General features: G+C 63.2%; 52 protein-coding genes and 1 tRNA gene (2 of these 53 only partly in view). 29 read left to right on the top strand and 24 right to left on the bottom strand.

Features of this window, described 5'->3' with window-relative positions:
• Positions 1-1,485, bottom strand: the 5' portion of a protein-coding gene (gene glmS / locus ACERI1_RS01175) for a glutamine--fructose-6-phosphate transaminase (isomerizing) (protein WP_373616200.1). The gene continues 324 nt to the left of window position 1, outside the view; only the first 1,485 of its 1,809 coding nucleotides appear in the window; the start codon lies at positions 1,483-1,485; its stop codon lies beyond the left edge, outside the window.
• Positions 1,486-2,068: 583 nt separating this feature from the next.
• A complete protein-coding gene (locus ACERI1_RS01180; protein ID WP_373616201.1) occupies positions 2,069-2,704 on the bottom strand; it encodes a helix-turn-helix transcriptional regulator in 636 nt (211 codons plus the stop codon).
• Between the two features lie 358 nt (positions 2,705-3,062).
• Between ACERI1_RS01180 and ACERI1_RS01185 the strand changes: the two genes are divergently transcribed.
• From ACERI1_RS01185 to ACERI1_RS01200, 4 genes are read left to right on the top strand one after another with little or no spacing between them, the layout of a single operon-like run.
• Positions 3,063-4,463 carry a nucleotide sugar dehydrogenase gene (locus ACERI1_RS01185; RefSeq protein ID WP_373616202.1) on the top strand — a complete coding sequence of 467 codons (1,401 nt, stop codon included), beginning with the start codon at positions 3,063-3,065 and terminating at the stop codon, positions 4,461-4,463.
• A 57-nt stretch (positions 4,464-4,520) separates the two neighbouring features.
• Positions 4,521-5,594: a DUF354 domain-containing protein gene (locus ACERI1_RS01190; RefSeq protein ID WP_373616203.1), complete on the top strand. Its 1,074-nt coding sequence runs from the start codon at positions 4,521-4,523 to the stop codon at positions 5,592-5,594.
• Positions 5,591-6,553, top strand: coding sequence for a glycosyltransferase (locus ACERI1_RS01195; protein WP_373616204.1), 963 nt, complete (start codon positions 5,591-5,593; stop codon positions 6,551-6,553). Before ACERI1_RS01190 ends, ACERI1_RS01195 begins: the two co-directional genes overlap by 4 nt.
• Complete coding sequence (locus ACERI1_RS01200) at positions 6,543-8,516, top strand: hypothetical protein (protein ID WP_373616205.1); 1,974 nt, start codon at positions 6,543-6,545, stop codon at positions 8,514-8,516. Before ACERI1_RS01195 ends, ACERI1_RS01200 begins: the two co-directional genes overlap by 11 nt.
• Positions 8,517-8,829: 313 nt before the next feature.
• On the opposite strand, the gene ACERI1_RS01205 is transcribed toward ACERI1_RS01200, so the two are convergent.
• Together ACERI1_RS01205 and ACERI1_RS01210 are read right to left on the bottom strand one after the other, a co-directional pair.
• Positions 8,830-9,408, bottom strand: a complete 579-nt coding sequence (locus ACERI1_RS01205) for a metal-dependent hydrolase (protein WP_373616206.1) — start codon at positions 9,406-9,408, stop codon at positions 8,830-8,832.
• The gene (locus tag ACERI1_RS01210) at positions 9,409-10,398 is read right to left on the bottom strand and encodes a DUF1616 domain-containing protein (RefSeq protein WP_373616207.1); all 990 of its coding nucleotides are present in this window, start codon (positions 10,396-10,398) and stop codon (positions 9,409-9,411) included.
• Positions 10,399-10,788: 390 nt separating this feature from the next.
• Here ACERI1_RS01210 and ACERI1_RS01215 point away from each other — a divergent pair, with 390 nt between their 5' ends.
• Entirely contained in the window at positions 10,789-11,400 is a 612-nt protein-coding gene (locus ACERI1_RS01215) for a hypothetical protein (RefSeq protein WP_373616208.1), read from the top strand.
• A gap of 60 nt (positions 11,401-11,460) precedes the next feature.
• Here the strand turns inward: ACERI1_RS01215 and ACERI1_RS01220 are convergent, their stop codons facing one another.
• Positions 11,461-11,748, bottom strand: coding sequence for a hypothetical protein (locus tag ACERI1_RS01220; RefSeq protein WP_373616209.1), 288 nt, complete (start codon positions 11,746-11,748; stop codon positions 11,461-11,463).
• 349 nt (positions 11,749-12,097) lie between these two features.
• Complete coding sequence (locus ACERI1_RS01225) at positions 12,098-13,801, bottom strand: hypothetical protein (protein ID WP_373616210.1); 1,704 nt, start codon at positions 13,799-13,801, stop codon at positions 12,098-12,100.
• 223 nt (positions 13,802-14,024) lie between these two features.
• Here ACERI1_RS01225 and ACERI1_RS01230 point away from each other — a divergent pair, with 223 nt between their 5' ends.
• Positions 14,025-15,353: a polysaccharide deacetylase family protein gene (locus tag ACERI1_RS01230; RefSeq protein WP_373616211.1), complete on the top strand. Its 1,329-nt coding sequence runs from the start codon at positions 14,025-14,027 to the stop codon at positions 15,351-15,353.
• Between the two features lie 130 nt (positions 15,354-15,483).
• Here ACERI1_RS01230 and ACERI1_RS01235 read toward each other — a convergent pair whose 3' ends face one another.
• Complete coding sequence (locus ACERI1_RS01235; protein ID WP_373616212.1) at positions 15,484-16,653, bottom strand: PKD domain-containing protein; 1,170 nt, start codon at positions 16,651-16,653, stop codon at positions 15,484-15,486.
• 151 nt (positions 16,654-16,804) lie between these two features.
• Positions 16,805-17,779 (bottom strand): glycosyltransferase family 2 protein, encoded by a 975-nt coding sequence (locus tag ACERI1_RS01240; protein WP_373616213.1) that lies wholly within the window; start codon positions 17,777-17,779, stop codon positions 16,805-16,807.
• A gap of 182 nt (positions 17,780-17,961) precedes the next feature.
• Here ACERI1_RS01240 and ACERI1_RS01245 point away from each other — a divergent pair, with 182 nt between their 5' ends.
• Both ACERI1_RS01245 and ACERI1_RS01250 read left to right on the top strand, forming a co-directional pair.
• Positions 17,962-19,227: a hypothetical protein gene (locus ACERI1_RS01245; protein WP_373616214.1), complete on the top strand. Its 1,266-nt coding sequence runs from the start codon at positions 17,962-17,964 to the stop codon at positions 19,225-19,227.
• Positions 19,227-20,285 carry a glycosyltransferase family 2 protein gene (locus ACERI1_RS01250; RefSeq protein ID WP_373616215.1) on the top strand — a complete coding sequence of 353 codons (1,059 nt, stop codon included), beginning with the start codon at positions 19,227-19,229 and terminating at the stop codon, positions 20,283-20,285. The genes ACERI1_RS01245 and ACERI1_RS01250 overlap by 1 nt, the downstream gene beginning before the upstream one ends.
• Positions 20,286-20,474: 189 nt before the next feature.
• Here ACERI1_RS01250 and ACERI1_RS01255 read toward each other — a convergent pair whose 3' ends face one another.
• From ACERI1_RS01255 to ACERI1_RS01305, 11 genes are all read right to left on the bottom strand, one after another.
• Positions 20,475-22,097 carry a flippase gene (locus ACERI1_RS01255; RefSeq protein ID WP_373616216.1) on the bottom strand — a complete coding sequence of 541 codons (1,623 nt, stop codon included), beginning with the start codon at positions 22,095-22,097 and terminating at the stop codon, positions 20,475-20,477.
• 140 nt (positions 22,098-22,237) lie between these two features.
• Positions 22,238-23,743: a right-handed parallel beta-helix repeat-containing protein gene (locus ACERI1_RS01260; RefSeq protein WP_373616217.1), complete on the bottom strand. Its 1,506-nt coding sequence runs from the start codon at positions 23,741-23,743 to the stop codon at positions 22,238-22,240.
• Between the two features lie 411 nt (positions 23,744-24,154).
• A complete protein-coding gene (locus ACERI1_RS01265; protein WP_373616218.1) occupies positions 24,155-24,817 on the bottom strand; it encodes a helix-turn-helix domain-containing protein in 663 nt (220 codons plus the stop codon).
• A 101-nt stretch (positions 24,818-24,918) separates the two neighbouring features.
• Positions 24,919-26,601, bottom strand: a complete 1,683-nt coding sequence (locus ACERI1_RS01270; protein ID WP_373616219.1) for an alkaline phosphatase family protein — start codon at positions 26,599-26,601, stop codon at positions 24,919-24,921.
• 175 nt (positions 26,602-26,776) lie between these two features.
• Positions 26,777-28,114: a phosphoglucosamine mutase gene (gene glmM, locus ACERI1_RS01275; RefSeq protein ID WP_373616220.1), complete on the bottom strand. Its 1,338-nt coding sequence runs from the start codon at positions 28,112-28,114 to the stop codon at positions 26,777-26,779.
• Positions 28,115-28,256: 142 nt separating this feature from the next.
• Positions 28,257-28,970, bottom strand: coding sequence for a hypothetical protein (locus ACERI1_RS01280; RefSeq protein ID WP_373616221.1), 714 nt, complete (start codon positions 28,968-28,970; stop codon positions 28,257-28,259).
• A 172-nt stretch (positions 28,971-29,142) separates the two neighbouring features.
• A tRNA-Gln gene (locus ACERI1_RS01285) sits at positions 29,143-29,246 on the bottom strand.
• An 81-nt stretch (positions 29,247-29,327) separates the two neighbouring features.
• Complete coding sequence (locus tag ACERI1_RS01290) at positions 29,328-30,077, bottom strand: HNH endonuclease (protein WP_373616222.1); 750 nt, start codon at positions 30,075-30,077, stop codon at positions 29,328-29,330.
• Between the two features lie 136 nt (positions 30,078-30,213).
• Positions 30,214-31,362, bottom strand: coding sequence for a pyridoxal phosphate-dependent aminotransferase (locus ACERI1_RS01295; protein ID WP_373616223.1), 1,149 nt, complete (start codon positions 31,360-31,362; stop codon positions 30,214-30,216).
• Positions 31,359-31,793, bottom strand: coding sequence for a 6,7-dimethyl-8-ribityllumazine synthase (gene ribH, locus ACERI1_RS01300; RefSeq protein WP_373616224.1), 435 nt, complete (start codon positions 31,791-31,793; stop codon positions 31,359-31,361). The genes ACERI1_RS01295 and ribH overlap by 4 nt, the downstream gene beginning before the upstream one ends.
• A 124-nt stretch (positions 31,794-31,917) precedes the next feature.
• Positions 31,918-32,745 (bottom strand): DUF4097 domain-containing protein, encoded by an 828-nt coding sequence (locus ACERI1_RS01305; RefSeq protein WP_373616225.1) that lies wholly within the window; start codon positions 32,743-32,745, stop codon positions 31,918-31,920.
• 305 nt (positions 32,746-33,050) lie between these two features.
• On the opposite strand from ACERI1_RS01305, the gene ACERI1_RS01310 reads away from it, so the two are divergent.
• The 16 genes from ACERI1_RS01310 (at position 33,051) to ACERI1_RS01385 (ending at position 49,192) form a co-directional block, all read left to right on the top strand.
• Positions 33,051-34,214 (top strand): 5-(carboxyamino)imidazole ribonucleotide synthase, encoded by a 1,164-nt coding sequence (locus tag ACERI1_RS01310; RefSeq protein WP_373616226.1) that lies wholly within the window; start codon positions 33,051-33,053, stop codon positions 34,212-34,214.
• A 76-nt stretch (positions 34,215-34,290) separates the two neighbouring features.
• Positions 34,291-34,929, top strand: coding sequence for an AIR carboxylase family protein (locus ACERI1_RS01315; RefSeq protein ID WP_373616227.1), 639 nt, complete (start codon positions 34,291-34,293; stop codon positions 34,927-34,929).
• 295 nt (positions 34,930-35,224) lie between these two features.
• Positions 35,225-35,629, top strand: coding sequence for an NADH-quinone oxidoreductase subunit A (locus ACERI1_RS01320; protein ID WP_373616228.1), 405 nt, complete (start codon positions 35,225-35,227; stop codon positions 35,627-35,629).
• Positions 35,626-36,333 (top strand): NADH-quinone oxidoreductase subunit B, encoded by a 708-nt coding sequence (locus tag ACERI1_RS01325; RefSeq protein ID WP_373616229.1) that lies wholly within the window; start codon positions 35,626-35,628, stop codon positions 36,331-36,333. The genes ACERI1_RS01320 and ACERI1_RS01325 overlap by 4 nt, the downstream gene beginning before the upstream one ends.
• Entirely contained in the window at positions 36,330-37,985 is a 1,656-nt protein-coding gene (locus ACERI1_RS01330; RefSeq protein ID WP_373616230.1) for an NADH-quinone oxidoreductase subunit D, read from the top strand. The genes ACERI1_RS01325 and ACERI1_RS01330 overlap by 4 nt, the downstream gene beginning before the upstream one ends.
• A 1-nt stretch (position 37,986) precedes the next feature.
• On the top strand, positions 37,987-39,099 hold the full coding sequence (locus tag ACERI1_RS01335; RefSeq protein ID WP_373616231.1) for an NADH-quinone oxidoreductase subunit H: 1,113 nt from the start codon (positions 37,987-37,989) through the stop codon (positions 39,097-39,099).
• Positions 39,096-39,557, top strand: a complete 462-nt coding sequence (locus ACERI1_RS01340; protein ID WP_008009959.1) for an NADH-quinone oxidoreductase subunit I — start codon at positions 39,096-39,098, stop codon at positions 39,555-39,557. The genes ACERI1_RS01335 and ACERI1_RS01340 overlap by 4 nt, the downstream gene beginning before the upstream one ends.
• A gap of 41 nt (positions 39,558-39,598) precedes the next feature.
• Positions 39,599-39,871, top strand: a complete 273-nt coding sequence (locus ACERI1_RS01345) for an NADH-quinone oxidoreductase subunit J (RefSeq protein ID WP_092929210.1) — start codon at positions 39,599-39,601, stop codon at positions 39,869-39,871.
• Entirely contained in the window at positions 39,868-40,320 is a 453-nt protein-coding gene (locus tag ACERI1_RS01350) for a hypothetical protein (RefSeq protein WP_373616232.1), read from the top strand. Before ACERI1_RS01345 ends, ACERI1_RS01350 begins: the two co-directional genes overlap by 4 nt.
• Entirely contained in the window at positions 40,317-40,622 is a 306-nt protein-coding gene (nuoK, locus tag ACERI1_RS01355) for an NADH-quinone oxidoreductase subunit NuoK (protein WP_373616233.1), read from the top strand. The genes ACERI1_RS01350 and nuoK overlap by 4 nt, the downstream gene beginning before the upstream one ends.
• Position 40,623: 1 nt before the next feature.
• The gene (gene nuoL, locus ACERI1_RS01360) at positions 40,624-42,681 is read left to right on the top strand and encodes an NADH-quinone oxidoreductase subunit L (protein WP_373616234.1); all 2,058 of its coding nucleotides are present in this window, start codon (positions 40,624-40,626) and stop codon (positions 42,679-42,681) included.
• The gene (locus tag ACERI1_RS01365) at positions 42,678-44,204 is read left to right on the top strand and encodes a NuoM family protein (RefSeq protein WP_373616235.1); all 1,527 of its coding nucleotides are present in this window, start codon (positions 42,678-42,680) and stop codon (positions 44,202-44,204) included. The genes nuoL and ACERI1_RS01365 overlap by 4 nt, the downstream gene beginning before the upstream one ends.
• On the top strand, positions 44,204-45,730 hold the full coding sequence (locus tag ACERI1_RS01370) for an NADH-quinone oxidoreductase subunit N (protein ID WP_373616236.1): 1,527 nt from the start codon (positions 44,204-44,206) through the stop codon (positions 45,728-45,730). The genes ACERI1_RS01365 and ACERI1_RS01370 overlap by 1 nt, the downstream gene beginning before the upstream one ends.
• A 45-nt stretch (positions 45,731-45,775) precedes the next feature.
• Positions 45,776-47,272 carry a DHH family phosphoesterase gene (locus tag ACERI1_RS01375; protein WP_373616237.1) on the top strand — a complete coding sequence of 499 codons (1,497 nt, stop codon included), beginning with the start codon at positions 45,776-45,778 and terminating at the stop codon, positions 47,270-47,272.
• Positions 47,273-47,499: 227 nt separating this feature from the next.
• Positions 47,500-48,327 carry a CBS domain-containing protein gene (locus ACERI1_RS01380; RefSeq protein WP_373616238.1) on the top strand — a complete coding sequence of 276 codons (828 nt, stop codon included), beginning with the start codon at positions 47,500-47,502 and terminating at the stop codon, positions 48,325-48,327.
• Between the two features lie 124 nt (positions 48,328-48,451).
• On the top strand, positions 48,452-49,192 hold the full coding sequence (locus ACERI1_RS01385; RefSeq protein WP_373616239.1) for an NAD(P)-binding oxidoreductase: 741 nt from the start codon (positions 48,452-48,454) through the stop codon (positions 49,190-49,192).
• Between the two features lie 12 nt (positions 49,193-49,204).
• Here the strand turns inward: ACERI1_RS01385 and ACERI1_RS01390 are convergent, their stop codons facing one another.
• Entirely contained in the window at positions 49,205-50,269 is a 1,065-nt protein-coding gene (locus ACERI1_RS01390) for a polyprenyl synthetase family protein (protein ID WP_373616240.1), read from the bottom strand.
• 152 nt (positions 50,270-50,421) lie between these two features.
• Here ACERI1_RS01390 and ACERI1_RS01395 point away from each other — a divergent pair, with 152 nt between their 5' ends.
• Together ACERI1_RS01395 and ACERI1_RS01400 are read left to right on the top strand one after the other, a co-directional pair.
• Positions 50,422-51,732, top strand: coding sequence for a M28 family peptidase (locus ACERI1_RS01395; protein ID WP_373616241.1), 1,311 nt, complete (start codon positions 50,422-50,424; stop codon positions 51,730-51,732).
• Between the two features lie 91 nt (positions 51,733-51,823).
• Positions 51,824-52,594: an NAD(+)/NADH kinase gene (locus ACERI1_RS01400; RefSeq protein WP_373616242.1), complete on the top strand. Its 771-nt coding sequence runs from the start codon at positions 51,824-51,826 to the stop codon at positions 52,592-52,594.
• Between the two features lie 150 nt (positions 52,595-52,744).
• Here ACERI1_RS01400 and ACERI1_RS01405 read toward each other — a convergent pair whose 3' ends face one another.
• Together ACERI1_RS01405 and nth are read right to left on the bottom strand one after the other, a co-directional pair.
• Positions 52,745-53,005, bottom strand: a complete 261-nt coding sequence (locus tag ACERI1_RS01405) for a hypothetical protein (protein WP_373616243.1) — start codon at positions 53,003-53,005, stop codon at positions 52,745-52,747.
• Between the two features lie 100 nt (positions 53,006-53,105).
• Positions 53,106-53,789 (bottom strand): endonuclease III, encoded by a 684-nt coding sequence (gene nth / locus ACERI1_RS01410; protein ID WP_373616244.1) that lies wholly within the window; start codon positions 53,787-53,789, stop codon positions 53,106-53,108.
• A 172-nt stretch (positions 53,790-53,961) separates the two neighbouring features.
• Here nth and mvaD point away from each other — a divergent pair, with 172 nt between their 5' ends.
• Positions 53,962-54,945, top strand: coding sequence for a phosphomevalonate decarboxylase MvaD (gene mvaD / locus ACERI1_RS01415; RefSeq protein WP_373616245.1), 984 nt, complete (start codon positions 53,962-53,964; stop codon positions 54,943-54,945).
• 323 nt (positions 54,946-55,268) lie between these two features.
• On the opposite strand, the gene fen is transcribed toward mvaD, so the two are convergent.
• Positions 55,269-56,246 (bottom strand): flap endonuclease-1, encoded by a 978-nt coding sequence (gene fen, locus ACERI1_RS01420; protein WP_373616246.1) that lies wholly within the window; start codon positions 56,244-56,246, stop codon positions 55,269-55,271.
• 220 nt (positions 56,247-56,466) lie between these two features.
• Here fen and ACERI1_RS01425 point away from each other — a divergent pair, with 220 nt between their 5' ends.
• Together ACERI1_RS01425 and ACERI1_RS01430 are read left to right on the top strand one after the other, a co-directional pair.
• Positions 56,467-56,679 (top strand): hypothetical protein, encoded by a 213-nt coding sequence (locus ACERI1_RS01425; RefSeq protein WP_373616247.1) that lies wholly within the window; start codon positions 56,467-56,469, stop codon positions 56,677-56,679.
• 66 nt (positions 56,680-56,745) lie between these two features.
• Complete coding sequence (locus tag ACERI1_RS01430; protein ID WP_373616248.1) at positions 56,746-56,937, top strand: hypothetical protein; 192 nt, start codon at positions 56,746-56,748, stop codon at positions 56,935-56,937.
• Positions 56,938-56,952: 15 nt separating this feature from the next.
• Here the strand turns inward: ACERI1_RS01430 and cydB are convergent, their stop codons facing one another.
• Positions 56,953-57,671 carry the 3' portion of a cytochrome d ubiquinol oxidase subunit II gene (gene cydB / locus ACERI1_RS01435; protein WP_373616249.1) on the bottom strand. Its footprint extends 298 nt past the window's final position, so only the last 719 of its 1,017 coding nucleotides appear in the window; its start codon lies off the right edge, out of view; it ends in the stop codon at positions 56,953-56,955.

Here is a 57,671-nt window from a genome sequence, read left to right on the forward strand (position 1 = left end):
GGCGGCGAACCCTTCCGCGTGCTCGTAGGTGATCTCCTTGAACTTCAGCGCGCCCTCGAGCGCGACGGAGTGGCCGAGCCCGCTGCCGATGAAGAAGAACGACTCGCTGTCGAGAGTGTCCCGAGCGAGCGTCTCGGCCCGGGTCGACTCGAGGACGGCTTCGACGTGCTGTGGCAGGTCCGTGAGCGCCTCGAGCATCGCCGTTCGATCGGCGGCGGGGGTCGCGTCCGGAACGTCCCCGGCGATGCGCTGGGAGAGGAGCGCGAGTGTGACCGCCTGCGAGGAGTAGGTCTTCGTTGCGGCGACGCCGACTTCCGGGCCGGCGCGGATGTAGACCGCGTCGTCGGCTTCGCGCGCGACCGTCGAACCGACGACGTTGGTGACGGCGAGCGTCCGCGCGCCGCGGTTTGCGGCGGTTCGGACCGCATCGAGGGTGTCGGCGGTTTCGCCGCTCTGCGTAACCGCGACGGTGAGCGTGGTTTCGTCGACCGGGCCGGTCGTGGCCTCGTACTCGCTGGCCCGGAGCACTTCGGTCCGGAGTCCGGCCTCGCGGACCAGCTGGCTGCCGTACATCGCCGCGTGATACGACGTCCCGCAGGCGACGAACTGAACGGACTCGATTCCGTCGAACGTCCCTGGCGGAAGATCCTCGAACGCGACATCGCCGTCCTCGACCCGGCCTTCGATCGTGTTAGCGAGGGAGGTCGGCTGATTATTGATCTCCTTGAGCATATAGTGATCGTACTCGCCTTTCCCCGCATCCTCCGGGTCCCAGTCGACGGTGTCGACCGACCGCTCGACCGGATTGCCGGCGAGGTCAGTGATCCGGTAGGAATCGGGCTCGAGGACGACCAGATCGCCGTCTTCGAGGTAGATCACCTCGTCGGTGTGATCGAGGAACGCCGGGACGTCGCTGGCGAGGAACCACTCCTCCTCGTCGAGACCGAGGACGAGCGGCGACCCCTTCCGTGCAGCGTAGACTGCCTCTTCGCCGTCGACGATCGCAGCGATCGCGTAGCTTCCCTCGAGCGTCTCGACAGCCCGGCGGACCGCTCGTTCGGTGTCGCCGGTCGCCTCCCGGTACTCGTCGATGAGGTGTGGGATGACCTCCGTGTCGGTGTCGCTGTCGAACTCGTGGCCCTTCTCCTGGAGGTCCGCCCGGAGCTCGTCGTAGTTGTCGATAACGCCGTTGTGAACCACCGCGACGTCGCCCGCCGTGTCCGTATGCGGATGGGCGTTCTCGTCGGTCGGTGGCCCGTGGGTACTCCAGCGGGTGTGGCCGATCCCCATGTTTCCGTGTGGCTGCGTATTCAACGCCGATTTGAGGTCGGACACTTCGCCCGAGCACTTGTGTACCTTGACGCCGGAGCCGTTCTGGACAGCGATGCCCGCCGAGTCATAGCCCCGGTACTCGAGGTTCTCGAGTCCCGAGAGAAGCGTCTCCGCTGCGTTCCCGTGACCAATCCGTGCGATAATGCCGCACATTAGCCGCTCACCTCCAGCTGCGTCGCCGGCGACCATGCCGCGCCGGCTGCGCGGTGTGCAGCGGCGCAATCGACGGTTGTGACGGACGTATCGAGTCGGTTCGAGATCGCTGCCGTGAATGCAGTCCTGTTCCGTGTCATTGGTATCGTCGAACCCGTCCGCTCGTTGCTGTCGGATCGGGCCTCACTTCGACCACGGACAACAGCGGCCATTACTATACCACGAATAAGACGGTACGACGAACGCGACGTGAGCTATCGACTGTGTAAGACGCGTTCGTTTTCACACCCGCAGTGTCACGGGTCGTTCGCTCCCCGCTACACCAGCATAGAGTGGTCGCGTGAACACATCGGGACCGTCCGAGCGAGCGGGCTGATCCGGTGAAACGCTATACTGGCGTTCAACGACGGAGTACACAACGCCCGATAGACGCGTCGCTGATCGGTTTACGAAGAGAGTAAACGCTGTTTTGTCGCTGAAAGTCGAAACGCAATCGGCGAAACCGGTCGCCATCGTCGTCCAATGGCTCGGTGACACCGACCGCGTTCCGGGTGGTGCAATTTGATGTCGACGGAGCGGGTGCTTACGGAAGCGGATTTTCGACGTCATCCGACTGCGTCTCGTCGTCGTCCGGTCGGTCGGCGAAGACGATGACGTTCTCCCGACCCACCGATCGCTTTTCGATCGTGCCGTCGGCATGCATCTGTGAGCAGATCCGGCTCACTTTCGACTTCGACCAGCCGGTCTCGTCTGCGATTCGGTGTTGGCGAATGCGACCGTGATTCGCGACCAGCAGCCGGACGACTTTGCCTTCGTCACTCAGGAGTTGCGGCGGTGTCTCGGCCGATAGATACGTTTCGTACGCCCGAGGGCTGTCAGTGCCTGCGTGAGGTGATTCCGCTGTATTGCCTGCCGTATTCGCAAGGAGCGAGAGCGGCGAAATCTCGAGCTCGCGTTCCGACAACACGTCTGCCGTTCGAATCCCGATGAGCACACTGATGAGCACGAAGAGAACCGCGACCAGGGCCACATCCCCGAATGATGTCGTACGAAGCAGTTGTAACGGCTCGCCGGATCGACCGCCGATCCAGATACCACTTGTCCGTAAGGGACTCGCGTGGACGCCCTGATGGGTTGAAGTCAGAACCGTATCGATCGAGACGGTGCTATGAATCGATGCGAGCTGGGCTCTGACTCCGATCGGGGAATGTGACACCATGATTGACGCGGTTCTGCTGCGGTCGGTGTATGACCGAGTCACGGTGGCCGTGACCTCGCCGACCGCACTGGAGATCCGATACTCTGCACCTTCATTATGAATCCGTATAGGAGCGTTTAACAACGGTTTAAGGGCTCATCCCGGCGTTCAGCCGTCGACCGGGCCAATGCTGCCGGCAGCGCCATTCGCCGCTCGGTTTCGCCATGCGAGACGTTTGCACTCGTTTATTCGCGGTATAGTAATCCCCCGACACCGACTTGCCGAGTTTGTAGCACGGCCCGCCGGTTGCGGGCCCAACAGTTCCGGACAGTCACCGTCGCACTCGGTCGTGTGACGGTCCAGCGACAACGCACCACCCATGACCACGATAATCAGCGATACGGAGAAGCAATCGGACGAGCGAGCGAGCGGCCAGTACGCGGCCGAACCGAGCGGTGAGGAGACCAGCCTCGAACGGGCGACGGAGCAACTCTCGCGCGAAGCGACGATCTGCGTCGTCGGGCTGGGGTACGTCGGACTGCCGCTTGCAGTCGGGTTCGCACAGTCGGACTACCGCGTGATCGGATACGACGTTGACGACGTGACGGTCGGTCGACTGCAGGAGGGTATCGATACGACCGGTGACCTCTCCGACGGGGTGATTCAGGACGGCGACATCTCCTACACGACCGACGCGACCGCGATCGGCGAGGCCGACTACGTCGTCATCGCCGTGCCGACGCCGATCGACGATGACGAGCGACCGGACCTCGGCTACGTCGAGAGCGCGGCGACCACCGTCGGATCGAAGATGGATCCCGGGACGACGGTCGTCCTCGAGTCGACGGTCTACCCTGGCACGACGCGCGATGTCCTCGTACCGGCGCTCGAGGACGCGTCCGGACTGACGGCGGGCGAAGACTTCTTCGTCGGCTACTCGCCGGAACGCGCCACGCCGGGCGACGAGGAACACGGGCTCGCGGACGTGACCAAAGTCGTCAGCGCGCAGAGCGAGACGGTGCTCGAGGACGTGGCGACGCTGTACGAGTCGGTCGTCGATGCGGGCGTCCATCGCGCCCCCTCGATCGAGGTCGCCGAAGCCTGCAAGGTTGTCGAGAACGCCCAGCGCGACCTCAACATCGCGTTCGTCAACGAACTCTCGATGGCGCTCGAGTCGATGGACGTCGACGGGCAGGCCGTCCTCGAGGCCGCAGGCACGAAGTGGAACTTCCACGACTACCGGCCAGGGCTGGTCGGCGGCCACTGTATCCCGGTCGATCCGTACTTCTTCGCGTACCGATCGGCCCAGGAAGGCTTCGAGCCCGAACTCATGCAGACGGGCCGGCAGGTCAACGAGTCCGTGCCCGACCACGTCGCCGAGTTGACGATCAAAGCCCTCAACCAGTGTCACAAGACGCTCCGCGAGAGTCGCGTGCTGGTGTTGGGACTGGCGTACAAACCAGGCGTCGGGGACATCCGCAGCTCGAAGATCGGCAACGTCATCGATGAGCTTTCCGAGTACGACATCGGGATCGAAGGATTCGATCCGTTCGCCGACAACGACACGGCCCGCGACGCGTTCGGGATCGACGTCCAGGAGCGACTCTCGTTCGAGGGGTTCGACGCGGTCTTGCTTGCGACGCCCCACGCGGAGTTCGAACAGCTGGATCTCGAGGCGGTCGCGAGCCAACTCGCTGACGAGCCCGCGCTGGTCGACGTGACCGGCACGATCGACGAGGACGCGGCCGTCGATGCGGGATTCGTCTACCGGAGGTTGTGAGGAGATGAGAGACCAGCGGTACCTCTCGAGCGACCGTTCCACGGAGGTGGACCGACGATGCGCGTGATGATCACGATCCAGCATCCCGGACACGTCCACTTCTTCCGGCACCCGATCGCGGAACTGGAAGCGCGCGGGCACGAGGTCCACGTCTTCGCTCGCGAGAGCGACGTCGCCGTTCGGCTCCTCGAGGCGTACGATATCGATCACGAGGTGCTCGCCGGCGAGTCGGACTCGCTGGTCTCGCTGGCAGCCGTGCAGGCGACCTACGAACTGCGACTCCTCCGGCGGGCACGGCGGATCGAGCCGGACGTGATCACGGCGATCGGCGGCGTCGCCGCCGCCCACGTCGCGTCGGTGACGAGCGCGAAGAGCCTCGTCTTCTACGACACCGAACACGCGAGTCTCATCACGACGCTCAGCTATCCGTTCGCGGATACGATCGCCACGCCGGCGTGTTATCGAGACGAGATCGGGCCGAAACAGGTGACGTACCCGGGATATCACGAACTCGCCTATCTCCACCCGGATCGGTTCGAGCCCGACCCGACCGTCCTCGAGGAGGTCGGGCTGGACGCCGACGCGTCGTTCGCCGTCGTTCGGCTCAGCAGCTGGGACGCTTCCCACGACGTCGGTCACGGCGGGTTCGACAATCCTCGAGCGGTCGTCGATCGACTCGAAGATGCGGGTCTGCAGGTCCTGCTGACGGCCGAAGGAGAGCCGCCAGCCGATCTCGCGTCGTACCAGTTCGAGACCTCGCCGGACCGGATGCACGATCTGCTCGCGTACGCCGACGTCGTCCTGAGCGAGGGAGCGACGACCGCGGCGGAAGCCGCCGTGCTCGGCACGCCGGTGGTCTATGTGAACCCGCTCTCACTGGGCTACACGACGGAACTCGAGGAGGAGTACGGCCTGCTGTTCGAGTACACTGGCGACGAAAGACACACACGCGGGCTCGAGCAGGCCGTCTCGATCGTCGAGGAACCAGCCGAAACGTGGAAACGCCGTCGGGAGCGCCTGCTCGAGGAACGGATCGACGTGACAGAGGTCGTCACCCGACAGATCGAAACGCTCGCGCAGGCGAGCACGGCGGATCGAACGACTCCTGCGGCGAACCCGGATCATCCATGAAGGTACTCCAACTGGTCACGTCGTCACGACCGTTTTTCGAACAGCAAGTCTCGGCCCTCGAGGACCGCGACGTCGACTGTACGGTCCTCGAGGTGCCCGGCGAACACAGCGGCGATTCGGGTCGGACGCCGACGGACTACGCGCGATACTACGCGAACGTGCTCTCTGCGGTCCGGTCGTCGTCGTACGATCTGATACACGCGAACTACGGGCTCGTCGCTCCGTTCGCGCTCGCCCAGCCGACCCGCCCGGTGGTACTGACTCTGTGGGGGACGGACCTCATGAGCGACCGGACGTGGCTGCGATCGTGCAGTCGGTACGGTGCCCGCCGGGCGGACGCCGCGATCGTGCCGAGCCGGGTCATGTCACGCGACCTCGAGACCGACCACGAACTGATTCCGTTCGGCGTCGACACCGACCTGTTTCAGCCGATGGCGCGGGCGGACGCGCGCGAGTACCTCGGCTGGGAAACCGAGCAGCCGATCGCGCTCTTCCCGTACGACCGGACCCGTTCGGTGAAGGACTATCCGCGGGCCCGCCGGCTCGTCGAGCGAGCCGAGGTCGACCTCGAACTGCGGACGGTCTCCGGCGTCGATCACGACGAGATGCCTTACTACATGAATGCGAGCGACGTCCTCCTGGTCACCTCGAAGCGCGAGAGCGGCCCGATGGTCGTCAAAGAAGCCGCCGCATGCAATCTGCCGATCGTCTCGACCGACGTCGGCTTCGTCCGCGAGACGATCCGCGGTCTGACGAACTGCACCGTCAGCGACAACGACGGGGCGCTCCTTGGCGGCCTCGAGCAAGCCGTCGAAGATGCCGGTCGATCCAACGGGCGCGAATCGATCGACGGGCTCTCCGTCGACTCGCTTGGAGAGCGCCTCCACGGACTGTATCGCCGAGTACTCGATCCGGACGCCAGGGCGAGCTATCCGACGGGGGTCAGTCATGAAGTATAGCTCACTGTCGGAGCTGCGGCCGCTGCGACTCGACACCGTCGCGGCGATCGGCGGGCTCGTGCTCGCGCTGGCCTTGTTCCCGCTGCGATTTCTCACATCACAGATCTACATCAATACCGTGCCGGTCATCCTCGGTACCGCGTGCGTCCTGTATATCGTCTCCCTGTATCAGCAAGACGACGCGCGGGCAGTTCCGACGCTTCCCTCGTCGGTATCGATGGCGCTTCCGAGTATTGTCTTTGTCGGGCTGTCGGGTCTCGTGGTGTTGCCGGTCGTTCAGGGTGAACGAACGCTTTCCTTCTTCGGGCTGGCGAGTGTCGTCGGCACGCTCGTTATCGGCCAGATCGTCTTCGCGAGCGATCGCGACCTCCATCCCGGCCTGCTGTTGCTCCAGATCGTTTGCTTCGCGTTCGTCTTCCGATTCGCTGCGCTCTACACGACGCCAGGCTACATCGGAATCGACATCTGGACCCACCGTGAACTCGTCGACGCAATTCTCACGGAGCAGTCGCTGAGCGCCATCTCCGATAACAAACACTACGGATCGCCGTTCTACCACCTCCTGGTCGCCGCCTCGTCGTTGCTATACGACGTCCCGATCCGCGCCGCGTTGTACCTCTCCGTCGGCCTCGTGATGCCGCTGTCAGTCCTGCTCGTCTACGCGACGACGAACCTGCTCGTCACGACGCGGTGGGCAGTGCTGGCGACGGCGCTCTACGCGTTCGGCAACCACGTCGCGCGGTGGGGAATACACATCATCCCCACGAGCCTGGGGCTGGTCTTCTTTCTCGCGATGCTGTATGCGCTGATCCGCGTAATGCGGATCGAATACACGATCCGGGACTTCGCGCTGCTGCTCCTGTTGAGCGTCGCCGTCATCCTCACCCACCAGGTGTCGACGTTCATCATGCTCGTGTTGTTGCTCGCGGCGTTTCTCGCCCAGCTCGTGTTCGTGATCGGCCCGTTCGGACTCACGCGGCTCGACACGAGCGTTTTCCGGACGAAAAAGCCGGTCAACCTCGTCGGGCTCGTCGTCTTCAACCTCGGGCTGACGATCTTCGTCTGGTCGCTGACGCCGTATAATCAGGACTCGTTCCTGGGAACGGTCCTGAGCTACTTCGCGCAGACGCTCGAGGACAGCGCCGGCTTCCTCAATACCGCAGGTGAGTCCGAGACGGCGCAAGCGGGGGCCGAAGCCGCGCCGACACTGATAGAACAGGTGGTTCCCTATGTGGACAATCTCGGCTTCCTGCTGTTGCTCGGTGCCACGTTCGCCGGCTGTCTGTACGTCGTCCACCGGCGACGTGCCGAACAGTCGGTGTTCACGCTCCTGCTGGCGGCGGCGTTCATGCTGGTGTTTATTCTCGGGTTCCCGATGTTCGGCATTCGGACGTTCATTCCGACACGCTGGTTCGCGTTCCTCTATGCGCCGATGGCTATCCTCGGTGCGATCGGGCTACGGACGCTCCGAGGGAGCCTGACGCCGTCGCTCGTCGTCGTCGTGTTACTGGTGGGTGTGCTCGTGTATCCGGGTTCGATGGTCCTCGCCGCCGAGAGCAACGTCGAGAATCCGGTCTTTGACGACCAGCACGAGCGGCTCGCGTACAACGAGACGGAACTCGCTGCGGCCGAGTCGATCGCCGAACTGACGGGGTCGCCCGACGGCGAAGAGATCCGTCCCGATCAACAACTCTACACTGATCACCCGTATCAGACGCTGTTCAGTCGGACCGGCGCGTATCCCTCGACGACGACTGCGACGGTGCCGGAAGGCGGCGTCGCGGACCACGACTACTCGGTCTATCGATCGGCCCAATCGACCGACGCGACGTACGTGACGAACACGAACGGAACCGCGCGGATCGAAGACCTCTCTCCGACACAGCTCTGTCGCCCTGACCAGGCGACGGTCTACACGAACGGGGACGTGACGATGTGTACGCCATCACCGGCAAGTCGCTGATCGACGACGGGACCGGACGGTCGCTTTTTCGAATCAGTACAACCGGCCCGACAGGTATCACCGAGAGGCAGTCTCGAGCGATAGTAACGGAGACGATGAACGGCTGCTCTCTTTCGCTTCTCTGTGGCGTTAGAAACCGGGCAAGGGAGATTTACGACAAACGGGTTGTGTGCACGTCAGATCGATCACAGCGCCGTCTCGAGCTCGAGACAACCACGGACTTGCCTGTGGTCGAGACGATGATCGACACGCACTCGAGGAGAGCAGGTGGTGGCAACGGAGGACGGTAGATCCAACAGCGACCGCTCGCCGGTCACTGATGGCTTCGGGTCCGCAGGAATCGCCAGATGTCGGTAGCCGGCGGTGCGCCGTCGGAGAGCCAAAGCGCCACGACGGCGAGGCCAAGCAGCAACTGGACCGCGAGCTCGATCGTCAATCCGCCGGCGAGCAGCTGATACACGTACCGAGCGAGGTACAGAAGCAGGTGGTCGAGGAACCCGCCGTGATCGGTACCTGGCGGCGACGCGACCGGCCAGAGAGCGATTCGAGCGTCGACGACGCCGTCTCTGAGCAGCTGACTGAGCAGGTCGGCGATCGGATGTGAAAGATACGCGATCGAGAACGCTCCTGCAATCGCTCGATTCCCCCTTCGAATGGCCACCGCGTACGCGACGAGACAGACGACCGGCGCGACGAAGATCGAGTGTCCGATCGAGTAGCCGGTCTCCGCGAATTCGACCGTCCACCCGAGCGGTTTGTCGACGAGGTCGGGGAACTGCGACCCGACGGCAACGGCGATCGTTTCGCGACCCGAGGGAGACGCTCGAAAGCCCACGTTCATCGTCAGTGAGTACAGGACGTACGCGAACGCGAGATGCTCCCATGGCCACATCTATGCCACCCCGATCGGCAGCCGCGCGACGCGATAGGCGTTGTCGACCGTCGGCTCCGCCGGTGGGTCGCCGTCGTAGAGCAACACCGTCAGCTGCAGGTCATCTCCCCGCATCGTTGGCGTGATCTCGAGGGACTGCCGCGTCGATTCGCCGTCGGCTACCGTCGCTGTCGTTCTGTCTAACTCAGTCGATTCGTGAACGGTCACGTCGTCGCCCTCGTAACGTACGCGCTGGAGCAGGACGACGGTCGTATAGCGGTGCTCTTCGTGCTCCTGATTCGTAATCGTCACCCCCAGTTCCCGGGACTCTCCTGCGGGATAGGTCGACTCGTACATCGTGTCGATGTCACCGGTGACGCTTTCTGTCTCGACTGACAGTTCCGTGAACCCATCGTGTTGGGGTGGGTTCGCCAGGGCGAATCCGCCGCTTGCCAGCAACAGGACCAGTCCACCCGCGATGGCGATGTTGTATGGCCGACAGTTGACTCGGTCGTACGGACTCAGTTGACTCCGAGTGAAAAACGGGGTGGTGGATGAGAGCGTCGGAACGAATCGTCGATCGGCCGGACAGCGGTAGCGTGAACCGATTGCGAGAGATGCGAGGATAACGGTAAGCACTGCGAGTCCGAGAAGGACCGGTTCTAGCGTCACTCCCCCTGGGGTTACGGTCGCGAAAAGGGTGATCGCGGGAACGAGCGCGACGCTAAAAACGACTGACAGGACAGCCCGTTCGATTGCCTCGAGTCCGCCACTGACCAGCAACGGATTGCCGAGTCCCGTTTTTTCGTCGTCGAACGACTGGTAGTCGTCGTTCGGCTTGTCCGGAAAGAGGGCCGAGACGAGCGCATACCCGGGAAGAAACAGAACGAGCGGGATCGTCAGCACGATTCGTCCAATGCCGGTAATCCCGGAGACGATTCCGAACGTGAGAGCGCCAGTGACGGCGATACCGGCCGCCAGATCGAAAAACCACCAGTTAGTGTCGCTCATTCTATCATCGCTAGGGGCCAGTGGCGGTTTATTATCGCCCAGATAAGCCCCCGTCTTCTGGGTCGGTGTGACGGCTGTCTGACGGTGATGTATAACGACCTCGACACTAATTTCGATCGAGTGATATCTCCCCTACTTTTGAGAGTCATGGAAGCGTGAACGGTCCAAAATTCGGACTGAGTGTCTGAAATCCGCGTAGAAGATTCTCTCGAAATAAATGGCTTTCTTGATTCAGAGATCTTGACTTTCAGTACCTCTGAACCGGTATTTGGAAGCATTGAAATAGCATAAAGAGTGAATTCCTTCTGTGAAATTGCATAAAATGAGTAATTCTCGAATACACGATTTCTATCCTTTATTACCTACTTCTGAATAGGGGAGACTGGTGCAATGAAAGCGGAATATATCAGCTCCAATGACACAGACGATCAGGGTGTGACTGACGACGGTCAGGATGCGGATGGTGCGGCTGATCGTCCCTCTGAGGAGCCTGCATTTTCGAAAGACGAAATCTTTCATCTCCTGCAAAACGAACGGCGTCGAATGGTCCTCCGGTATCTCCGGGGCACTGAAGATCCCGTACGCATGCGCGACATCGCAGAGCAGGTCGCAGCGTGGGAACACGATACCACCGTCGAAGAGCTCACTTCGACACAGCGCCAGCGGGTCTACATCCCGCTGTATCAGTCGCATCTCTCGAAGCTCGACGAGGCGGGTCTCATCGAGTATCAACAGAACCGCGGCATCGTCGAGCGAAAGCCCCTCGCTGACCAAGTCGACAAATACCTGCACCTCGACTCGACCGGCGACTCGACCGACGAACAGCGCGCTGAGAGCCCCGAGTGGGAAGATTACTACATCGGTGCAACGGTCTTCTCCTATGCGGTCCTCATCGGCGCAGTGATGGAGCTGCCGGTCATCTCGTTCCTCTCTGGAATCGGCCTGAGCGCGCTCATCCTGTCGGTCTTTACGGTGCTCACGATCAGCCGACTCATCAACTGACACGGTGAATGGCGGTCTCTCGACGAACAACGATACCGCAAGAGAGACACCGCGTTTCGGTTATGAAATCAAGACAGAAACCGAGATCAGCGCGATCACGACGCACAGCAATCCGAAAGAGAGCGCTACGAGTACGGACGGTGAAATCACCCGCTCCTCGTTCGCGCGACCCGTAGACCGCTCGATCAACCCCTGTGTCTCGTCGAACTCGATGGCGCCGGTCGCATCGAGTGCCGGCAGTCGCTCCTGATGGAGTCGCTCGTGGACGATTGCCCACGTTTCGATCGGCGGTCGGGCCGGTTCGATCAGTTCATCGGCGACCTCGTCAACGGTGACAGGTGTGTTCATTTCATCGAGAACGGACACGAGAGCAGTATCGGATTCCGGCACGAACTCCCTCGCTCGTGTTTCGTCCGCATTGCCCGTCGGAACATCGTTCTCTGGGGAATAGACCATCGTGAATCCGGAAGTCGTCCCCGAACCCCCCGAGCGTTCTTCGCCATCCCCCTCCGACGAAGAGCGCAACCAAGACGGCGTCAGACGCATATTCCACGCTAAAATACCTTGGTATATAAGGTTTCTCACGGTTTAACGGTAATGAACTGCATAAATTGCAGCGAAAGTCGGTTTCACGGCTGATAACTGTCGTGGGTCGTCCTCAAGGAACCTGTAAGACCGTAGATGTAGGATGAGTCAGTTACGCGATCACAGGGTTCGACGGACGAAGCCAGTGACGCAGTTGATCCGGTAACGCTGACCAGCACCCGAGCCATCCGCGGAGGTCGGTGAGCCGGAGTTTGTGTCTGGCTGATAGGCTGTGGACGTGCTCGAGGTCGCCCAACAACCGTCGATCGAAGTCGTGTCGATCGAACAGCGTCTCCCGGTCCGGCCACGGCGGTTCGAACGACGAGAGAAACGGTGTCTTTCGACGGACGAATCCTTCGACCTCGTTGAACAGCCGCGCATCGTGCGGTCGATCGGGTGGTCTGTGTCGCAGAATGTCGTTGTCGAGTTGTTCGCACGCGCGAAGGAACGTTTCCGTTGTTCGGTGTTCCGGTGGCGTCCGGAGATGCCAGTCGATCAGCTCGCGATCCGTCGCCAGAAACGACGTGACGAAGTGATCGGAGAGGTGGTTGTGAAACGGTATCGACGGCTGGTTCGCGATGCCAGTGCAGGTGAGCGCGTTCTGGACCGTATCTGTGCGGCGTCGTCGCGTCTCGAACTCGTCGGCGATTGCCTCCGTGACGAACGCTTCCGGATCGACGTCGAAGGACGTCCGCTCGGCGAGTTCGAGGCTCGCCTCGCGGTTGTAGCCGAACTTCTCGAGGAGCGACTCGACGGGGTCCGGATCGGACTCGAGTCGGCCGGTCGGCACTCGTTTCCCGAGCACGTCGACGGCCTCCGAGGCGGTAAAATGGCCCCGGAAGAACGTATCACAGAGGAGGCCGTGGAACATCGTATCGACATCGATCTCGTCCGTGTAGCCGGCGTGGTGGATGTGCAAGGACTCCTTGATCCCCTGTGAGTAACGGATCTTCGACTCGTCGGGCCGGAGGTACCGCTCGTCCGGCGGGAAGGCGGTGTGGCTCGCGCCGTACTGGGCGGCGAGCGCTCGCGCACCGCGAACCTCTTGGGCGTCCAGTGAGCCGACCGTGTAACTTCGGTCAATGTCCTCGACCTGTGAGAGGATGATCCGCGAATCGTAGCCCGCCGAGAGGAGCACACCCGTTCGGCCGGGAAGCGACGACCGCCGCCGGAACGCCCGGCCAAGGCGGTCGGCGAGCTCGTCGACGGGATCGAACGTCCGGGACGGCTGTGGATCGTAGACGAACCGGTCGAAGGAGTCGACCGATGCGGGCGTGAGACGGCTGTCCAGCGGGAGTCGAGAGAGTTCCGTAACGGCCGTCTTCTCGCCGAGTATCACACCCAGATGCAGGAACTCGAGGACGCCGTCACGGTCAAGCGTCGGCTCCGCGATCGTGCGACCGATCGCAGCGGCGTCCGTTCCGAAGACGCGAACCCCGTGATCGTCGGTATAGAAGCACTCCCGGGAGCGGACCGGGTCCGTGGCGACGAACGCGTCGCCACTCACTTCAGCATCGATCACGACGAGATACGATCCGTTGAGTTCTCGCAGTGCTTCGATGCCGATCGTCTCGTAGCGTTTGAGAAGCCAACGCGCGGCGTTCGGGTCGTCATCGGGAACGTACGCCTCTCCCCAGACGAGACAGCACCCCTCGTCGCCGGTGTACGTGGCGCTCCAGCCGGGCGTTCTGAGATCTGCGTCTCGGATACCGACTGTGATGGTCGATCCGGCGAGCACTTCGTCGAAGTCGTCGCTTGATCTGAACCGCTCGAACGTGTCAATACCACCGATTACACCGAAGAGTTCCCTGTTCATCGTCGAAGACCACCTTGCAGACGACGTACGATTACAGCGTGGAAGCGCCGAGCGCCGCCCGACCTCCGTTCGCGTACGTCTTCGTGGAACGCTCGAACGGGCACTCAATTACTATACGACCATTAAGTGCCAGAGCGGTCGCCACTAACCGTATCGGACGGTCGCCGAGCCGGCCTATCCGATCTATAATAATGGTATCGCTGTCGGTAACTCCGGCTCACTGATGTCACAGAAACGCACAACGCGACGTCGATTCCTCGCACTGTCCGGCGCCGCCGGAATTACAGGCCTAGCCGGCTGTGCAGAGCGAATCGAGTCTGCAACCGACCAGCTCCGCGAGAAGTCGGCAGCCGTGACACCCGACGGATCGGACAGCTCTACCCCGGGACTCACCGACGGCGTTCCGCCGCTCGAGACCGAATTCGACAGCCGAGAACGATATCGACAGCCGGGCGACTCGCTCGACGACTTCAGCGATCTTGACGCCTGGACCATCGTTCAGGGATCGGGTGGGGCAGACGAGGATGTCGTGTTCGACGGCGATCAGAGCTTCAGACTCCGATCGAACGGCAGCGAGAGCGTCATCGCCGAACGGAGCCTCGAGGGCGAGGATCTGACGGAAACGGACCTGTCGTTCGCGGTGCGGACGACGACGCCCGACAGCATCACGGTCAACCTGCGGGTCGTCGACCAGTTCGGGAGCGCGAAAGTATACTCACTGCGGCAGATCCGGTACCGTGCACCCGACGTCGGCTGGTTCCGAACGAGTCCCGGCGTCTTCCAGCAGAGCGAGTACGAACCCGCACTCGACCACCTCGACCGGCTCGAGATTCAGGTGCTTCACTCCATGCCGGAGGCGGAGGTCTGGATCGACGACCTGCGAACCCATCCGACGCCCGATCAGGGGTATGTCATGCTGAGCTGGGATGACGGGACGCTCGACTACTACGAGACGGCCGCGCCGCTCCACGATGAGTACGGGTTCCCGGCGGTTCAGGCGCCGATACCGCGGTGGGCCGAACAGGGACGAGACGGGATCATGTCGATTTCGGAACTCCAGGACCGACAGGAGGCTGGCGATCAGATCGTCGTCCACGGAACGCACGAACCGATTCACGAACTCGACGACGAAGCGACGATCAACGAACGGCTCAGGCGGGACAAGCAGTGGTTCATCGACAACGGGTTCGAAGGCGCGAACTACATTGTCCATCCACACAACAGCTTCGACAAGACGAGCCTCGAGCAGGCGACTGATTACCACTACTGTGGTGGCTTCAATCAGGCCGGCAACGTCAATACGACGAGCGTCTACGGCTTCGATCCGCTGGCGTTACCGCGGACGATCGGCCACGACCTCGAGATATCGAAACGGTGTGTCGACCTCGCCGCTCGGCACAACCAGTGTACGATTCTCAACTTCCACACGTTCGAGGCAACCAACACGATGCCGAAAGCCGACTACGAGGCGTTGCTCAAGCACATCGACGGCGCCGATGTCGAGGTCATCACCTTCGACGACCTCTGGAAGCTACGGACGAGCAACGACTGATTCATCACGAGTCGCCCAGCGGACTGTTTCTTGGCGACCGCCTGCCCGCGTAGCGACGTATCGCCGGTTCCGATCTATCGCGGTGGCGATTATCGACTCTGGCGGGGACGCGCGGTCGATGACGAATCGATCAACAGCCCGCCGAGAGCGTGATCCGGTCAGTGTCGGTCGTACCATCGTCGTCGACGACGCGGAGTGTGACCGGATGGTCCCCGGGTGCGCTGATCGTCACCTCGATCGTCTCGCCCGTCCGGTCGAACGCGCCGTTGGCACCGACGCGCCACTCGTAGCGGGCGAGATTACCGTCCGGATCGGACGATTGCGACGCATCGAGCGTCACCGTCTGACCCGGCTCGAGCGTCGTGTCTGCCAGTCCTCGCGGTCGCGTCTCGATCCGTGCGACCGGTGGCTCGCGGTCCGACGGCTGAGTGTCGCCGTCAGCGGACGTGTCCGACTCGGATTCCGTCACCGGCTCGTCGGAGACGCTGCCAGTATCGGTCCCCTCGAGCAAGAGTTCGTCCTCGAAGAGCCGTTCGACGATCGCCCGGTGCCACTGGACGCGGGTCTCGAGTTCGATATCAGTCGAGAGCGTCTCCGCGAGGAACGCGTCGGCATTCAGATCGCGAGCGGCCTTGTGGACGAGCAGCCCGTTCGGCTCGGTATCGGGCGAGGAAAACGGCCCGGCCTGGAACGAGAGGTCGGGATCGTCCACGTAGTTTCTGGTGACGTACTCGGCAGTGTCAGCAGCGGTCGCTTCGTCGCCGTCCGAGTAGAATATCGCCTGGCCGACGCCATCCGTAGGATCGCCCGCGTAGATACCCCTCGACTCGTGGAGGTCGACGACCACGTCGGGATCGTATTCGCTGACGACGTCCCAGATCGCTCGTGCGAGTTCTGTCTGCGGCGTCTCTCCCTCGGGGAACTGTCGGTTGAGGTTGGTCCCCTCCTCGTCGTTTCTGGTTCCGCGCTCGATCGCGACGGTGTTGGCCTCTGGGATTACGACGAGCGTGCCGGCATCGATCGTCCAGTCGGCGATCTGACCTGCGGCTGTATAACCCGCGTCCTCATTTCCGTGTACTCCGCCGACGACGACCGCCGTCGGCCCCTCGGTGTCCGCGCTCGTCACGAAGACGGTCGTTTCCTCGTCCGTTCCCTCGCGAATGGGGAACGATGTTCGAGAGACCATCCCCTCGTCGGTGGCAGTCGTGTCGCCGACCACGCTGGCGACGCCAGCGCTCGTGAGTGTACATCCAGCTGCGAGAGTCAATACGCTCCGCCGTGAGAGTATATCGCGCCTCATTCGTCCGTCCCGTCGACGTCAGTCGGTTTTACTACAGGTGAGATAACAATAGAAACGGGATACTTTCGTTTCTGCAACGGTCCGCGTCGATCGGACGCTCGTCTGCGAGACGAAGAGACCGAACCCGATCAGGCCTGCCGAAGCGGCCGACTCACCGAGTGAGCGCGCGCCGGCCGAGCGTCGCGGTGACGAGCAAGAGAACGAGCACCACCACGATCGGAATCGGTCGCCGCCGGACGCCGGTCCCGGCGACCCAGCAGACGCCGGGATACGTCCGCGCCGACACCGAAGCCGCACGGAGGTGCCACAGCCCTCGCAGGAACCGCCCCTCCGCGAAGTACTGCTTCGCGAGAACGAGTGCGTGGCTCGAGCGGATCTCGTAGCCCTGTTCCTCGAACCGTTCGACCTCGGACTCGTACGCCGAGAGATATCGCTCGCTGGCGGTCGCGACGACGTCCGCCGGCGGACTGCCGGTCTCCTCGCGGACGACGAGCTCCTCGTCGACGTAGGCGAGCTTTCCGTGCTCGAGGACGCGCAGGCAGAACTCGGGGTCCTGGAACCGGTCGAGGTCCTCGTCGAAACCGCCGGCCTCCCTGGCGACCGCGGTCCGGACGAGCAGCGTCGAGCCGGCACCCGGCTGAACGTTGTCCGCGAGGATCTCGCCGACCAGCTCGTCGTTTCCCTCCCGCGTCGGTTCGTCGTCCAGGCGTGCGAGCACGGACGCGGCGGTCGATCGGAGCCGTCCGTCCGCCCCAGACAGGTCGTAACCCGTGTCACAGTAGACGCCGACCCAGTCGCTCGAGCGCTCCTCGAGCGCCGCGAGCTGTCGCTCGAGTTTCTCGGGATGCCACTCGTCGTCCGAGTCGAGGAAGGCGACGTACTCCCCGCGTGCGTGCTCGAGCCCTGTGTTCCGGGCGACGTTCGCACCCTGGTTGGCTTCGTGGACGACCGGCCGAACCCGCTGGTCCTCGTAGGCGGCCAGCACCGACTCGGTGTCGTCGGTGGAGCCGTCGTCGACGACGACCACCTCGAGGTCGTCGATCGTCTGCGCGAGCGCGCTGTCGATCGCGTGCGGAAGCGTCGCCGCCCTGTTGTACGTCGGGATGATCACGCTGACGCGAGTCATTTTCCTGAACTTCCGGTCCGGTCCGGATTATTATCGCGTGGGTAAACGGCCTCACCCGCAAGCAGTGACTGCAGTGACCCGAGTGGGCGGCGACGCGACACTCTCGAGCCACCCGGAACCCGTCGGCGACGAACCCGCTAACGACCGTATAAGGAAGAGCGAACGGTTCGTCGACGCGGTCAATGACGAATCGAAACCGACGATCGTTCGTAACCACGGTTGCAGCGGCCGGAACGCTCGGACTTGCCGGCTGCCTCTCGCAGGTACGCGAATTGCGTGGCGCGGACGGCAAGCCGACGTCGGCCCAGTCGGGCGGTGACACCCCCGATTCCGGAAGCAGAGACCGCCTGGATCTCCCGGGCGAACCGATCGATCGCTTCGAGGACCTCGGCGAGTGGTCGGCGATGATCGACGCTGGCGACCTCGAGTCCGGGACGGACGATCCGTACGCCGGGTCGCAGTCGGCACACCTCACCGCGTCAGAGAACGCCGAGTACGCGGCCGTCTACAGGACGGTTCCGGACGGTCTGGACCTGAGCAACAAGAACTTCTCGCTGGCTGTCAACTTCACCGGGCGCGACCAGCTGCACCTCACGCTCGAACTGTTCGCGCCGAACTCGCGCAACGTACACGCCATGCAACGCACGCTTACCGGACCGGTCGATCGGTGGGTACGTGTCGACTTCGGCACCGATCGGATCGAGACCCAACCCGAGCTCTCGGACGTGCGCGAGATTCGGCTGATCGCCCGCCGCCGCGGTGACACGACCGGCCCGATAGACTGTCAGGTCGACGACCTCCGGGCGGTCGACCGGCCCGACACGGGCCGTGTCATGCTCCTGTTCGATGGGACACTCGAGAGCCACCACGCGTCCGCGTTCGACCACATGCAGGCGTACGACTTCGCAGGCGTCGAAGCGGTTATCCCCGAAGCCGTCGGCGAGGGTGGCCGGCTCACGCTTGACAAACTTACCGAACTGGACGACGCGGGCTGGGACCTCGCAGCCCGGCCGCGAACCGGCTCGAAGTTCCTCCACGAGTTCAGCCCCGAGCAGCAGGAAGGGATGATCCGGCGGACGAAAGCATATCTCGAGAATCGTGGCTTCGAAGACGGCGCGAAGCACTTCGTCACGCCGCGGAACATCCTCGGCTCGACGGCGAACGACCTCGTCCGGGAGTATCACGAGCAGGCGTTCCGGTTCGGCGGCGGCCCGAATGGGCTTCCGCTGACGGACCCCCACAACGTCGGGTTCTTCGCCGGCGACGCCGGAAACGAGACGAAAACGTACGTCGATTATGCTGCCGAGTATGGGGAACTCGCAGTCCTGCACTTCGAATACATCGGCGAGGACGGCATGAGCGAGCAGGCCTTCGACGGCTTACTCGAGTATATCGACACGCAGAACGTCGAGGTCGTCACTGCCACCGACCTCCTGGGTGACCGGTGATGTACCGCGACTCGAGTGTCGGCGTCGTGATCCCCGCCTACAACGAGGAAGGGTTCGTCGGCGATGTGATCCGCGAGATGCCTGCATACGTCGATCGGATCTACGTGATCGACGACCGGTCGACGGACGACACCTGGAGCGAAATCCTCGAGGCCGCGCGGGCGGACACAAGCAAGCATGGGAGCCACGATGGCACAACCGTCCAGCAACTCGTGGCCGACGGCGGTGCGACCGCGCTGGCGAATCGGGCGACGGTTCGCGACACCATCGGTCGAGTCGTCCCGATCGAGCACCGGGAGAACCGCGGTGCCGGCGGCGCGATCAAGACCGGTTATCTCGCCGCACTCGCGGACGGCGTGGACGCGACGGTCACCGTCGACGCGGACGGGCAGATGGACCTCTCCCAGCTGCCGCGACTCCTCGATCCGCTCGTCGAGGGACGCGCCGACTACGCGAAGGGAAACCGGCTCCTGTCGCGTGAGTACCGGGCTGCGATGCCGCGGTTTCGGTTCATCGGTAATGCGACCCTGACGTTTCTGACGAAGATCGCCTCGGGCTACTGGAAGACGATGGATCCCCAAAACGGGTACACGGCGATCTCTCACGACGCGCTCGCGGCGATCGACGTCGAAAACCTCTACGAGTACTATGGCTACTGCAACGACCTGCTGGTGAAACTGAACGTCCACGGAATGCGCGTCGCCGACGTGGCAATGCCGGCCGTCTACGGCGACGAGGAGTCGAGCATCGCGTACGGGGAGTACATCCCGAAGGTTTCGCTCATGTTGCTTCGAGACTTCCTGTGGCGGCTGAAAACGAAGTATCTCGTCCTGGACTTCCACCCGCTCGCACTGTTTTACCTCGTCGGAGCGGCAACGGCTGCCATTGGCGTCGTCGGGACGGGTGTGGCGGTGTCTGCGGCGCTCTCGAACGTCGGCACACCTGCCATTCAGGGTGCGACGAGCCTGTTGTTGTTCGTTGCCGGCACCGCATTCCTCCTGCTGGCGATGGTGTTCGACATGGCCGAAAGCGAATCGCTCGAGCAGCAGGTGCGATAGCGCCGTGCGAGCGCACCGTCACTCGCGTGGTCGTTCGGTGATCCCGTAACTGTTCTCGGTTCCGGCGTCAGTGCCGTCTCAGTGGGGAGTGGCTCGTTCGGCTCGAGGACTGACGAATCCTGTTTCTCCATCATCCGCGTACGAGAAGGTGACGAGCAGCGCGTACCGGCTCTGTCACGGTGTAATGGTCTATATCCCGGACCCCAGGATCCCCAGCGTGAGCCCCGAGACGAGCAGGGAGAGTCCGGCGACGAACAGCAAACTATGGAGCCAGTTCCGCTCCTCTCGCTTCGTCCCACTGGTCGCGAGCCAAGTCCCGATCGCGTCCGCCTTCGCGCCGAGCGGATCGGGGAACGTCGACAGCACCTCGAAGGGTTCGGCGGGGTCCAGCGCGCCGACGAGCAGCGCGAACGTGACGAAGATCACGAACCCGACGGGCGGGACGACTGCGAGTGCGAGCCACGGGTTCGTGATGGCCATCGAGAGGGCGACGATCGGCCCGGCTGCGAGGACGGTCGTCAGTATCGAACGCCCGAGTCGTGCATCCGAGAGGGGATCGAAGCCGACCAGCCGAGCGCTCCAGCAGTGGAAAACGAACATCGACCCATATCCGATGCTGGTCGCGACGGCGGCACCGTGCATCCCAAAGCGGGGGATGAGAGCGACGTTAAGCACGACGTTGATCACGGCCGCAGCGCCGGTGGCTGCGACCGGATAGCGGAGCATGCCCTTCCCCTGTGAAATCGCCAGTACCGGGCGTGCGAGCGCGAAGCCGAGCGACCCGGGCAGTAACAGCAATAGTGGCGTGATCGCCGGCATAGCATCCTCACCGAAGTAGATCGGCACGGCGATGTCCGCCAACGCCGCGAGCCCGACCGCCATGACGGCCGTCAGCAGGAACGTGTACCGCGTCGTCTTGGACGCGAGCTCCGAGATCTCTCGGAGCCGATTTTGTGACCACAGTTCCGACGTCGAGTGGACGAATACCGTCTGGAGGGCCATCGGGATGAACCAGAGGAACTCGGCGAGCGTGAGCGCTGCCTTGTAATTACCGACTGTAGCGCTCTCACGGAAGCGCTGGAGCATCACGATGTCGATGTGATAGAGCGACATCAGCAGGAAGACCAGCGCGATGCTCATCGAGTTGAACGTGAGCATCTGTTTCCGGGGGAACCGCTTCGTTGGGCGGCTGAAGAGACACGACAGCGGCATGCGACGATGCACGAGGGTCAGCCCGATCACGGCGACGAGCGTACTCGCGACCAGATGCCCTGCAAGCGCGCCGATCACACCGGCACCGAGATACACCAGCGGCACTGCGACGACGACGAATCCAACCTTATCGAGGATCTTCAGCGGCTCCGAGTACCGCTCGAGGCCGAATCCCATGAGTGTCTTCCGCGCGTAATCGCGAAACTGCGCCGTCACGACGAGTGCGGCGAGGACGTAGAAGTAACTCGTCAGTTCGGACCCGAACGCACGACCGACGAGTCCGAACCGTGTCGCGAGCACCAGCAGGAGCGCCCCGAGGACGGAGAGCAAGATCGCCAGCCGAAAGTAAAAGCCGACGACGTGTTCGCTCCAGTTGGCCGCGGCCCGGTCCTCCGCGAGGAACTTGCGGACCCCGTCGGTAATCCCAGAACTGACGAAGATCATGTAGATCGCGAAGACGGACAACAGAAACGCGTATTCGCCGAACGCCGATGCGCCGAGAAACCGGTACAGAAGCGGCGTCGAGAGCGCAGTGACGACGAGCACGACGACTTTTGCACTGACGACCGAGAAGACGCCGCTCGCGATACTCCGATTCACGGTTTCACCCTGTGACAGTCACACTGATAGTCGGCAGCCACCATCGACGACGCTCGCTCGCGATCCGACGTACTCACTGTGGCGAGACAATGGCGGCTGTGCGGCGTTATTATACGGGGGTTAAACGGGGTGAGACGCGGCTATGCGTACGTATTCTCCCAGGTCGTGACGTTGCTCGCCCCAAGGTCACGGATCCCGTCGACCAGCCGGTTCTTCTTGAACGCCGGGCTCGTCGATTCGTCGTAGAGGCAAACGGCCTTCTGGCCGCCCGACGACTCGAGCGTCGAGTCGCGAACGAGTGCGTCGGCGCCGAGATCGATGAACGGATACTGGCTGGCGCGCAATTCGCTCTGGTAGACCGTCATGTCCGCGCCCGTGTTGACGAGGGCGTTTCGGTCGACGCCATCGCGTCCGTGCTGTGTGACGGTGACGTTGCTAAAGCGGCAGTTGTCGCGTTCACAGCGAATCCCGTCGCGGAAACCGCTGGCGTCACCCGCCTGCCCCGAGATCGTGAGATGTTCGGCGAGTATCTGCTCGGTCCTGTCGCTCTCCCGAATCCAGAGCGGGTAGCCGCCGGCAGTTTCGTGCGTGACCTCCGTCTCGACGATCGTCGTTTCGCCCGTGTCTGGGGAGACGACGATCCCGTGGTTGACGTCCGCCCCTCGGACATCTAGGCGAGTGTTGTCGATCCGTGCGCTTTCGCAGGTGTTCATCACCGAAATCGCGTGACTCGTTGGCATCGGCGACGTGATCTCGACGGCAGCCCCATAGATCTCGATATTCCGACCGTTCTCGATCCGAATCCCGCGCTGGGACCGATCCTCGGGTCGCGTCGAATCGACTTCGACGGTCGGCCACCGAATTTCGCTGCCCTGGCCACCGACACGGACGTTCGCACCGTTGCTGTTCCGGAACCAGCCACCGTGAACGATGATCCTTCCATCGCCGCCTGCCGCGTAGAGGCCGTTGTTCGGAAAGCCACCGAGCCAGCAGTGTCTGAACTCGAGCGTCCCCACGTTCTGGTTCGCTTCGATGCCGATCGGGCCGCGCCAGCGGTTGCCGGCGTTGGGCGTATTGTCGACCCACGCACCGCCGTCCGGCGCTCGGAACCGTTCGACGATCCCGTGACCGTCGGGGTCGGTGACGTTGAACAGACCCGGCCCCCACGTGCCGCTGTCGTGGAAGCCGTTTATCGTCACGTCGCGTACCTCGAGTCGATCGGCGGTGGCTTCGATCGTCCGGATCCCGGTGTCGGGGGCCGACTGATCGACGTCGAACCCCTCGAAGCGAAGGTGGCCGCCGGGACTGTACGAGACGCCGAGCCGGAACAGTCGATACTGCGGCCCGTCGAACTCGTGAAAATCCGCCGGGATCAGCGTCGCGTTCTCGCCGACGACGCCGAAGTTGTCGAAGCCCGTAAACCGGAACTGTTCGTCCATGAAGTACTCCCCCTCGGGAAACACGAGCAGCGTATCGTCACTGCGGACCTCCTCGAGTACGGGTGTAATCGATTCGGTGCCAGTATCGTCCGCGCCGGCCTCGGTCACGTCTACGACGGTCGCGTAGTCGTCGTAGTACTGTCCATACGGGTCCGACGACGCGGCGGCGGTCGACGTCAGTCCGATTCCAGCGGCACACGCCGCCACAGTTCCTCGCAAGAACCCCCTCCTCGACCGTGAAACCGATCCGTCGAGAGCTGGCCGACCGCCCTCCCCTTCGGTCGAGTGAGAACCACGAGAAACGTCACGATTCGAGCGCTGCAGATCACTTCCATCCGACATTGAAATACAAGTCGTTGTGAGTGATGATGGGGTCCAGTAGCTATGGATTCGGATGGCAAGTTTTTAAGTTCGAACGCCGACCACCGCGACGGAGGCGGACTCGCAGTTTTGCGGTCCGAAATGATTGTGCAGGCCACAATTCGGCGGTTCGGTTGCGAGCGCAGCCGATTCGTATCACTGAGAGAGACGCATTTAACGATCTGATAAGCCTCGATCGGGACGGTCACCGTCGGATCACAGTCGCGGTTTCGGTAGCTGACCATCGTTCGGGACGGATCATCGATGGCGATCGGGCGCGCGCCCGTTTTCGACCGTCGCGGCGATCAGTTCGGAGATGGCGCGCCGAAGCCGCTGTGAGACCGCGGAATCCGAAACCTCGAGTCGATCGGCGAGGTCGTCCTGCGTGACGCCGCGTGGCACCTCGAAGTAGTCGGCATCGTACGCCGTCGTGAGGACCTCGTACTGGCGGTCGGTCAAGAAGTACGTCCGCTCGTCGGACACTGACGAGTCATACAATTGGTTCACGCGAAACGAGACGCCGTGATCGCGGTAATGGGATCGAAACGCCGCCAACGCGTCGCGATCGGGAAGATAGACCCGCGCGATCCAGCCACCCTCGCCGCTCGTGAGCGTGAACGCGAACACCCCGTGCTCGGCACAGCGAGCGGGGAGGAGCTCGAGGGGCGTGTCGACGACGACGCGGTAGATCGTGCGGCCGTCGAACGTGGCGATGCGGGTCGGATTCGAGACCGTCCGATCGGCAGCCATCGCTGCCTCGAGCGACGCGTCGGTGTCGCCGGAGACCGAGATGAACCTGATGCGTCGCTCGTCGACCGTCGTCCCGTACTCGTAGCTGAACGTCACGCCGGGATACTGCGCTATCGTCGGGACCAGCGGAAGGTCGTCGTGAACGAGGTGGACTTCTGCAATAAATCCCATTGAGAGATCGATGTCGTACTCGGCCGTCGGAACCGGCGGGCCATACTTATACCGCGGATAAGCGGGTTGCAGCGATTCGAACCGACCGCGCAAGTCGGCAGCTAGTTCATGTAGCCGAGATCCGCCAGCCGATCGGTCACCGCGTCGTCCGTCGCCGGCCGCTGGCCGTCGTCGCCGTCGTACTCGGGATAGGTCGTCGGTTCGATCGGGTCGACGACGGGAACGACGCTGCCGTCCATGCGGTCGCTGTATGGAACCCCCATCGCGGCCATGATCGTCGGCGCAACGTCGAAGAGGTGGGCCCGCTCGAGCGCGGCGGTCTCGTCGATACCCTCACCCGCGGCGACGAAGACCCCGTCGAGTTTGTGATTCCACGGTTCGGCTGGGCTGAAGTAGTCACCGTCGCCCAACTGCTCGGAGAGCATATGTTCGAAGCCAGCGGGGATCGTGACGATGTCGACCGTCTCGTCGAGTTCGTCGCCGTGGAAGTACTGCTCGCGCGGCGCGACCGTCTCGAAGAACGGCTCGCCGTCGGGCGTCTCGATGGCCTGGAGTGCCCGGATGAGGTTCTCGCGGAGTTCCTCGTACTCTTCTGGTGGAATGACTCCGTTCGGTTCTCGCCCTTCAAGATTGATTCGAACGCCGAGTTCGGTCCGTGCACGGACGTAGGCCTCCGATTCGGCGAAATCGACTTGCTCGTTGGCCGTCCGGGAGACCCCACTCGGTGCGTACTCGATGGCGATGTCGGCCAGGCCGACCCGCTCGAGGGCAGTCCTGATGCGACGGGCGGTGATGCCGAATCGGGCGGCAACCGACGCGGCGCGTGCAGCAACGCCCGGCTCCCAGGTGTCGTATTCCTCGCCCTCGCGGAGCCGTCTGCGCATCGGCGTCCACGACGGCATTCCCTTGCCGCCGGTCGTCGTCTCGAGGTAGCCCATGTCGCGCAGATACTCGTTGACCCGGAACTCGTAGCCCTCGTACCGGCCCATCCCGTGGTCGCTCACGAGGAAGATGCGGTCCGGGTCGCAGGCCTCGAGGATCTTTCCGATCTGGTCGTCGGTCGCCTCGTAGACGCGGTCGACGTGTCGTTGCTCGCCGCTGAACTCGTGGAAGACCGTGTCCGTCTTCTGGAACTGGACGAAGCCGAAGTCCGGCTCGAACTCGCTGACGAGGTAGCGAAACGCCTGGCCGCGCATCCGGACGAGGTTCCGATACTCGTCGATCTTCTCGTCGTCGGAGAGCGAGTCGTCGTCTCGCGTGTAGCTCGGGTAAACGCGATACTCGCCGATCGCGTCGCGGACCTCGTCTAAGAGTCTAGCGGGGTGACACGGCGGATCTTCCGGGCCGAGAAATCCGGGAATCACCGCCCCGTCGAACTCGTCGGGCGGGTGGGTGACCGGCGCGTTGACGACGACGCTCGAGCGGTCGTGGTGATCCAGCAGCGTCCACAGCGACTGTTCGTGGACGTCGTCGTTGCTCGTCACGTGCCAGTCGTAACCGTCGTAGCTGACGAAGCCGACCACGCCGTGTTTTCCGGGGTTGACCCCGGTGTAGATCGACGGCCACGCGCTCGGCGTCCACGGCGGGATCTGTGACTCGAGCGGCGCGGTCACCCCCTTCGAACAGAGCCGCTCGATGGTCGGAATCCGGTCGGCTTCGAACAGCCGCTCGAAGACCGGTAGACACCCTGCGTCGATCCCGATGAGCAGCGTGTCCAGTCCGTTCGATTCGTTCGTCGTACCCCCATTCGATGTCGCGTCATCACGGTGAAACGTCCGAGTCATCCTTTCAGTTGTCTCCGCAGTAGTTCCGTTCGACCGCAGCCGACAGCGCACGGCAGCGGTGTCGTTCGTTGCACCACGTCTCTACGCCAACCGTAGGAGACGAGCTACTTGATTATCAGTTCGTTAAACCGCTACAGAGCCAGAATTCTGCCGCTCCGATGACGCTCGGCAGCGGTCACGGGCGGATTCCAGACACCGTCGCAATCGCGCTCTCGAGGAGTCCAACGGCGTCGGCTTCCAGTTGCTCGGCCCGGAACTCGTCTCGGGCTTCGGCCGTGAGGCGGACGACGGGTTCGGTGCCGCTCGGACGCAGGAGGAACCAGCCGTCGTCGGCATCGACGTAGACGCCGTCGAGCGTTTCGACGTCGTCGTAGCGGTCGCGGACGCGATCGCGGACCTGGTTCATCACGGCGGCTTTGTTCTCGATTTTGACCGACGTCCGACAGATGGGGTACGTTTCAATCTCTCCGACGAGGCCGGACAGCGGCCCACGGTCGGCGACGAGTTCGACGAGTTTGCACGCCGCAAGCGGGCCGTCCGGACAGAGCGTCTCGTCCGGCCAAATCCACGCCCCGCTCGGCTCGCCACCGAAGACGACGTCGGGTCGCGTGGCGCGGTCGGCCACGAAGCCGTCACCGACCCGCGTTCGGCTCACTGACGCGCCGACCGTTGCCAGCGCGTCGTCGACGGCCATGCTCGTATCGATCGGCGCGGCGATCACGTCGCCGGCAGTTGCAGTCTCACGCGCGAACAGGGCGAGGAGGACGTCTTTCGGGACGAACGACCCTGTCTCGTCGACGGCCAGCATCCGATCGGCGTCGCCGTCGTGTGCGATCCCCACCGTGGCGTCCGTCGCTTCGACGAGCGCCGAGAGATCGCCGAGCGTCTCTCGCGTCGGCTCGCTTGGCCGGCCCGGAAAGCGCCCATCTCGCTGTCCGTTCAACGTCACGACGTCACAGCCCAGGTCCGAGAGCACACATGCGGTGATCGCGCCGGTCCCGTTCCCGATGTCGACGGCGACGCTCGGCGGCTTGTCGATCGAGACGGCCTCGACCAGCGCCGCCGCGTGGCGATCCGTCGCGTCTTCGAGCGTCTCGAGCGAGCCGTGTCCGTCCCACGGGCGGAGGTCATACTCGTCGCCCTCGACGCGGGCGGCGATCGCATCGAGCTGCTCGGGATCGAAGGCCTTGCCCGAGGCCGACCAGAGTTTGAGCCCGTTGTCTGGCGCGGGGTTGTGCGAGGCCGTCACAACGATGCCTGCATCCGCGTTCGTTCGCGGGACCGCTCTGGCGATCGTCGGCGTCGGTGCGACGCCCGCCTCGAGCACGTCCGCGCCACACTCACGCAGTCCGGCGGTTACTGCATCGGTCAGGACCGCGCCGCTCTCTCGAGCGTCTCGCCCGACGACGACGCGCTCGTAGCCGTCGGACGCGACGGCGCGTCCAATCGAGAGCGCGAGTTCGGCCGTTACCGCTTCGCCGACAGTGCCGCGGATACCGCTCGTTCCGAACATAGGATGGGCACTCGAGGACGCAGGGATTACTATGGAGTTATTAGGGCGGGGTAGCGTGTGTTCAGAGGCCGCTTCTGCGTGAAGGGTTCGTTCTATTGGTGGTTGCCATAGCGGTAATTGACCTTTCTCATCGATATGAGATTCACTCGACGCTCGGACGCATTCTATTGAATAAGACCAACGCCGCCTCGCGATATCCATCAACCTCAACGAACACATCCATGTGAGACTCTATTGTGAACAAAACGAATCTATAGGGGTTCAACCCTGGTATTACTGAGAGAATCCAGAAGACAGAGAATGTGTTGACGAGCCTGATCGCTCCGGGACCAATCAATGAATCGTTCCAGACAATGACACTGACGAGTTCGGCCTTGTCGTCCGTGCGGACGATTTCCTGTGGTCCAATCACCAGTTCTTGGTTGAAGGTCTCCACGATAGTCGGGCTGACAGCGAGGGCTTTCAACCAGAGAAGGAATGCCAATGCAAGTAATCCGAGCAGGCTAGGACCGCCAAGTGCAATTGAGATAATAACAGATTCAGCCGACTGAAGTAGCTCAAGTCCTACTCTTGCCGCGTACGAGGCGAACGTAAACCCGAAAAACGACCCAACGACAGCAATAACAAGTAAGACTGTTGTGAAGATCTCATTGAGACCAGATACTAACGATTTCGCTTGCGTAACAGGATTGCTAGGCCTGTAGCTATAGGCGACCGTCGCCCGTTTTTTCGCATCCTCCTTTAGATTAGACACAGCCATAGACTCGTACTGCTGCTGCTGCGCATAGGGGTGCTGCTCGTACGCTTCCTCAAACAGGTTGCACAAGTCATCACGGATGTCCTTGAAGACATCCATTGGTAGGAACCAACGAAGGAACCCATTCCAAGACGGTATCCGCATTACTGCTATATTATCATTGTGTCGGGCATGAATGTTCACTAACTGCACCAAAAATGGTCGGTAGCTTGCTATGGAACCGAATCATCGAACGCACCTGCAGGTGCGGGGATTCAAAACTGCGAGTTCATAGTCCCGGGCGGATTCGAACCGCCGTCATGGGCTTGCTTCCGTGACGGACTGAACCGAAACACGTCCAAAGGCCCATATGATTGGCCACTACACCACGGGACTTCGTGGATCGCTCGCCACCCCGTCTCTCTTGCAGTGCTACGGGGCTTCACTCGCTGGATAGACTGCCATCGCACAATAGTGTTACTTTTCGTCGTGAGCCGGAAGCGTAATCGTCCCCGCTTCGGCGTGGCGATGACAGCTCCGACAGAGCGTTATCACGTTGTCCATCGTGTGTGCGTCTTCGGGCTGATCGAACGACCGCACTGGCTGGCGGTGATGGACATCTGGATTTCGACCCAGTTCCTCAGCGCTCGTCCCGCAATGTTGACACTCGTAGTCGTCGCGCTCGAGCGCCTGCCGTCGAATCTGCCACCACTGTTGTCCGTAGTCGATCGAGCCTCCTTCCCACTGATGGTGATCCGGCCCGACGACGTTCTCCGACAGCCAATCGCCGTAGCACTCGAGCGTGCAAAAGACGCCGCGGTTTCGAGTCTCGAGTCGCGCCGGCCGAACCTCGAGGTCGGTTCCACAGCCTGTACAGTCGACAACAACCCGTTCTCCCTTCTCTGACGGGTTCTCGGGTAGCAATCCGCTGGCGTTCTCGACGCACTCAGAACAGTACACTCCCGGCTTGTCCGAGGGATAGTAGTCGAACGTCGATCCACAGCGATCACACGTCCCAGTTTCTGTTCCACCCTTCCAGTTCCCATTGTGCTTCCCGGCGTTGGGATTACAGTCGTCACAGAACTCGCGTCTGGATTTCGGATCGTAGAATTCGGACTCACACCCGGTACAGGTTCGATTCGGCAGCGGCTCGTCGTGGACTTTCGTGTGATGCTGGCGCATTCCCTGTTCGGTCGTCAGGGACTTCCCGCAGGTTGGGCAGTCCATAAACAATGCTGTATGTGTGGGAAAATAAACAACACTAAACCGTAGTGAAAGTAATCTGAATGGACTCGAGTCTCGCTCTCGAGCAGCCGCCAGAAGCAAAATCAGCGACGGAGACGCCGCGTGCGACGCTGCCGGCTTACAGGTAGCCTTCCTCGGCCAGTCGCTCGATGCCTTCCTCGAGTCGCTCTTCGCTCGCCGCATACGAGATCCGCGCGTAGCCGGGGGTGCCGAAGGCGCTGCCGGGTACGGTTGCGACGTGAGCGTCTTCGATCGCGCCCTCACACCAGGCCTGATCGTCGTCACCGACGGGCAGCATCATGTAGAACGCACCCTCGGGGACGGCGACGTCGACGCCGTGTTCGTCGAGGAGGTCGACGACGAGGTCACGGCGCTGCTCGAACGCTTCGGTCATCTCGGCGACGGCCTCGTCGGTGTTCTCGAGCGCTTCGATCCCGGCATGCTGGACGAAGTTCACGGCGGAGGAGACGGAGTGGCTGTGGAGCTTGCCAGCCTGGTCGATCAGATCCTCGGGACCGGCGAAGTAGCCAAGTCGCCAGCCGGTCATCGAGTAGGCCTTCGAGAAGCCGTTGACCGTGACGGTGCGGTCGGCCATGCCCTCGAGCGTGCCGAGACTGGTCGGTTCGACGCCGTAGGTGATCTCCTTGTAGATCTCGTCGGAGATGACGGTGATGTCGTGTTCGACCGCCAGATCGCGGACGCCTTCGAGCGCGGCGTCGGAGTAGACCGCGCCGGTGGGGTTCGACGGGGAGTTGACGACGAGTAGTTCGGTGTTGTCCGAGACCGCGGCCTCGAGGTCGTCGAGGGCAGGCTCAAGCTGGAAGTCGGTCTCGGAGAGGTCGACGCGGGTCAGGTCGCCGCCGGCCATCTTGACCATCGCCTCGTAGGAGACCCACGCGGGGTCGAGCAGGACGACTTCGTCGCCGTCTTCGATGAGTGCCTGGACGATCTCGTAGAGGGCCTGCTTCGCGCCGGGCGTGACGATGATCTCGTCGGCTGTGTGCTCTAAGCCGTCGTCGGCGAGTTTGTCGGCGATCGCCTCACGCAGTTCGAGAATGCCGGCGGAGGTCGTGTAGCCGGTGTGGCCGGCGTCCATCGCGTCCTTGCCGGCCTCGACGATGTTCTCGGGCGTGGGGAAGTCGGGCTCGCCGACGGAGAGGTCGACGACGTCTGCGCCCTCGGCCTCGAGTTCGGTTGCGAGCGCGGAGATAGCAAGCGTTGCGGACGGTTCGACTCGGGTTACACGGTCGGTGAATTCCATCGTCATTGTTGGGAATCGGCTGCGGGACTGGGGGCTGGGAGTTCGTCGACGAGGTCGAGCGCGCCGTCGACGGCTTTCGCCGCGTTTTCGACGCGTTCGCGCGCTTCGGCGGCGGACATGCCGGGGCCGGTCACGCCGAGGGTCACCGGCGTATCGCGCTCGAGACTCACGTCGGAGAGTCGTTGTGCGGTGGCGTCGGTGATCACCTGATCGTGATCGGTATCGCCGGTGATGACGGTGCCGATCACGGCGACGGCGTCAACCTCGTCACGACGTGCGAGGCGATCGGCGGCCAGCGGCGCGTCGTAGACGCCCGGCACGTGGACCGTCTCGTACACGTCGGCACCCGCGGCCGTTGCGGCCTCGAGTGCGTCCTGCTCCATCTGCTCGGTGATCGGCCGGTTGAACTCCGCGACCACCAGTCCGAGCGTGGTCATAGGCGAGCGGTAGGGAGGATGGGTAAAAGAGGTACCGTTCTGTGGTGGCCACGTGCTGACGAGTACCGGACGGAACACCACTCGATCGAGCCAGATACTCGGGCACTCCCCCAATCCATCCCGCTTACGACGTGTTGGTCCCTCGAAGCGTCACATCGCTGTTGATCGTCTCGAGGCGGATCCGACGGGAGCCATCGCCCAGCGTCACCTCGAGTGAGCCGTCGCCCGACGTGCTCGAGGTGTCGAAGCCCTCAAACGAGATGTCGCCGTTAGTCGTCGAGACGCTGACGGTCGCATCGAGCGAGACAGGTGTCCGGACCGTGATTTCGCCGTTGGTACTCTCCGCTGTCAGGTCGCCACCGCCGTCTGCAAGCGAGATATCGATATCTCCGTTGGTCGTGTTCGCGTCCACGTCGCCGCTGACGCCAGCGGCGTGGATCTCGCCATTGGTCGTCTCGGCGCTTAGCCCGCCGTCGACACCTTCGATGTCGACCCGACCGTTCGTCGTCCCGGCGACGAGGTCGTCGGTCACGTTCTGAGTCTCGATGTCGCCGTTGGTCGTCTCCGCTCGCGCGAGTCGGATCCCTGTCGGGACTGTCACCTCGAGATCGACTTTGGGATCGGGGCCGAACAGAAACGGCGTCGTGTCGTAGTCGGTCTCGAGCGCCAGGTGGCCGCCGTTCCGACTGGACGCGAGAGTCACCGACTCGAGGATGTCTTCGGTCGGTGCCGCTTTGTCGGCTGTGACCGCGATCGTGTCGTCTTCGTTTCCGTCGACGGTGATCGAGCCGTTGACAGTCTCGAGTGAGAGTGAACTGAGGTCCGCGGTCTGGTATGTTTCCGTCACGGTTTCCGTTGCGCCCCTGCCAGTCGCGAGACAGCCAGCGAGCGCGCCGAGCGCACCGAGACTTCCCCCACCGAGCAACTGGCGCCGTGAAATGTTACTCGTCATACTCGTATCGATGTGGTCCTCTCGACATATGTACTACTAGTCAGTTTCCGACGCGGGTGTTGTCCACGAAGATTTTTATAGGATAACGGTCGCAGCGCCTGAGACGGGCTGTTGTCACGATGTCCCGGCCCGACCGCAGGGCGGTCACGATTGCATCGGAACCCACTGACAAGACCGTGTGACGGCAGTCACCTGCGAAGCGCCAGGTTCGAGATCGGATGCCGTCGGTGACGGGCAGGGAGTTACCGTGTCTCGAGCATGCAGTTTGAGAATTCTTAAGCGCGGGCGACGACAACCGCGGCGTAATGACAACGCTACGGACGCCGGGACCGACGATCGGCGTCGTCGGAGGAGGACAGCTCGGGCGGATGCTCGCCGAAGCGGCCGCGCCGCTGGGTGTCGAGGTAATCGTGCTCGATCCGACGCCGGACTGTCCGGCAGCGCTCGTGGCCAGCGACCAGATCGTTGCCGCGTTCGACGACGAAGCGGGGATCCGTGAGCTCGCCGAGCGCGCCGATATCCTCACGTTCGAGATCGAACTCGCCGACCAGAACGTCATGGACCGTATCAGCGAGGAGACGGGGACGCCGGTCCACCCGAAGCCGTCGACGCTCGAGACGATCCACGACAAACTCGTCCAGAAACGCGAACTCGAGGACGCGGGCGTTCCGGTGCCGCCGTTCCGCGAGGTCGACGATGCCGACGACATCCGCGAGGCGATCGACGACTACGGCGCACCGGTGATGCTCAAAGCCCGCACCGGCGGCTACGACGGGCGCGGCAACGTCCCCGTCGAGTCGAAAGCCGACGCCGCGGACGCCCTCGAGTCGGTCGCCGGCCCCGCGATGGTCGAGTCGTTCGTCGACTTCGAGCGCGAGGTGTCGGTCATCGCCGTCAAAGGGGACGACGAGGTCACCACCTTCCCGCTGGGCGAGAACGTCCACGAAGACGAGATCCTCCGGGAGACGATCGTCCCCGCGCGTTCGAGCGAGGCCGTCACCGAGCGCGCGTACGACGTCGCCCGCGACGTCCTCGAGGTGATGGACGGTCGTGGCGTCTACGGGACCGAACTGTTCGAGACGAGCGAGGGCGAGATTCTGCTCAACGAGATCGCGCCGCGCCCGCACAACTCGGGCCACTGGACGATCGAGGGGACACAGACTTCGCAGTTCGAACAGCACGTCCGGGCCGTGCTGGGCTGGCCGCTCGGTTCGACGGCCCTGCGTTCGCCGACCGTGATGACGAATCTACTCGCCGATGTCGAACAAGAGGGGCCGGCACAGGTGGGAGATATCAATGAGGTCTTAGAGACCCCTGGCGCGGCCCTTCACTGGTACGGCAAGCACCAGGCGCGACCCCTTCGGAAAATGGGCCACGTCACTGTGACTGCCGACGGAGACGACGATTCGGTCGATGACCTCCTCGAGACGGCACGCGACCTCGAGGCCGCCATGACGTTCCAGTCGTAGTCGTCCGGCCTGCACCCGACCCGGTCTTCATTTCGTTTACCACCGTTTCAAGTCGCTTGCCCGACCACCCTCACCCATGAGCGACAGCGTCAGCGACCTGATCGACCGCTTGCACGACGAAGCCGACCAGGACCGCCCGGCTGCGGAGACCCCCGATGTGGGGATCGTGATGGGCAGTGATTCCGACCTCGAGACGATGATGACCGGCGGGAAACGTCGCGGTGCCTACGACGCCTTCGTCGACGAACTCGGCTTCGCAGAGCAGACAGACTACGAGAACGCGCCCGACGAGCGCTTTACGTTCGAGACCTACGTCACCTCGGCCCACCGGACGCCCGACTTAATGACGGCTTACGCCGAGACGGCAGAGGATCGCGGGCTCGAGGTACTCATTGCCGGCGCGGGCGGCAAATCAGCGGACCTGCCGAACATGACCGCCTCGATCGCGTACCCGCTGCCGGTCATCGGCGTTCCAGTTCAGGAAAAATCCGTCGACAGCGTCATCGGAATGCCGACCGGCGCGCCGCTGGTCGCCGTCGACGCCGGCAAGTCGTTTAACGCCGCGCTGTCGACCGCCCAGATCCTCGCTCGCCAGCACGACGACGTTCGTGACCGACTGGTCGCGTACCACGAGGACTTACGCGAGGGTGTCGGCTCTGTTTCTCGAGCCCTCCACGACGAGGGGACGCCGGCGTTCCGAGAGCGTGATCAGTAACCAGCGAGCGCGGGGCTAGAGCGGACAGCTCGCCGTTCCGGGCCCGGTCACAACTCCTGTTTGTTCCCGTTTAGAAAGCGGGTATGGCCGCTCGAGCGCGGGATTTCGGGCGGGTTAAACGCCGAGTAATATCGTTTTACCGGTCCGTCCCCCCTCCAGGCATCTATATATAGTATCGTGTGACTATTCACATGGGATCAATTCACGCTGAAGTCCCGTTGTGGCCCGTGTTTCCCGCAAAAACGAAGGATCAACCCTTATGTGCGTGCAGTTTGAAGCCCCGAACGTTACCGAGATGAATGATTGGATCGCCATCGGGGCACTGGCGCTCGTCGGGGTACTGATACCGTTCAGTATGATCATGGTATCGTATCTCCTGCGGCCCACGGTTCCCGAAACGAGTAAACGCGCCACCTACGAGAGTGGCGAGATTCCGACCGGCGGAACGCGCGTCCGGTTCAATATTCAGTATTACATGGTTGCGCTGCTGTTCCTCGTCTTCGATATCGAGACCGTCCTCCTGTTTCCCTGGGCGGTCGCCTATCAGGATGCGCTCGCGGCGGATATCCCGCTTGCCCGCGCGCTCGGGCCGATGCTGGCGTTCGTCGCCATCTTGCTCGTCGGACTCGCGTGGGCGTGGCGCACAGGCGCGGTACAGTGGGCACGGACACCCCGCCAACTGGATACTGACAGACCATGAGTAGCGAACAACCACGCCAACAGATCTACGACAGCACCGCACCGTCGACGGACACCCGCGACTCGCGGATCGGTGAGGGTGCCGACGACCGTTTCAACTCCAAGCTTCGCGAGGCCTTCGGGTCGACCCCGTTCATCCTCACGAAGTTCGACAAGTTCATGAACTGGGTGCGGGGCAACTCGATGTTCATGCTCCAGTTCGGGATCGCGTGTTGCAGCATCGAGATGATGCACACGTACGCGATCAAGCACGACCTGGACCGCTTCGGGGCTGGCGTTCCGCGCGCCTCGCCCCGACAGGCCGACGTGATGATCGTTCCCGGGACGATCGTCTCCAAGTTCGGCCCCCGCATGAAACGGGTCTACGACCAGATGCCTGAACCCAAATTCGTCGTCGGCATGGGCTCGTGTACGATCTCCGGCGGCCCCTTCCAGGAAGGATACAACGTCGTGAAGGGTGCCGAGGAGATCATCCCCGTCGACATCCACGTCCCCGGCTGCCCACCGCGGCCGGAGGCGCTCGTCTACGGCATCCTCAAGCTGCAAGAACGGATCCGCAATGGCGAGTCGACGCCCGTCGTCGTGAAACCGTACGAACTCGAGGAGTTCGGCGACCTGCCGAAGGACGAACTCGTCCAGAAGCTCGCGGACGACATCGACGAAGAGGACCTCGTAATGCGCTATAACTGGGCTGATTCACCATGAGCACAGGACTCGAACGAGAGACGGCAGTCGAGGTCACCGAAGACGAACTCGAGGCGATCGTCGGTGACCGCGCGCTCGCACGCGATGATCATCTGAACGCGCCGGGATTCGTCATCCGCCCGGACGATGTCCAGGACGTCCTCAAAGACCTCCGGGACGAGGCCGGGTTCGACCACCTTGCCAATCTGACCGCACAGGAGTATCCGGACCGGTACGAATCGATCTACCACCTCCGGAAGTACGCCGACCCAACGCAAGAAGTGTCGGTCGTCGTCCCGACCACGACCGACGACCCGGTCAGCCAGACCGCCGAACCCGTCTTCCGCACTGCCGACTGGCACGAACGAGAGGCGTTCGACCTCGTCGGCATCGATTACGAGGGTCACCCTGATCCGCGACGGATCCTCCTGCCCGAGACCTGGCAGGGCCATCCGCTCTCGCGAGGCTACGACCAGGAGAAACCCCAGCTGGTGACGCTGACGGAACACGCCAATCCGATCCAGCCCGACCACCACGACGACGAGTCGGACACGATGTTCCTCAATATCGGGCCACACCACCCGGCGACCCACGGTGTGCTCCACATCGAGACGGTGTTAGACGGCGAAACCGTCGTTGACGTCGATCCCGACATCGGCTACCTGCACCGCTGTGAGGAACAGATGTGCCAGCAGGGAACCTATCGCCACCAGATCATGCCGTACCCGGACCGCTGGGACTACGTCTCGGCCGGTCTCCTGAACGAGTGGGCCTACGCACGCGTCGCCGAAGACCTCGCGGACATCGACGTCCCCGAGTACGCCCAGGTCATCCGGACGATGGGTGCCGAACTCTGCCGGATCGCCTCGCATATGCTCGCGCTTGCGACGTTCGCACTGGACGTCTACGGCGACTTCACCGCCATCTTCCAGTATGGGATGCGCGATCGCGAGGTCGTCCAGGATATTCTCGAGGACCTGACCGGCCAGCGGCTCATGTTCAACTACTTCCGACTCGGTGGGGTCGCCTGGGACCTGCCCGAACCCCGCGAGGAGTTCATCGAGAAGACACGCGACTTCCTCGATGGCCTCCCTGCGAAGGTCGACGAGTACAACGACCTGCTGACCGCAAACGAGATCTTCCAGATCCGGACCCACGACACCGGGATCTTAGAGCCCGAGGTCGCCAAACAGTACGGCTGTACCGGCCCCGTCGCCCGCGGGTCGGGCATCGACTACGACCTCCGGCGGGACGACCCCTATGGCTACTACGACAACTTGGAGTGGGACGTCGTCACCGAGGACGGCTGTGACAACTACAGCCGCGTCCTCGTCCGCATGCAGGAGGTCGAGGAGTCCGCGAAGATCATCGAGCAGTGTCTCGACTTGCTCGAGGACTGGCCCGAGGACGAACGCACTGTCCAGAGCAACGTCCCGCGGACGCTGAAGCCGGACGCGGACACCGAGATCTACCGGAGCGTCGAGGGAGCGAAAGGGGAACTCGGGATCTACATCCGAGCGGACGGGACGGACAAACCGGGTCGGTTCAAGATCCGGAGTCCGTGTTTCCACAACCTCTCGGCGCTGCCCGAGATGTCCGAAGGGGAGTACATCCCCGACATGATCGCCTCGCTTGGCAGCCTCGACATCGTCCTCGGAGAGGTGGACCGCTAGCATGACCGGCGCACCTGTCGCCGCGACCGCTGTGGCGTCGGCGCTGTCGACGGTCCCGTTGCAGGATACGGTGTTGCTCCCCGAGCGAATCGGGGAGTTGACCGGGCTCGACGGGCTCGGTCTCGGCGGGGAACTGATCGCGACGCTCGTTTCGGCTGTCGTGATCGGAAGTTTGATGCTGACGATGACTGCACTCGCGGGGCCGTGGGCGAAACGAAAGATCACCGCCTCGTTTACCGATCGGATCGCAGTCAACCAGCTCGGCCCCTGGGGGATCGGCATTATCATCGTCGACGCCGTGCGGATGCTCTCGAAAGAACTCGTGATTCCGGAAGGCGTCGACCGGCCGGCGTACGATCTTGCGCCGATCGTCGTCGTCGCCTCGGCACTCCTTGGCTTTGCCGTCATTCCGATGGGCAACGGGATCCACCTCGCAGACCCTGAAGTCGGGCTCGCGTACGTCTTCGCCGTCTCCGGGATCGCCAGCCTCGGGCTGGTGATGGCCGGCTACTCGTCGGCGAACAAGTACTCGCTGCTCGGCGGACTGCGTGCGGTGGCACAGAACATCGCCTACGAGATCCCGCTGGTCATCACCGGGATGTCGATCGTGATCTTCGCCGGTACGCTGCAGCTGGGCGAGATCGTTGCCGCCCAACACGAGACGCTGGTCGAGATCGCGGGCATCTCGATTCCGACGTGGTACGCGTTCGTCAACCCCTTCGCGTTCGTCCTCTTTCTGGTGGCGAACTTCGCGGAGGTCGGTCGCAACCCCTTCGACACGCCGGAGGCACCGACCGAGATCGTCGCGGGGTATCAAACCGAGTACTCCTCGGTCTACTTCGTGTTGATCTACCTCGGTGAGTTCCTTCACATCTTCCTCGGTGGGGCGATCATTGCGACGATCTTCCTCGGTGGGCCCGCAGGCCCTGTCCTGCCGGGCATCGTCTGGTTTATTATCAAGATCTGGGCGGTGTTCTTCGCGACGCAGTGGCTGCGTTCGGCGGTGCCACGCGTCCGGATCGACCAACTGATCGAGATCGGCTGGAAGGGGCTGCTCGTGCTGGCCTTCGCCAATCTCGTCCTGACTGCGGTAATCGTGGGGCTGATAGCATGATCGGGATACTCAAATCGATGGCAACGACGATGAAACACGCACTGGACGGCTCCACCTTCACAGTGGAGTATCCGGAGACTGCACCGGACGTCTCGCCGCGCTTTCGCGGCGTCCACAAGTTCAGCCAGGAGCGGTGTATCTGGTGTCGGCAGTGTGAGAACGTCTGTCCGAACGATACGATCCAGATCGTCACGAACGATCAACGACAGGGCGAACAGTACAACCTCCACATCGGCCAGTGTATCTACTGCCGGCTCTGCGAGGAGGTCTGCCCCGTCGACGCCATCCTGCTCACGGAGAACTTCGAGTTCACCGCGGACACGAAACACGATTTCGTCTACAACAAAGAGCAGCTGAAGGCAGTGCCGTGGTACAAAGACATCGACCCACTCGCCGCCCGCGAACCCGATCGGGACGCGTGGGTCGGTGAGGGTGAAGGAGAGGTCGATTACCAGTAACGGGTCCGCCCGTCCCGCAAACGGGCAGTAACTACCAATACATGAACTACGAGCTGATCGCGTTCGCGCTGTTTGCGTTACTTACGCTTGCCAGCGCGGTGGGTGTCGTGCTCATGCAGGACCCGTGGCATTCGGCGCTCCTGCTGGGCGTGGCGCTGCTCAGCGTGGCAATCCATTACGTGATGCTGGCGGCCGAATTCGTCGCCATGATGCAGGTTCTCGTCTACGTCGGCGGGGTCCTCGTCCTCATCACGTTCGCTGTCATGTTGACCCAGCGCGACGATTCCGACACGGACGAGGTGGTACAGGCATGACGACCGGACCGAAACTCCGACTCGGCAAGACGCTGGTCCCGGGACTGCTCGCCGTCGGGCTGTTCGGCGTGATGGCGCTGATCACGCTGAATACGGCCTTCGAGCCGATGACAACGGCCGCAGGGGCTGGCTTCCCCAATGATATCTCGATCACAGCCGAACTCGGCTACGCGCTGTTCGGCTTCGACGAGCTCCAGCAGATCGGCGGCACCGAACCGTTCCTCGCCGCCGTCTTGCTCGTCGCCGTCGCACTTGACGCCGCACTCGATGCCTCGCTCGTCCTCGCCAAGCGCGAGGACGAAGGCGAGCCCGTCTCCGCGCTCGCAAGCGCTGGCGAGGAAGCGAGCACGACTGGCGGCCCGACGCCGGCAGTCACCGACGGTGGGACCGACGACTCGAGTGCCGACACGACCGGCCAGTCCGCAGCCACTGGAGGTAACAATCGATGACCGTCGACGTGCAGTATTACGTGATGCTGTCGATGGCAGTGTTCTGTATCGGGCTGTTCGGGGTGTTGACGCGTCGTAACGCACTGTTGTTCCTGATGTCCGTCGAACTCATGTTGAACGCGGCCAATATCAATTTGATCGCGTTCTCGTTCTATCACGGCAACCTCACCGGGCAGCTGTTCGCGCTGTTTACCATGGCGCTGGCTGCCGCTGAGGTGGCCGTCGGACTCGGGATCATCTTGGTGTTGTATCGTAACTTCCGTGACGTCGACGTTACGGTTCCAACGACGATGAGGTGGTAAGATGGCAGCAACAGCAACAGGACCGTTCGGATTCGCACCGGCGATCGCAGTGCTTCCGCTCGTGGCCTTCGTCGTCACGCTGCTCTTTGGGAAGCACTTGCCGAAGAAAGGCGCACTCCCGGGCATCATCGCGACGGCAGGGTCGCTGCTGATCTCGCTCGTGATGTTCGCGGCAGTCGGCGGCGGGAACGCACATCACACGACGCTGTACGAGTGGACGGCCGGCGCAGCCGCAAGCGAGACCGGCGCCGAGGGAGTTGCCTTCACGTTCGGGATCCTGATCGATCCGCTCTCGGCGCTCATGCTCGTGATCGTCTCGCTGGTCGCCTTGCTCGTCCACGTCTTCAGTCTCGGCTACATGAACGCCGAAGGCGAGACCGGGCTCCCGCGATACTACGCCGAACTCGGGCTCTTTACGTTCAGCATGCTCGCCTTTGTCTTCGCGGACAACCTGCTGATGGCGTTCATGTTCTTCGAACTCGTCGGGCTGTGTTCGTACCTGCTGATCGGCTTCTGGTTCCGCACGGAATCGGCTCCCTCGGCAGCGAAGAAGGCGTTCCTGGTCACTCGCTTCGGTGACTACTTCTTCCTGATCGGGGTCGTCGCCATCGCGGCGACGTTCGGCACGGTCGGCTTCGCCGGCGAGGGCTCGTTCGTCACCGCCGCCGAAACCGCGATCGACGACGGCGCGACGCTGTTCGGCTTCGACGCCCAGACCTGGGTGACGATCACCGGGTTGCTCGTGTTAGGCGGGGTGCTCGGCAAGTCGGCACAGTTCCCGTTCCACACCTGGCTGCCTGACGCGATGGAGGGTCCGACCACCGTCTCCGCGCTTATCCACGCAGCGACGATGGTCGCGGCCGGTGTCTATCTCGTCGCGCGGATGTTCGGCTACTACGCACTGAGTCCGACCGCGCTTTCGATCATCGCCTTCGTCGGCGGCTTTACCGCGCTCTTTGCGGCGACGATGGCCGTCGTCAAAGACGACGTCAAACAGGTGCTGGCGTATTCAACGATCAGCCAGTACGGCTACATGATGCTCGGGCTGGGCGTCGGCGGCTACGTCGCCGGCGTCTTCCACCTCATGAACCACGCCTTCTTCAAAGCGCTCCTGTTCCTCGGGGCCGGGGCCGTCATCATCCTGATGCACCACGAACAGGACATGTGGAAGATGGGCGGGCTCAAGAACAAAGCGCCCGTCGTCTACTACACGTTCCTCGCCGGCGCGCTCGCGCTCGCGGGGATCGTTCCGTTCTCCGGCTTCTGGTCGAAAGACGAGGTGCTGTTCGATGCACTGGCCGTCGGCCTTGACGAACCAGTCATCCTCGCGGCTTACGCGATGGGACTGATCGCGGTGTTCTTCACCGGCTTCTACACGTTCCGGATGGTCTTCCTGACCTTCCACGGCGAACCCCGTTCCGAGGCCGCTGAGGACCCACACCCGGTCGGCTGGCCGGTCAAGCTCCCGCTTCTCACACTCGGGACGCTCGCAGCCGTCGCCGGCTTCGTGAACCTCGCTCCCGTCGCGAGCCTGTTCGACCTCGAGATCACGTTCCTCGAGTTCTGGCTCGACGGCGAGTACGGCTACGTCGAGGGACTGACCTACCACGCGTACCACGACACGGTCGCCGAGATGGCCTTCGAGGAGAGCTACATCGGCTCCGAGACGACGACGATGCTGTTGAGTGCGGGCCTGTCGCTTGGGCTTGCACTGGCCGGCGCGTTCACCGCACACACGCTGTATAACGTGCCGGAGCCATCCCGCCACACGCAGAAACTCGGTGGGGCGTACAACGTCCTGCGAAGCAACTACTACCAGGACGAGTACCAGGTCTGGCTCGCGGAGGGCCTGACACTGCCAGTGGCTCGAGCCGCCGACCGGTTCGACCAGACGGTCATCGACGGGTTTGTCAACGGCACGTCGACAGTGAGTCTGTTCAGCAGTAACTGGGTGAAACGCATCCAGACGGGTATCGTAACTAACTACGCGGCGTTGCTGGTGGCCGGGTTCATCGGCTTACTGCTGATTCTCGGCGCTCTCGGAGGGTGGTTCGCATGATGCTAGAAGCGCTTATCGCAGTCGCACTGGTCGGCGCGTTGGTCACGTTCGTCGCGCCGAATCGAATCGCTGGCAAACTCGCCTTCGCCATCAGCCTCGTGCCGGCGGCGCTGTCGCTGTGGCTGTTCGCTGCCTTCGACGGCAGCGGCAACGCCTTGCTCGACGGCGACCTGGCGTTCGAATCACAGGCGGCGTGGCTCGAGATCGGCGACTACTCGATCTCGTGGTTCGTCGGCCTCGACGGGATCAGCCTGCCGCTGGTCGTTCTGACGACGATCCTCTGTACGCTGGCGATCGTTAGCTCGTGGACGCCGATCGACGAGCGCGAGTCGCAGTTCTACGGGCTGATCCTCTTTATCGAGGCGATGTTGATCGGCGTCTTCTCGGCGCTCGATTTCTTCCTGTGGTTCGTCTTCTGGGAGGCAGTTCTGATCCCGATGTACCTGCTGATCGGCATCTGGGGCGGCCCGCGTCGCAAGTACGCCGCGATCAAGTTCTTCGTCTACACGAACGTGGCGTCGCTGGTGATGTTCGGGTCGTTCGTCACGCTCGTCTTCGGGCTCGGCGACTCGGTCACCTCCTTTGGGCTGCCCGAGATCGCGACCGCGATGCTCGCCGGCGGTCCCGAGGGCTTCTTCGGCTTGAGCGGGACGACGCTCGCGTCGCTTGCGTTCATCGGCATGTTCCTCGGCTTTGCGGTGAAGGTGCCAGTGGTGCCGTTCCACACGTGGCTCCCGGACGCTCACGTCGAGGCCCCCACGCCAGCGTCGATTCTGCTGGCCGGCGTGCTGCTGAAGATGGGGACCTATGCCCTGCTTCGGTTCAACTTCACGATGTTCCCCGAGCAGGTCGAAGCATACGCGGTGCCGATCGCGGCGATCGCCGTCATCAGCGTCATCTACGGCGCGATGTTGGCACTCGCCCAGACCGACCTCAAACGGATCGTCGCGTATTCGTCCGTCTCGTCGATGGGCTACGTCATCCTCGGACTGGTCGCGTACACCCAGTTCGGGGTCGGCGGCGCGACCTTCCAGATGGTCTCCCACGGCCTGATCTCCGGACTGATGTTCATGTCGGTCGGCGTCATCTACAACGCGACCCACACCCGGATGGTCACCGATATGTCCGGGATGGCAGACCGGATGCCGATCGCCGTCGGCGTGTTGATCGCCGGCGCGTTCGGCTACATGGGGCTGCCGCTGATGAGCGGCTTCGCCGCCGAGTACTTCATCTTCTTCGGCTCGTTCGGCTCTGAGCTGCTCGCATACTCGGCGCTGTTTACCTCGTTGGCGATGTTCGGCATCGTCATCGTCGCGGGCTACCTGCTGTTCGCGCTCCAGCGGACGGTGTTCGGACCGTATCGACTCGAGACCGACTACGAGGTCGGTCGCGCCCCCGTCCACGACGTCGCGTCGATGATCGTCCTGCTGGGACTGATCATCACCCTCGGCGTGGCCCCTGACCTGATCTTCACCATGATAACAGATGCGATCGATCCGATCATTCAGGGAGGTGGACTCTGATGGCACTCGTCCAACTTCCCGAGTGGGCGGCACTCGCTCCGGCGCTGCTTCTGGCAGGGACGGCACTCGTGCTCTTCCTGTTCGATAGCATCAATCCGGGATCGACGAACCGCGCGTTGCTTGCTGGCACCGCCGTCGCCGGCTCGCTAGCCTCGCTCGCCGTCGCCGTCTGGTATCTCGCTGCCGGCGTCGGTGCGACCGGGATCGAAAACTACGGCGTCGTCGACGTCATGAACGGCCAGTTCGTCGTCGACCAGTTGGCGCTGTACTTCATGATCATCATCTCGATCGTCACCGCCCTCGTCGCAGTGGCGAGCTACGACTACCTGCGCGATCACACCTACCAGGCCGAGTACTACTCGCTGGTCATCCTCGCGGCGACCGGGATGTCGATGATCGCGGTCTCGAACAGCCTCGTGACGATCTTCATCGCACTCGAGCTGACGAGCCTGCCGTCGTACGCGCTGGTCGCGATCCTGAAAGACAACCGCGGCAGCGTCGAAGCCGGCCTCAAGTACTTCCTGATCGGTGCGCTGTCGTCGGCGATCTTCGTCTACGGTGTCTCGCTGGTCTACGGTGCGACCGGCTCGCTGCAACTCGAGGCCGTCGCGGATAACCTCAGTGCAGCCGGCGAGATGGGTGGCCTCCTCGGGCTTGGCATCCTCATGCTGATCGGCGGGGTCGCGTTCAAGACTGCGAGCGTCCCGTTCCACTTCTGGGCCCCCGAGGCCTACGAGGGTGCCCCAGCACCGATCTCGGCATTCCTCTCGTCGGCCTCGAAGGCCGCCGGCTTCGTGCTCGCGATCCGCGTGTTCACGACGGCGTTCCCGCTCGAGGCGACGACTGCCGTCATCGGCGTCGACTGGACGGTGGCGTTCGTCATCCTCGCGATCGTCACGATGACGCTCGGGAACTTCGCGGCGGCGACCCAGGAGAACGTCAAGCGGATGCTCGCGTACTCCTCGATCGGGCACGCTGGCTACGTGCTGATCGGGCTGGCGGCCCTCTCGACTGAGGCCGGCGACCTCGTCATGGGCGCGGCCATGATGCACCTGCTGGTTTATGGCTTCATGAACACGGGTGCGTTCCTGTTCGTCGCGCTGGCCGAGTACTGGGGCGTCGGTCCCACGTTCGAGGATTACAACGGCCTCTCGAAACAGGCACCCTTCGCCTCGGCGGCGATGGCCGTGTTCATGTTCAGCCTCGCCGGCGTGCCGCCGTTTGGCGGCTTCTGGAGCAAGTACCTGCTCTACACCGAGACGGTCAACGCGGCCGCGGACAACACGATCTTGCTCGTCCTCGCCGCCGCGCTCGTCGTCAACAGCGCACTCTCGCTGTACTACTACTCGCGGCTGGTCAAGGCGCTCTGGATCGAGGAGCCGCTTCTCGACCGGGATCGTCTCGCTCAGCCGACCGGGCTCTACGCGGCGATCATCGCCGCTGCCGTGATGACGGTCGTCATCCTGCCGGCGTTCGATCCGATCGCGTCTGCCGCACTCGAGGCGGCAGCAGCGGTCGTGGGCTAACGTGACCCGGTAGTTTTTACCCCTCGGGGTCGCAACCGGCGACAAATGGTTTTCCGGCTCGTGCTCGGCTGCGGGACCGTCTGTCGGAAGGTGACCGAACAGGTCGCCGAGCGCGACGGTCGCGTGCTCGTCATCACCGACGATGAGAGCGCCGTCGAGACGTTACGCGACGAGAGCGTGCCCGCCCGCCACGCGGATCCGACCGATCCCGACACCATTGCGACCGTCGACCGACCAGACGTAATCTTCGTCGCCGGCGACCGGACCGACGGAAACCGGACCGCACTCGAGCACGCGCGTGACCAGTTCCCTGCCGTCTCGATTGTGGCCTATCTGGGCGGGAACGCGACGACTGCGGACCGCGATCGGTTCGCGGAGCTGGCGGATCACGTCGTCGATCCGACGGAGGCGTTAGCCGACCGCACGCTCGAGGGGACGGCGAACGCGTCGGCTGAAGCGGCGATCGACCTGCGTGCATCGCTTGCGGGGATCGACGGTCGACTGGCGGTCGTAACCCACGACAATCCAGATCCGGACGCGCTTGCGAGTGCGGTTGCACTCGTCGATATCGCCGACTCCGTCGGCGTCGACGCAGACGCCTGTTACTTCGGCGACATCTCCCATCAGGAAAACCGGGCGATGGTCAACTTACTCGACCTGGACCTCCGAAACATGGCGTCGGACGACCCGTTGACGGACTATTCGGCGTTCGCGTTAGTCGACCACTCTCGACCCGGCGTCAACGATCAGTTGCCAGCCGACCTCCACGTCGATATCGTCATCGACCACCACCCGCCTCGCGGGCCGGTCCCCGGCGAGTTCGTCGACCTCCGGCAGGGGGCGGGCGCAACCAGTACCGTCCTGACCGAGTACCTCGAGCACTTCGATCTCGCGTTCGACTCGGCGACGGCGACGGCACTGTTGTACGGCATTCGCGTCGATACGAACGACTTTACGCGGGAAGTCTCACCTGCCGATTTCCGGGCTGCCTCAGTGTTGTTTCCCCACGTCGACACGTCGCTGCTGCGCCAGATCGAACAACCCTCGCTCGAGGGCGAGACCCTCGAGACGATCGCGCGGGCGATCAAAAACCGAACCGAACGAGAGTCGGTCGCCGTTGCCAGCGTCAATCGGATCAGCGACCGGGACGCGTTACCGCAGGCTGCAGACCAGTTGCTGGCGATGGGGGGGATCGAGACGACACTCGTCTTCGGGTTCGACGACGAGATGGTGTATCTCTCGGCGCGGTCGCGGGCCGCGGATGTCGACCTCGGCGAGACGCTCAGGGACGCGTTCGATCGAATCGGCAGCGCCGGCGGTCACGCCGACATGGCCGGCGCCCAACTCGAGATCGGTATTCTGGGCAGTGCCGACGACGAGGAGGAAGTCGAATCGATCGTCAGCATCGTCGAAGAGGTGATCATCAACCGCTTTTTCGAGGCGCTCGAGACACGACCGGGAGTTCCGGTCGGAGCCTACACGCAGACCAGCGAGTGGCTGTTCACCCAGCGCGGTGGGTCGGAAGACGGCGAGTCGGCGTAAGGGTGTTCGACTCGAGTCGATACGGCTATTGGATCGCGATCGGTGCCCAACGTCTTTCGTCGTTGTTTTCATACAACATCTCATCGCGAGTCAGATTGGCAATCGTCTCACTGCTGCTTACCGCTGGCGGGACCGCACTCTGGTTTCCCATAACAGCGACGGAACCCGCAGGTGCCACCCCCGAATAGAAGACAGTGCTTTTGCGCGCGGCACCCGTATAATCATCTATGGAGGTCGTGTCGGACCGGACGAAGCCCCGGGTCAAAGACTACATGACGCGCGATGTCGCGACAGTGTCGCCCGACGAAACGGTCGGCGAGGTCGCGAAGCGAATCGCCGAGAGCGAGGAACACAGCGGCTTTCCCGTCTGCGAGCGCCGCCGCGTCGAGGGGTTCATCAGCGCCCGCGACCTGCTGCTTGCGGACGACGACGATCCGATCTTCAAGATCATGGCGACGGAGTTGCTGGTCGCCCACCCCGAGATGAAGGTCAACGATGCCGCCCGGGTCATCCTCCGGTCGGGCATCCAGAAACTCCCCGTCGTCGACGACGCGGGCAACCTCGTGGGGATCATCTCGAACGCTGATGTCATCCGCAGTCAGATCGAGCGCGCGACGCCCGAAAAAGTCGGCAAACTGATGCGGACCTTAGAACAGATCCACGAGATCGACCTGACCGAGGAGCGTCGCACCGTCCCGCTCTCGGAGCTGACGCCCACACAGGGCCGAGTGTACGCCGACGAACTCGAGGGGCGGCGCTACGAACTCGAGCGCGGACTGGCCGAGCCGCTGGTAGTCATCGACAACGGCGGAACGCTGTTGCTCGCCGACGGCCACCACCGCGTGCTCGCGGCCGACCGACTCGAAATCCACGAGGTGGACGCCTACGTCATCGTCATCGATCAGGAGATCGAGTTGGGAATGGCACAGACGGCCGAAAAGGAGAACTTATCGCGGATCGACGATATCGAGGTCGTCGACTACGCGCGCCATCCGCTCGTCCAGACGACGAAGCGACTCCAGTCCAACGGCGGAGACGGCGACGGAGCCAACTAAGAGCCACCAGCGACTGTCGAAGATACCGACACCGGTTCGTGTTGGCTGTGTAGACAGTCGTGATCGGCAACCCCTGGTGAGCGTTTTCAGTGTCGGTGCAGTAACTCGCTCGATGACTCGCTCGATGACTCGCTCACGCACTTTCGATCGAGCCCTCGTTGCCGGTGCCAGCGGGGAGACCGGACAGGAACTCCTGTCGGTCCTGCGACCGACTGACCTCGCGGTGCGCGCGACCACGCGGTCGTACGCGAACGTCGACATGCTCGAGCGCCACGGGGCCGACGATGTGCTCGTCGCCGATTTCTTTGAGTCAGCCGACGCCGTCGCGGCGGTCGAGGACTGCGATATCGTCTACTGTGCGCTCGGAACGCCGTCGGGGTTTCGCCACACGATCGGCACCAGACTGGTCGATCGAACCGGCGTGATCAACCTCATCACCGCCGCCGTCGGAGCCGGCGTCTCCTACTTCGTCCTCGAGAGTGCGATCGGCGTCAGGAACTCGAAATCGGGGCTGTCGCTTCCAGCGCGATTCTTGATTCATGGCTCGCTGTCGGCCAAACACGACGCCGAAACGGCCCTGCGCCGGTCAGGGCTGGACTACACGATCGTCCGTCCCGGTAGGCTCACGAACGATCCACCAAGCGGTGCGGTCGTGGTCAACGAGGGTGGCGGCTCCTTCTCGGGGTCGATTCCGCGAGCCGATGTCGCACAGGTGATGGCGGTGTCGCCGTTTACGCCCGACGCGCAGAACCGAACCCTCGAGGTCGTCAGCCGCGATGGCATGACGAGCGAGCCGACTACTCCTGTCGACATCGAGTGGGCAGATGACCGCCTCACGGTCGACCGCGAACACCGCCGGCTGTAGTTTCAAGAACGGCTATACGTCGCGCTCGATGACGAACTCCGTGAACTCCTCGAGTTTCCGTGTCGTCTCGGCGTCGAAGTCCACCACGTCGATCGCCGCCCGCGCGTCGGCAGCCAGCTCGAGGGCACACTCGCGGGCGTACTCGATGCTGCCGGTCTCCTCTAAGATTGTGAGGGCCTCGTGGATTTCGTCGTCGGTGTTGTCCTCGGCCTCGAGAATTGTCTGCAGCCGTCGGGCACGCACCGGGTCGCTTTCTGCCATCGCGTGGATGACAAGTAGCGTCTGCTTGCCCTCGCGGATGTCGTTGCCGAATTCCTTGCCGAACTCACCGGCCCGGCCCAGCGAGTGTTCGACGTCCAAGATGTCGTCGCCGATCTGGAATGCGACGGCGGTCAGCTCGGCGTACGTGGCGACGGCCTCCTCGAGCTCGTCGGGTTGGTCGGTGATGATTGCGGCCAGCCGGGCGACGATCCGTCCGAGGCAGCCGGTCTTGCACGCACACATCTCGAGGTACTCGTCGGTGCTGACCTGGTGGTCGTGGTCGTTGTGCCAGCAGATGTCCATCCCTTGCCCGAGATGGGTACGGTTGAGTTCGTCCATTAGCATCTCGTAGGCAGCCAGACGTCGGTCAGCTGGCAGGCTGGCCGGATTCTGCGCGATGACTTTCAGCGGCAGGAAGTACATCGCGTTCCCGACGTTGAGCGCGATATCTTGCCCGTAAACGTGGTGCAGCGCTGGCTCGCCCCGCCGGATCGTCGCACCGTCTTCGACGTCGTCGACGATGATCGTCCCGTTGTGCAGGAGTTCGGGAATGCAGGCGTAGGGGAGGTACTCGGCGGGATCCTCGCCGAATCCCTCGACGAAGACCAGAAGGAGGACCGCACGCCACCGTTTCCCACCACGATCGAGTAGATCCCACAGCGGCGTCGATAGCGCACTCTCGATGCCAGTGGCATCGTACTCGTAGGTCGGCGGGCCGAAGAACGTCTCGAGATAGTCCGCATCAATCTCGCGTGGGACGAGGTCGGCGATCGCCTCGTCGATGGCCGGTCGCCAGTCGGCAAGCGTCTCCCGCATACCAGTTTCGAGCAGGAGCGGCGTAAAAAAGATTCGTAGTTGGACCTGTTACCAACAGTGAACAACTGTCGAGCCGTTCAGTCGACACCATCGCGCAACCGTGGCGACGAGCGAGCGGTACAATTACCCGACCGTCCGCCCATGAGACAGTCATGACTGCCTGGATCAGCTCGATCTTCGAGAGCGACGTCGGCTGGGACCATCTCGAGTCTCTCGTCGACATTGGCAACCGCATGGCCGGCAGCGAGGGCGAACGCGAGGCTGCCGAACTGACCCGGGATGTACTGGCCGCCGCCGGGGCGCGAAACGTCCGCCTCGAGCCCTTTGAGATACAGGGCTGGACCCGCGGCGACAGCGCGATCACGGCCGGCGACACGACACAGGACTGCATCGCGCTGCCGCGCAGTCCCGACGACCGCGTCACCGGGCCGCTGGTCGACCTCGGCTACGGCCTCCCCGCGGACTTCGAGGCGACCGACCTCGAGGGCGCGATCGTCATGGTCCGCAGCGATGTCCCCGACTACTACGACCGGTACCTCCACCGCCGAGAGAAATACTATCACGCCGTCGAGAACGGTGCTGTCGGCTTTATTTATCGCAATCACGTCGAGGGGTGTCTGCCGCCGACCGGCAGCGTTGGGACTGACGCGGACCCGATCGGCGAGATTCCGGCTGTCGGCGTCTCGAGCGAGGTCGGCGCGCGACTGGCCCGCCGATTCGACGGCGACTCGATCACGCTCGCCGTCGAGGCCGACATTCAACCCGCCGAGAGCCAAAACATCCGCGCCGAACTCGGCCCCGACACCGACGAGCGCGTGCTCGTGACGAGCCACGTCGACGCCCACGACATCGCCGAGGGTGCGATGGACAACGGCGCCGGCACCGCGATGGTGGTCGAACTCGCGAACGCGCTGGCCGCCCGTGAGGACGACCTCGAGACCCGCGTCGAGTTCGTCGCCTTCGGTGCCGAAGAGGTCGGTCTGGTTGGCTCGACCCGGTACGCCGAGGCGGTCGACGCCGATGCGATCAAAGCGGTGGTCAACAACGACGGCGTCGTCAACGATCGGACGCTCGAGCTCGTCACGCACGGCTTCGACTCGCTCGCGGATGTCACAGACGAGATCGCCGAGCGATACGACCACCCGATCGAGACGGTGCCGACGCTCGGCCCCCACAGCGATCACTGGCCGTTCGTCGTCGAGGGCATCCCCGGCTGTTACGTCAGATCGGTTTCCGAGGGCGCGGGCCGGGGCTGGGGACACACGTTCGCCGATACGATCGAGAAACTCGAGCCCCGAACCCTGCGTGAGCAGGCGATCCTCCTGACCGCGTACGTCGTCGCACTCGCCCGCGAAGACGTGACCGTCGACCACCGCTCGCCCGACGCCATCGCAGCCGACCTCGAAGCACAGGACCTCGCCGAAGGTATGAAGATCACCGGCGACTGGCCCTACGACGAGTAACGCGTCGCCACTACCAGCGGGATCGACCGCCGGCACGCGATCGGCGACCGACAACCGTACCCTTTTCATTGGGCCGTGTGAACTGACGACCATGGATGCCGCGTGGAGCGCCGGCGAAGAGCCCGTCGTCGGCGTCATCGATGGCCAAGCGGACGCGACCGACGCCATCGAAATCAGTGACCGCCTCGAGTCGGTCGCCGACGTGACGATCGTCAGCGACGAAGTCGACGCCGTGCTCGAGGCGGAGCCGTCGGTGCTGGTTGCAATCGGCGAAGCGCCGCTGGCAGCGCTCGCGCGGGCCGCTGTCGACATCCCAGTTCTTCCGGTCGGACAGGTCTCGGGCATCGAGTCGGTCGACCACGGGTGCGTGCCCGACACGCTCGAGGCGATCATCGGCGGCGACGCCGTCAGTCGTCCACAGCCCGTACTGGGTGTCAGCCTCGAGTCGACCGACACCGTTGTCAGCGATCGTGCGCTGTTCGATGTGACGCTCGTCACCGACGAACCGGCGCGGATCTCCGAATACGCAGTCCACAGTCGCGGCCAGTCCGTCGCGACGTTTCGCGCCGACGGCGTCGTCGCGGCGACGCCCGCCGGCAGCCACGGCTACGCCAGCACCGTCGACGCCCCGCAGGTCTCGGCGGCGATCGACGCGATCGCAGTCGCCCCGATCGGGCCGTTCGTCACCCAGACGCGTCAGTGGGTCCTCCCCGACGACGACCTCGCGTTTACTGTCGAGCGCAACGAAAACGACGTCTGTCTCGTCGTCGACGACCGATCGATCGGGACGGTGACGATGGACGCACGGGTCACCGTCTCCGTTACCGATACGCTCTCGACGCTGGTCGTTCCGGAGGCGTGACTCGACGCGGATCACGCGAACACGCGGTGGCCGGACGACTTATACTGTCGGACAACAGTCAATGAACACTCGGTCGTGTCTCGACGCCTGTCGCCGCTGGCGACAGTGTCTCGCGTTCGATCGATGTGTGCTCCGTTTTGTTCGACAGTATTAGCTGTTGTAGGGCTCCTCGTCCCGATGGGCGTCCGGATTCTCCTGCTCGAGTGCGTCGTCTTCTCGGTCGTCAGACTTGTGTTCGATGTCCTGCTGTCGCTGTGTCTCGTCCTGTCGCTCGCGCGCTTCCTGTTCTTCCTCGGTCAGCTCGTCCTCGTCGCGCGCCTCCTCGGGATCGGTCTCCTCGTGTTCGAGTTGAACGTCCCGTCCGTGTTCCTCTTTGCCGGTAGTCTCGCGCTCGTCGGTGGTATCAGACATACTGGTCCCGGCCGGGGATAGCTGCGATTCCCGAAAAGACGTTGGGCTTGCCAAGGTCGGGCGTGGTCGATAGCGGCTCAGTACGTCGTCGATCGGCCGGTCACCATGGCTCGCCGGACGCGAGATCGAGTTCGCTGTCGCCTTTCTCCGACGGGCAGATATCCGCCAGCACGCAGTCGTCACAGTCGGGATTCCGAGCCGTACAGACCGCCCGACCGTGGTCGATACAGAGATGGGTGAACTGTTGCCAGTAGCCCTCGGGCACGATTTCCATCAGTTCCTCTTCGATCCGCTCGGGGCGTTCCTCCTCGGTCAGCCCGAGTCGCTGTGAGAGTCGCTGGACGTGCGTGTCGACGACGATTCCCTCGACGACGTCGTGGCCGTGCTGGAGGACGACGTTCGCCGTCTTCCGCCCGACACCCGACAGCTCGGTCAGTTCATCCATCGTGTCCGGGACCTCGCCGTCGTGCTCCTCGAGGATCGTCTGACAGGAGTCGCGGATGTACTCTGCCTTGCTGTTATAATAGGTGATCGAGTTCAGGTCCTCGGCGAGTTCGTTCTGCTCGGCGTTCGCGTAGTCCTCGGGGCCGTCGTACTTCTCGAAGATGTGTTTCGTTTCCGTGTTGACCCGCTCGTCGGTACACTGCGCCGAGAGGATCACCGCGATCAGCAACTCGAGGCGATTCGAATATCGCAACGAAATCGTCGAGTCGGGGTATTCCGCCTCGAGTCGGTCAACGACCGTCTCGGCCTGTGCCTGCCGCGTCTCGCGTGGGGTGCCCATAGCGGTGTGGTAGAAGCCGGCTCGTTTCAGCGTTCGGGTTCGATCCCGGTCCCCGGTCGTCCAAACCGTTGCCCGGCAACCGACCAGTCCACGCCTGCGCGTCGCATCGCGGTGAAGGCCCTCGTAGCCGAATGCCGTGAGCTTTAAGCGGCCCTCAGCCACCTATCTTGGTATGAAAGCCACGGCCATGGCCCACCCCATTCAGGGGTTAGTCAAGTATCACGGGATGCGCGACGACATCAAACGGTTCCCGTATCACGACAGTATCAGCCTCTGTACGGCCCCAAGCCACACGCGGACGACCGTCGAGTTCTCCATGGACTACGACGAGGACACGTTCATCGTCGACGGCGAGGAACTCGATGGCCGCGCGTACGAACGCGTCGAGGCCGTCGTCGAGAAGGCACGCTCGAAATCCGACGCCGCCCACACGGTATACCCGGTGCGCCTCGAGAGCGAGAACAGCTTCCCCTCGAACGTCGGACTGGGCTCGTCCTCGTCGGGCTTTGCGGCCGCTGCGATGGCACTGGCCGAAGCGGCGGAACTCGACGCCTCGCGACAGGAAATCTCGACGATCGCTCGAGTCGGCTCGGCCTCGTCCGCTCGAGCGGTCACCGGCGCGTTCTCCCAACTCTACACTGGGCTCAACGACGAAGATTGTCACTCCGAGCGGATTCCGTCCGACCTCCACGAGAATCTCAAAATCGTCGTCGGACTCGTCCCCTACCACAAAGAGACCGAGGACGCCCACCGCGAGGCCGCCGACAGCCACATGTTCCAGGCGCGCAACGCCCACATCCACGGTCAGATCGCCGAGATGCGCGATGCGCTTCGGGACAACGACTTCGAACGTACGTTCGAACTCGCCGAACAGGATTCGTTGTCGCTTGCGGCAACTACGATGACCGGCCCTTCAGGTTGGGTCTACTGGCAGCCCGCGACCCTCGCGATCTTCAACACGGTTCGTGAACTCCGCGAGGAAGAGGACATCCCCGTCTACTTCTCGACCGACACCGGGGCCAGCGTCTACGTCAACACCACCGAAGAGTACGCCGAGCGAGTCGAGGAAGCCGTCGCCGACTGTGGCGTCTCCACGACCATCTGGGACGTCGGCGGGCCCGCGAAGCTGCTGGACGAGGATCAGCACCTCTTCTAACCAACCTTTTGCGCTGTCGTTCGAAAGGCGCTCCGCGCCTTTCGTGATCACGAGACGCCTTTGGCGTCTCGAACGACGCTCCCTCGCGTTGCTCGGTCGCTCGGCAAAAGGTTGATCAAAAGCACTCCTCCCTTCGTTCCGAACGCATAGCGTTCTCCACATCAGTCGTCGGCCCCCTCGCTCACCCTTCGGGTTCGCTCGCGGTCAGACTAAGTAACCGCCTGCCCTCCCCTGAGTCGCGGGATCAGCCGCGCATTGCGGCTGACCACCGCTCCCGGCCATCGGTTTTGAATACCGATTGTCGAGCGAGCACGCAACCCCGATTACGTCCAGCGATCCAGCCCTGTCTGGGTGACACTCTCCTCGATGCGCTCGAAGCCGCGTGCCACCTCGTCGGCGTCGACTTCCCACTCGTCGGTGACGAACTCGCGGGCCGCTTTGAGATCTGGCTCGAGCGTTGTCTCGAACTCGTAGTCGTCGGTCACGTTGGGGTCGCGGAACAACTGTCTCACACGGTCGCCGTGTTCGATGTGGTCGCCGCGGGCCTCGAGGACGCTCCAGAGGTCGCCGTGGTCGGCGATTTCGGAGAGCGCCGTCTTGGGGCCGATTCCGGAGACGCCCTCGTTGAAGTCCGTCCCGATGAGGATCGCCGCGTCGATCAACTGCTCGAGCGTGAGGTCGTGGTGTGCGAGGGTGGCCTCGAGGTCCATCAGTTCGGGATTGCCCTTGCTCGTGAGCTGGCGAAGGGTCAGCGGCGCGCCAAAGAGCAAGGCGTCGTAGTCCTCCGAGCCGACGTAGTCGGCGTCGCCGCGTTTGACCATGTGGGCGGCCTGGGCTTCTCCTTCCGCGGGGGCTTCGACGATCGGCACGTCCAGCAGTCGGAGCAGTTCACGGCTGGTCTCCTGGATCGTCGGCGTCAGCCGTTGCGTTCGGGACTCGAGTTGGGCGATCGCGACTGCATCGCCTTCCTCGCGGGCAGTCTCGAGTTGCTCCTCGTAGCTGCGGCGTTGCTCGCGGCGGGATTCGATCTCGTCGTCTTTGAGCTCGGAGGGACCGCCGTCGAAGACCATCACCGGCGTCACGTCGTTCTCGAAGAACTTGGGAAGCCCTTGGACGATGCCGACGAGGTTGGCGACTTCGGTGCCGTCCGCGGTCGTATACGTCTCGCTGTTGGTCCACTTGACCGTCGTCGTCAGATAGCGGTAGAGCCAGTTGTGTGCGTCGACGGCGACGACGCCCTCGATGTCTGCGAAGGGAATCTCCTCGATGACGGCGATGTCCCGGAGTGCAGCGTTTCCCATTGCGTGATCCTTGGGTTGACTGGGATTTGAATCGTTGGCTTCCGTTCTCGCTTGCTACGATGACCAGAAACAGTACGCAGCTGCATACTGTCAGTCACGACTGTGGAGACGCGGACAGCCGCCGTCGCAGTTATTGCTGCAACCCGTGATTTGGCGGGTGAAACGGCCAATAATACTCCGCAGCCCATCGTTTTAGCCCCTCTAGTCCGTCGTATGACGTGTGAGCCATCCCATGTCACAGCACTCCGACCGCAACCCGTTCAACAGTTCCCTGTTCGTGACCGGCGTCGCGATGGTCCTCGCGAGTCTCGTCGCAGCCGTCTGGCTGTTCAGACTCGGTGATATCGTCACGGCGCTCGGGCTTGGACTGCTCGTCGCTGCCGGGCTGTTACTGGCAGGGATCGGGCTGTCGCCCGAGACAACGGCCCACTGACAATCGTTTTCAGCAGTTTCGGACTCCGCACCACCCTATGCGAGATCAGCGAATCATCCACGTAGTATGAGTAGCACACGAACCCGCGACGAGGCAACGTGGGCGCTCGCGTTGTCGGTCGTCGTCGTTACGTTTCTCGTCGGCGTCGGCCTCTTGCAGCTGTCGATCAGCGGCGACCGCGGTTCGTTTCTGCGAAACCTCGGTATCGGGCTGTTCCTGTTTCTGTTTAGCGTCAGGTACTATCGTACGTGGCGGTAGACGTAGGCGACGGGCCTACGCGTACGATGTCTCGTCGTCGACGGGCCCGCTGAACGCAGAATAGAGCACGACGAAGTACGACGCGACCAGCGGCAACAGGATGGCTGCGCCGATCGTCGTGAGATTCAGCGGTAGCGTCGATACGATCGCATCGGCGACCGTGAGGTCGGTCACCGGATCGATCTGCGGGAACAAAAGCGTCGCGATGAGCGCGACGAGTCCGTAGACCTGCCCTGCGACGGCAGCGAATGCCAGATAGGGACGACCGGCCCAGCCGGCGACCACGTGAATGCCGGCCAGCAGCACCGTCAGTCCGAGCAAGCCGAGGGTTGGCACCGAGAGGATCGTCACGTGCGGTGCCGACCGACCCCCGACGACCAGTGCAGCGACCGCCAGCAGGAGGTAGGCGACCTGTGCGAGGTGGCCGAGCGGTCGCGTCTCGAGAGGGATGTCACCCCGCGTTTTCAGTCCGAGATAGGCCGCGCCGTCGACGATAGTGAGCGCGACGACGGCCAGTCCGATCAACAGGCTCGCGACCGAGGCGATGCCCTCGACGCCGAACAGCCAGTTGCCGGCGAAGACGCCGAGGAAGAACGGCGACGCGACGCTCCCGACGACGAAGGCCCGGCCCCACCAGCGCTGCCAGTCCTCGTCGTGGCGCTGTTCGTACATCTCGGGGGCGAGCCCGCGCACGATGAGCGCGCCGAGGATCGCGAACATCAGCAAGTAATGGC

The organism is Natrinema sp. HArc-T2, assembly GCF_041821085.1.
Taxonomy (GTDB): domain Archaea; phylum Halobacteriota; class Halobacteria; order Halobacteriales; family Natrialbaceae; genus Natrinema.

Bases quoted from the DNA above. Each gene is read 5' to 3' on its own strand.
- ACERI1_RS01280 (WP_373616221.1), bottom strand. From the start codon at position 28,970: ATGGATGTCTTCAAGGACATCCGTGATGACTTGTGCAACCTGTTTGAG.
- ribH (WP_373616224.1), bottom strand. From the start codon at position 31,793: ATGACCACGCTCGGACTGGTGGTCGCGGAGTTCAACCGGCCGATCACC.
- ACERI1_RS01205 (WP_373616206.1), bottom strand. From the start codon at position 9,408: ATGTGGCCATGGGAGCATCTCGCGTTCGCGTACGTCCTGTACTCACTG.
- ACERI1_RS01325 (WP_373616229.1), top strand. From the start codon at position 35,626: ATGAGTAGCGAACAACCACGCCAACAGATCTACGACAGCACCGCACCG.
- ACERI1_RS01395 (WP_373616241.1), top strand. From the start codon at position 50,422: ATGACTGCCTGGATCAGCTCGATCTTCGAGAGCGACGTCGGCTGGGAC.
- ACERI1_RS01185 (WP_373616202.1), top strand. From the start codon at position 3,063: ATGACCACGATAATCAGCGATACGGAGAAGCAATCGGACGAGCGAGCG.
- ACERI1_RS01390 (WP_373616240.1), bottom strand. From the start codon at position 50,269: ATGCGGGAGACGCTTGCCGACTGGCGACCGGCCATCGACGAGGCGATC.
- ACERI1_RS01220 (WP_373616209.1), bottom strand. From the start codon at position 11,748: ATGAACACACCTGTCACCGTTGACGAGGTCGCCGATGAACTGATCGAA.
- ACERI1_RS01365 (WP_373616235.1), top strand. From the start codon at position 42,678: ATGATGCTAGAAGCGCTTATCGCAGTCGCACTGGTCGGCGCGTTGGTC.
- ACERI1_RS01200 (WP_373616205.1), top strand. From the start codon at position 6,543: ATGAAGTATAGCTCACTGTCGGAGCTGCGGCCGCTGCGACTCGACACC.
- ACERI1_RS01235 (WP_373616212.1), bottom strand. From the start codon at position 16,653: ATGAGGCGCGATATACTCTCACGGCGGAGCGTATTGACTCTCGCAGCT.
- ACERI1_RS01345 (WP_092929210.1), top strand. From the start codon at position 39,599: ATGAACTACGAGCTGATCGCGTTCGCGCTGTTTGCGTTACTTACGCTT.
- ACERI1_RS01370 (WP_373616236.1), top strand. From the start codon at position 44,204: ATGGCACTCGTCCAACTTCCCGAGTGGGCGGCACTCGCTCCGGCGCTG.
- ACERI1_RS01240 (WP_373616213.1), bottom strand. From the start codon at position 17,779: ATGACTCGCGTCAGCGTGATCATCCCGACGTACAACAGGGCGGCGACG.
- ACERI1_RS01210 (WP_373616207.1), bottom strand. From the start codon at position 10,398: ATGAGCGACACTAACTGGTGGTTTTTCGATCTGGCGGCCGGTATCGCC.
- ACERI1_RS01230 (WP_373616211.1), top strand. From the start codon at position 14,025: ATGTCACAGAAACGCACAACGCGACGTCGATTCCTCGCACTGTCCGGC.
- ACERI1_RS01320 (WP_373616228.1), top strand. From the start codon at position 35,225: ATGAATGATTGGATCGCCATCGGGGCACTGGCGCTCGTCGGGGTACTG.
- ACERI1_RS01335 (WP_373616231.1), top strand. From the start codon at position 37,987: ATGACCGGCGCACCTGTCGCCGCGACCGCTGTGGCGTCGGCGCTGTCG.
- ACERI1_RS01290 (WP_373616222.1), bottom strand. From the start codon at position 30,077: ATGGACTGCCCAACCTGCGGGAAGTCCCTGACGACCGAACAGGGAATG.
- ACERI1_RS01315 (WP_373616227.1), top strand. From the start codon at position 34,291: ATGAGCGACAGCGTCAGCGACCTGATCGACCGCTTGCACGACGAAGCC.
- fen (WP_373616246.1), bottom strand. From the start codon at position 56,246: ATGGGAAACGCTGCACTCCGGGACATCGCCGTCATCGAGGAGATTCCC.
- ACERI1_RS01400 (WP_373616242.1), top strand. From the start codon at position 51,824: ATGGATGCCGCGTGGAGCGCCGGCGAAGAGCCCGTCGTCGGCGTCATC.
- ACERI1_RS01330 (WP_373616230.1), top strand. From the start codon at position 36,330: ATGAGCACAGGACTCGAACGAGAGACGGCAGTCGAGGTCACCGAAGAC.
- ACERI1_RS01350 (WP_373616232.1), top strand. From the start codon at position 39,868: ATGACGACCGGACCGAAACTCCGACTCGGCAAGACGCTGGTCCCGGGA.
- ACERI1_RS01310 (WP_373616226.1), top strand. From the start codon at position 33,051: ATGACAACGCTACGGACGCCGGGACCGACGATCGGCGTCGTCGGAGGA.
- mvaD (WP_373616245.1), top strand. From the start codon at position 53,962: ATGAAAGCCACGGCCATGGCCCACCCCATTCAGGGGTTAGTCAAGTAT.
- ACERI1_RS01250 (WP_373616215.1), top strand. From the start codon at position 19,227: ATGTACCGCGACTCGAGTGTCGGCGTCGTGATCCCCGCCTACAACGAG.
- ACERI1_RS01295 (WP_373616223.1), bottom strand. From the start codon at position 31,362: ATGACGATGGAATTCACCGACCGTGTAACCCGAGTCGAACCGTCCGCA.
- nuoL (WP_373616234.1), top strand. From the start codon at position 40,624: ATGGCAGCAACAGCAACAGGACCGTTCGGATTCGCACCGGCGATCGCA.
- nth (WP_373616244.1), bottom strand. From the start codon at position 53,789: ATGGGCACCCCACGCGAGACGCGGCAGGCACAGGCCGAGACGGTCGTT.
- ACERI1_RS01180 (WP_373616201.1), bottom strand. From the start codon at position 2,704: ATGGTGTCACATTCCCCGATCGGAGTCAGAGCCCAGCTCGCATCGATT.
- ACERI1_RS01245 (WP_373616214.1), top strand. From the start codon at position 17,962: ATGACGAATCGAAACCGACGATCGTTCGTAACCACGGTTGCAGCGGCC.
- ACERI1_RS01225 (WP_373616210.1), bottom strand. From the start codon at position 13,801: ATGAACAGGGAACTCTTCGGTGTAATCGGTGGTATTGACACGTTCGAG.
- ACERI1_RS01270 (WP_373616219.1), bottom strand. From the start codon at position 26,601: ATGACTCGGACGTTTCACCGTGATGACGCGACATCGAATGGGGGTACG.
- ACERI1_RS01265 (WP_373616218.1), bottom strand. From the start codon at position 24,817: ATGGGATTTATTGCAGAAGTCCACCTCGTTCACGACGACCTTCCGCTG.
- ACERI1_RS01385 (WP_373616239.1), top strand. From the start codon at position 48,452: ATGACTCGCTCACGCACTTTCGATCGAGCCCTCGTTGCCGGTGCCAGC.
- ACERI1_RS01430 (WP_373616248.1), top strand. From the start codon at position 56,746: ATGAGTAGCACACGAACCCGCGACGAGGCAACGTGGGCGCTCGCGTTG.
- ACERI1_RS01305 (WP_373616225.1), bottom strand. From the start codon at position 32,745: ATGACGAGTAACATTTCACGGCGCCAGTTGCTCGGTGGGGGAAGTCTC.
- glmM (WP_373616220.1), bottom strand. From the start codon at position 28,114: ATGTTCGGAACGAGCGGTATCCGCGGCACTGTCGGCGAAGCGGTAACG.
- nuoK (WP_373616233.1), top strand. From the start codon at position 40,317: ATGACCGTCGACGTGCAGTATTACGTGATGCTGTCGATGGCAGTGTTC.
- ACERI1_RS01380 (WP_373616238.1), top strand. From the start codon at position 47,500: ATGGAGGTCGTGTCGGACCGGACGAAGCCCCGGGTCAAAGACTACATG.
- ACERI1_RS01195 (WP_373616204.1), top strand. From the start codon at position 5,591: ATGAAGGTACTCCAACTGGTCACGTCGTCACGACCGTTTTTCGAACAG.
- ACERI1_RS01190 (WP_373616203.1), top strand. From the start codon at position 4,521: ATGCGCGTGATGATCACGATCCAGCATCCCGGACACGTCCACTTCTTC.
- ACERI1_RS01340 (WP_008009959.1), top strand. From the start codon at position 39,096: ATGATCGGGATACTCAAATCGATGGCAACGACGATGAAACACGCACTG.
- ACERI1_RS01405 (WP_373616243.1), bottom strand. From the start codon at position 53,005: ATGTCTGATACCACCGACGAGCGCGAGACTACCGGCAAAGAGGAACAC.
- ACERI1_RS01375 (WP_373616237.1), top strand. From the start codon at position 45,776: ATGGTTTTCCGGCTCGTGCTCGGCTGCGGGACCGTCTGTCGGAAGGTG.
- ACERI1_RS01215 (WP_373616208.1), top strand. From the start codon at position 10,789: ATGAAAGCGGAATATATCAGCTCCAATGACACAGACGATCAGGGTGTG.